General features: G+C 45.1%; 63 protein-coding genes (2 of these 63 running past the window's edge). 40 read left to right on the top strand and 23 right to left on the bottom strand.

The genetic code is table 11. The annotated features are described in order from the left end of the window. Positions 1-268, top strand: the 3' portion of a protein-coding gene (locus QMF28_RS01245) for a barstar family protein (RefSeq protein ID WP_215321414.1). Its footprint begins 353 nt before the window's first position; only the last 268 of its 621 coding nucleotides appear in the window; the start codon falls outside the window, past its left edge; its stop codon occupies positions 266-268. Positions 269-301: 33 nt separating this feature from the next. Here the strand turns inward: QMF28_RS01245 and QMF28_RS01250 are convergent, their stop codons facing one another. After that, entirely contained in the window at positions 302-1063 is a 762-nt protein-coding gene (locus tag QMF28_RS01250; protein WP_281742765.1) for a 16S rRNA (uracil(1498)-N(3))-methyltransferase, read from the bottom strand. Positions 1064-1107: 44 nt separating this feature from the next. Between QMF28_RS01250 and tkt the strand changes: the two genes are divergently transcribed. Then, a complete protein-coding gene (tkt, locus tag QMF28_RS01255; RefSeq protein ID WP_281742766.1) occupies positions 1108-3099 on the top strand; it encodes a transketolase in 1992 nt (663 codons plus the stop codon). A 41-nt stretch (positions 3100-3140) separates the two neighbouring features. Continuing rightward, positions 3141-4169, top strand: coding sequence for a type I glyceraldehyde-3-phosphate dehydrogenase (gene gap / locus QMF28_RS01260; protein WP_068320409.1), 1029 nt, complete (start codon positions 3141-3143; stop codon positions 4167-4169). Positions 4170-4301: 132 nt separating this feature from the next. On the opposite strand, the gene fur is transcribed toward gap, so the two are convergent. Beyond that, positions 4302-4745: a ferric iron uptake transcriptional regulator gene (gene fur, locus QMF28_RS01265; protein ID WP_167345985.1), complete on the bottom strand. Its 444-nt coding sequence runs from the start codon at positions 4743-4745 to the stop codon at positions 4302-4304. 139 nt (positions 4746-4884) lie between these two features. Here fur and QMF28_RS01270 point away from each other — a divergent pair, with 139 nt between their 5' ends. The 10 genes from QMF28_RS01270 (at position 4885) to hemL (ending at position 15594) form a co-directional block, all read left to right on the top strand. Continuing rightward, positions 4885-5523 (top strand): outer membrane protein assembly factor BamE, encoded by a 639-nt coding sequence (locus tag QMF28_RS01270; RefSeq protein ID WP_281742768.1) that lies wholly within the window; start codon positions 4885-4887, stop codon positions 5521-5523. Between the two features lie 72 nt (positions 5524-5595). Then, positions 5596-6396 (top strand): 4-hydroxy-tetrahydrodipicolinate reductase, encoded by an 801-nt coding sequence (gene dapB / locus QMF28_RS01275; protein WP_281743585.1) that lies wholly within the window; start codon positions 5596-5598, stop codon positions 6394-6396. 42 nt (positions 6397-6438) lie between these two features. Beyond that, a complete protein-coding gene (gene leuS / locus QMF28_RS01280) occupies positions 6439-9111 on the top strand; it encodes a leucine--tRNA ligase (RefSeq protein WP_281742769.1) in 2673 nt (890 codons plus the stop codon). Between the two features lie 15 nt (positions 9112-9126). Further along, a complete protein-coding gene (locus tag QMF28_RS01285) occupies positions 9127-9654 on the top strand; it encodes an LPS-assembly lipoprotein LptE (protein ID WP_281742770.1) in 528 nt (175 codons plus the stop codon). A 16-nt stretch (positions 9655-9670) separates the two neighbouring features. Further along, positions 9671-10732, top strand: coding sequence for a DNA polymerase III subunit delta (holA, locus tag QMF28_RS01290; protein WP_281742771.1), 1062 nt, complete (start codon positions 9671-9673; stop codon positions 10730-10732). A 67-nt stretch (positions 10733-10799) separates the two neighbouring features. Next, positions 10800-12077, top strand: a complete 1278-nt coding sequence (locus tag QMF28_RS01295; RefSeq protein ID WP_281742773.1) for a glutamate-5-semialdehyde dehydrogenase — start codon at positions 10800-10802, stop codon at positions 12075-12077. A 27-nt stretch (positions 12078-12104) separates the two neighbouring features. After that, on the top strand, positions 12105-12530 hold the full coding sequence (locus QMF28_RS01300) for a CopD family protein (RefSeq protein ID WP_281742774.1): 426 nt from the start codon (positions 12105-12107) through the stop codon (positions 12528-12530). 59 nt (positions 12531-12589) lie between these two features. Further along, positions 12590-14032: a THUMP domain-containing class I SAM-dependent RNA methyltransferase gene (locus QMF28_RS01305; RefSeq protein WP_281742776.1), complete on the top strand. Its 1443-nt coding sequence runs from the start codon at positions 12590-12592 to the stop codon at positions 14030-14032. 77 nt (positions 14033-14109) lie between these two features. Continuing rightward, positions 14110-14280, top strand: coding sequence for a rubredoxin (locus QMF28_RS01310; protein WP_071464595.1), 171 nt, complete (start codon positions 14110-14112; stop codon positions 14278-14280). 12 nt (positions 14281-14292) lie between these two features. Beyond that, positions 14293-15594, top strand: coding sequence for a glutamate-1-semialdehyde 2,1-aminomutase (gene hemL / locus QMF28_RS01315; protein WP_281742780.1), 1302 nt, complete (start codon positions 14293-14295; stop codon positions 15592-15594). A 27-nt stretch (positions 15595-15621) separates the two neighbouring features. Here hemL and QMF28_RS01320 read toward each other — a convergent pair whose 3' ends face one another. Beyond that, positions 15622-16461, bottom strand: a complete 840-nt coding sequence (locus tag QMF28_RS01320) for a symmetrical bis(5'-nucleosyl)-tetraphosphatase (protein WP_281742782.1) — start codon at positions 16459-16461, stop codon at positions 15622-15624. A 39-nt stretch (positions 16462-16500) separates the two neighbouring features. Then, on the bottom strand, positions 16501-17973 hold the full coding sequence (locus QMF28_RS01325; RefSeq protein WP_281742784.1) for a cryptochrome/photolyase family protein: 1473 nt from the start codon (positions 17971-17973) through the stop codon (positions 16501-16503). Between the two features lie 76 nt (positions 17974-18049). Between QMF28_RS01325 and QMF28_RS01330 the strand changes: the two genes are divergently transcribed. The 10 genes from QMF28_RS01330 to QMF28_RS01375 all read left to right on the top strand — a co-directional run bounded on the left by QMF28_RS01330 (position 18050) and on the right by QMF28_RS01375 (position 26847). After that, a complete protein-coding gene (locus QMF28_RS01330) occupies positions 18050-18859 on the top strand; it encodes a YdcF family protein (protein WP_281742786.1) in 810 nt (269 codons plus the stop codon). A gap of 66 nt (positions 18860-18925) precedes the next feature. After that, the gene (locus tag QMF28_RS01335; RefSeq protein ID WP_281743587.1) at positions 18926-19525 is read left to right on the top strand and encodes a YqgE/AlgH family protein; all 600 of its coding nucleotides are present in this window, start codon (positions 18926-18928) and stop codon (positions 19523-19525) included. Next, positions 19518-19943 carry a Holliday junction resolvase RuvX gene (gene ruvX, locus QMF28_RS01340; RefSeq protein ID WP_281742788.1) on the top strand — a complete coding sequence of 142 codons (426 nt, stop codon included), beginning with the start codon at positions 19518-19520 and terminating at the stop codon, positions 19941-19943. The genes QMF28_RS01335 and ruvX overlap by 8 nt, the downstream gene beginning before the upstream one ends. A gap of 32 nt (positions 19944-19975) precedes the next feature. After that, a complete protein-coding gene (pyrR, locus tag QMF28_RS01345) occupies positions 19976-20476 on the top strand; it encodes a bifunctional pyr operon transcriptional regulator/uracil phosphoribosyltransferase PyrR (RefSeq protein WP_281742790.1) in 501 nt (166 codons plus the stop codon). Further along, positions 20476-21444, top strand: coding sequence for an aspartate carbamoyltransferase catalytic subunit (locus QMF28_RS01350; RefSeq protein WP_281742792.1), 969 nt, complete (start codon positions 20476-20478; stop codon positions 21442-21444). The genes pyrR and QMF28_RS01350 overlap by 1 nt, the downstream gene beginning before the upstream one ends. 38 nt (positions 21445-21482) lie before the next feature. Continuing rightward, the gene (locus QMF28_RS01355; protein ID WP_281742793.1) at positions 21483-22823 is read left to right on the top strand and encodes a glycosyltransferase family protein; all 1341 of its coding nucleotides are present in this window, start codon (positions 21483-21485) and stop codon (positions 22821-22823) included. A 6-nt stretch (positions 22824-22829) separates the two neighbouring features. Beyond that, positions 22830-23753 carry a DUF6492 family protein gene (locus QMF28_RS01360; protein ID WP_281742795.1) on the top strand — a complete coding sequence of 308 codons (924 nt, stop codon included), beginning with the start codon at positions 22830-22832 and terminating at the stop codon, positions 23751-23753. A gap of 31 nt (positions 23754-23784) precedes the next feature. Further along, positions 23785-24579, top strand: coding sequence for a DUF5672 family protein (locus tag QMF28_RS01365; protein ID WP_281742796.1), 795 nt, complete (start codon positions 23785-23787; stop codon positions 24577-24579). 128 nt (positions 24580-24707) lie between these two features. Then, positions 24708-25925 (top strand): O-antigen ligase family protein, encoded by a 1218-nt coding sequence (locus tag QMF28_RS01370; protein ID WP_281742798.1) that lies wholly within the window; start codon positions 24708-24710, stop codon positions 25923-25925. A 13-nt stretch (positions 25926-25938) separates the two neighbouring features. Next, the gene (locus tag QMF28_RS01375) at positions 25939-26847 is read left to right on the top strand and encodes a hypothetical protein (RefSeq protein ID WP_281742799.1); all 909 of its coding nucleotides are present in this window, start codon (positions 25939-25941) and stop codon (positions 26845-26847) included. Here the strand turns inward: QMF28_RS01375 and QMF28_RS01380 are convergent. Continuing rightward, complete coding sequence (locus tag QMF28_RS01380) at positions 26834-27679, bottom strand: glycosyltransferase family 17 protein (protein ID WP_281742800.1); 846 nt, start codon at positions 27677-27679, stop codon at positions 26834-26836. The two genes, QMF28_RS01375 and QMF28_RS01380, sit on opposite strands and share 14 nt — an antisense overlap. A 3-nt stretch (positions 27680-27682) precedes the next feature. Beyond that, positions 27683-28489 (bottom strand): hypothetical protein, encoded by an 807-nt coding sequence (locus QMF28_RS01385; RefSeq protein WP_281742801.1) that lies wholly within the window; start codon positions 28487-28489, stop codon positions 27683-27685. A gap of 197 nt (positions 28490-28686) precedes the next feature. Between QMF28_RS01385 and rfbB the strand changes: the two genes are divergently transcribed. Genes rfbB through waaC form a run of 5 tightly spaced genes read left to right on the top strand, consistent with a single transcriptional unit; the run spans position 28687 to position 33369 of the window. Further along, complete coding sequence (gene rfbB, locus QMF28_RS01390; protein WP_281742803.1) at positions 28687-29745, top strand: dTDP-glucose 4,6-dehydratase; 1059 nt, start codon at positions 28687-28689, stop codon at positions 29743-29745. 27 nt (positions 29746-29772) lie between these two features. Then, complete coding sequence (gene rfbD / locus QMF28_RS01395) at positions 29773-30747, top strand: dTDP-4-dehydrorhamnose reductase (RefSeq protein WP_281742805.1); 975 nt, start codon at positions 29773-29775, stop codon at positions 30745-30747. 41 nt (positions 30748-30788) lie between these two features. Beyond that, entirely contained in the window at positions 30789-31718 is a 930-nt protein-coding gene (gene rfbA, locus QMF28_RS01400; protein ID WP_281742806.1) for a glucose-1-phosphate thymidylyltransferase RfbA, read from the top strand. Then, positions 31715-32281, top strand: coding sequence for a dTDP-4-dehydrorhamnose 3,5-epimerase (gene rfbC, locus QMF28_RS01405; RefSeq protein WP_281742807.1), 567 nt, complete (start codon positions 31715-31717; stop codon positions 32279-32281). The genes rfbA and rfbC overlap by 4 nt, the downstream gene beginning before the upstream one ends. A 38-nt stretch (positions 32282-32319) precedes the next feature. Further along, the gene (gene waaC / locus QMF28_RS01410; protein WP_281742808.1) at positions 32320-33369 is read left to right on the top strand and encodes a lipopolysaccharide heptosyltransferase I; all 1050 of its coding nucleotides are present in this window, start codon (positions 32320-32322) and stop codon (positions 33367-33369) included. Between the two features lie 12 nt (positions 33370-33381). Here the strand turns inward: waaC and QMF28_RS01415 are convergent, their stop codons facing one another. After that, positions 33382-35007 (bottom strand): TolC family protein, encoded by a 1626-nt coding sequence (locus QMF28_RS01415; protein ID WP_281742809.1) that lies wholly within the window; start codon positions 35005-35007, stop codon positions 33382-33384. A 120-nt stretch (positions 35008-35127) separates the two neighbouring features. Between QMF28_RS01415 and QMF28_RS01420 the strand changes: the two genes are divergently transcribed. The 4 genes from QMF28_RS01420 to trmB are packed head-to-tail and all read left to right on the top strand — an operon-like array spanning position 35128 to position 38249. Further along, positions 35128-35973 carry an undecaprenyl-diphosphate phosphatase gene (locus QMF28_RS01420; RefSeq protein ID WP_281742810.1) on the top strand — a complete coding sequence of 282 codons (846 nt, stop codon included), beginning with the start codon at positions 35128-35130 and terminating at the stop codon, positions 35971-35973. Positions 35974-36006: 33 nt separating this feature from the next. Further along, positions 36007-36468, top strand: a complete 462-nt coding sequence (locus tag QMF28_RS01425; protein ID WP_281742812.1) for a DUF2721 domain-containing protein — start codon at positions 36007-36009, stop codon at positions 36466-36468. A 39-nt stretch (positions 36469-36507) separates the two neighbouring features. Next, positions 36508-37443: a UDP-glucuronic acid decarboxylase family protein gene (locus QMF28_RS01430; protein ID WP_281742814.1), complete on the top strand. Its 936-nt coding sequence runs from the start codon at positions 36508-36510 to the stop codon at positions 37441-37443. Between the two features lie 2 nt (positions 37444-37445). Then, entirely contained in the window at positions 37446-38249 is an 804-nt protein-coding gene (gene trmB / locus QMF28_RS01435) for a tRNA (guanosine(46)-N7)-methyltransferase TrmB (protein ID WP_281742815.1), read from the top strand. Positions 38250-38288: 39 nt separating this feature from the next. Here trmB and QMF28_RS01440 read toward each other — a convergent pair whose 3' ends face one another. From QMF28_RS01440 to ribBA, 4 genes are all read right to left on the bottom strand, one after another. Further along, the gene (locus QMF28_RS01440) at positions 38289-39761 is read right to left on the bottom strand and encodes an NAD-dependent succinate-semialdehyde dehydrogenase (protein ID WP_281742816.1); all 1473 of its coding nucleotides are present in this window, start codon (positions 39759-39761) and stop codon (positions 38289-38291) included. A gap of 109 nt (positions 39762-39870) precedes the next feature. Then, positions 39871-40380, bottom strand: a complete 510-nt coding sequence (nusB, locus tag QMF28_RS01445; RefSeq protein ID WP_281742817.1) for a transcription antitermination factor NusB — start codon at positions 40378-40380, stop codon at positions 39871-39873. A 3-nt stretch (positions 40381-40383) separates the two neighbouring features. Next, positions 40384-40896, bottom strand: a complete 513-nt coding sequence (ribH, locus tag QMF28_RS01450) for a 6,7-dimethyl-8-ribityllumazine synthase (RefSeq protein ID WP_281742818.1) — start codon at positions 40894-40896, stop codon at positions 40384-40386. A gap of 6 nt (positions 40897-40902) precedes the next feature. Then, on the bottom strand, positions 40903-42039 hold the full coding sequence (ribBA, locus tag QMF28_RS01455; protein WP_281742819.1) for a bifunctional 3,4-dihydroxy-2-butanone-4-phosphate synthase/GTP cyclohydrolase II: 1137 nt from the start codon (positions 42037-42039) through the stop codon (positions 40903-40905). A gap of 375 nt (positions 42040-42414) precedes the next feature. Between ribBA and QMF28_RS01460 the strand changes: the two genes are divergently transcribed. From QMF28_RS01460 to QMF28_RS01480, 5 genes are all read left to right on the top strand, one after another. After that, the gene (locus QMF28_RS01460; protein ID WP_281742820.1) at positions 42415-43065 is read left to right on the top strand and encodes a hypothetical protein; all 651 of its coding nucleotides are present in this window, start codon (positions 42415-42417) and stop codon (positions 43063-43065) included. Positions 43066-43160: 95 nt separating this feature from the next. After that, positions 43161-43391, top strand: a complete 231-nt coding sequence (locus QMF28_RS01465) for a hypothetical protein (RefSeq protein ID WP_281742821.1) — start codon at positions 43161-43163, stop codon at positions 43389-43391. Beyond that, positions 43384-43941: a GspH/FimT family pseudopilin gene (locus QMF28_RS01470; RefSeq protein ID WP_281742822.1), complete on the top strand. Its 558-nt coding sequence runs from the start codon at positions 43384-43386 to the stop codon at positions 43939-43941. The genes QMF28_RS01465 and QMF28_RS01470 overlap by 8 nt, the downstream gene beginning before the upstream one ends. 17 nt (positions 43942-43958) lie before the next feature. Beyond that, positions 43959-45074, top strand: a complete 1116-nt coding sequence (gene ribD / locus QMF28_RS01475) for a bifunctional diaminohydroxyphosphoribosylaminopyrimidine deaminase/5-amino-6-(5-phosphoribosylamino)uracil reductase RibD (RefSeq protein ID WP_281742824.1) — start codon at positions 43959-43961, stop codon at positions 45072-45074. Positions 45075-45083: 9 nt separating this feature from the next. Then, positions 45084-45695 carry a riboflavin synthase gene (locus tag QMF28_RS01480; protein ID WP_281742826.1) on the top strand — a complete coding sequence of 204 codons (612 nt, stop codon included), beginning with the start codon at positions 45084-45086 and terminating at the stop codon, positions 45693-45695. On the opposite strand, the gene QMF28_RS01485 is transcribed toward QMF28_RS01480, so the two are convergent. After that, positions 45692-45895: a type II toxin-antitoxin system Phd/YefM family antitoxin gene (locus QMF28_RS01485; protein ID WP_281742828.1), complete on the bottom strand. Its 204-nt coding sequence runs from the start codon at positions 45893-45895 to the stop codon at positions 45692-45694. The two genes, QMF28_RS01480 and QMF28_RS01485, sit on opposite strands and share 4 nt — an antisense overlap. A gap of 179 nt (positions 45896-46074) precedes the next feature. On the opposite strand from QMF28_RS01485, the gene QMF28_RS01490 reads away from it, so the two are divergent. Then, positions 46075-46242, top strand: a complete 168-nt coding sequence (locus tag QMF28_RS01490) for a hypothetical protein (protein ID WP_281742830.1) — start codon at positions 46075-46077, stop codon at positions 46240-46242. 38 nt (positions 46243-46280) lie between these two features. Here the strand turns inward: QMF28_RS01490 and queC are convergent, their stop codons facing one another. The 7 genes from queC to tolQ form a co-directional block, all read right to left on the bottom strand. Beyond that, positions 46281-47024: a 7-cyano-7-deazaguanine synthase QueC gene (gene queC, locus QMF28_RS01495; RefSeq protein WP_281742832.1), complete on the bottom strand. Its 744-nt coding sequence runs from the start codon at positions 47022-47024 to the stop codon at positions 46281-46283. A gap of 20 nt (positions 47025-47044) precedes the next feature. Further along, a complete protein-coding gene (gene ybgF, locus QMF28_RS01500; RefSeq protein ID WP_281742834.1) occupies positions 47045-47776 on the bottom strand; it encodes a tol-pal system protein YbgF in 732 nt (243 codons plus the stop codon). Next, positions 47776-48276, bottom strand: coding sequence for a peptidoglycan-associated lipoprotein Pal (pal, locus tag QMF28_RS01505; protein WP_216213717.1), 501 nt, complete (start codon positions 48274-48276; stop codon positions 47776-47778). Before pal ends, ybgF begins: the two co-directional genes overlap by 1 nt. A gap of 124 nt (positions 48277-48400) precedes the next feature. Further along, the gene (gene tolB, locus QMF28_RS01510; protein ID WP_281742837.1) at positions 48401-49723 is read right to left on the bottom strand and encodes a Tol-Pal system beta propeller repeat protein TolB; all 1323 of its coding nucleotides are present in this window, start codon (positions 49721-49723) and stop codon (positions 48401-48403) included. 3 nt (positions 49724-49726) lie between these two features. Next, complete coding sequence (tolA, locus tag QMF28_RS01515; protein WP_281742838.1) at positions 49727-50545, bottom strand: cell envelope integrity protein TolA; 819 nt, start codon at positions 50543-50545, stop codon at positions 49727-49729. Between the two features lie 26 nt (positions 50546-50571). Next, entirely contained in the window at positions 50572-50991 is a 420-nt protein-coding gene (tolR, locus tag QMF28_RS01520; protein ID WP_215348372.1) for a protein TolR, read from the bottom strand. 35 nt (positions 50992-51026) lie between these two features. Further along, positions 51027-51683, bottom strand: coding sequence for a protein TolQ (gene tolQ / locus QMF28_RS01525; protein ID WP_216213729.1), 657 nt, complete (start codon positions 51681-51683; stop codon positions 51027-51029). Between the two features lie 76 nt (positions 51684-51759). On the opposite strand from tolQ, the gene glyA reads away from it, so the two are divergent. Then, positions 51760-53004 (top strand): serine hydroxymethyltransferase, encoded by a 1245-nt coding sequence (glyA, locus tag QMF28_RS01530; protein WP_281742843.1) that lies wholly within the window; start codon positions 51760-51762, stop codon positions 53002-53004. 16 nt (positions 53005-53020) lie between these two features. Then, positions 53021-53467 (top strand): transcriptional regulator NrdR, encoded by a 447-nt coding sequence (gene nrdR, locus QMF28_RS01535; protein WP_068947890.1) that lies wholly within the window; start codon positions 53021-53023, stop codon positions 53465-53467. An 8-nt stretch (positions 53468-53475) separates the two neighbouring features. On the opposite strand, the gene QMF28_RS01540 is transcribed toward nrdR, so the two are convergent. The 4 genes from QMF28_RS01540 to kdsB form a co-directional block, all read right to left on the bottom strand. Beyond that, positions 53476-53793: a helix-turn-helix domain-containing protein gene (locus QMF28_RS01540; RefSeq protein ID WP_281742848.1), complete on the bottom strand. Its 318-nt coding sequence runs from the start codon at positions 53791-53793 to the stop codon at positions 53476-53478. Next, complete coding sequence (locus QMF28_RS01545) at positions 53783-54169, bottom strand: type II toxin-antitoxin system RelE/ParE family toxin (RefSeq protein WP_281742849.1); 387 nt, start codon at positions 54167-54169, stop codon at positions 53783-53785. Before QMF28_RS01545 ends, QMF28_RS01540 begins: the two co-directional genes overlap by 11 nt. 102 nt (positions 54170-54271) lie before the next feature. Continuing rightward, positions 54272-54937 carry an adenylate kinase gene (gene adk, locus QMF28_RS01550; RefSeq protein ID WP_281742850.1) on the bottom strand — a complete coding sequence of 222 codons (666 nt, stop codon included), beginning with the start codon at positions 54935-54937 and terminating at the stop codon, positions 54272-54274. Between the two features lie 113 nt (positions 54938-55050). Then, positions 55051-55364: the final stretch of a 3-deoxy-manno-octulosonate cytidylyltransferase gene (gene kdsB, locus QMF28_RS01555; protein ID WP_281742851.1), read on the bottom strand. It continues 451 nt past the right edge of the window; only the last 314 of its 765 coding nucleotides appear in the window; the start codon falls outside the window, past its right edge; the stop codon is at positions 55051-55053.

The following is a 55364-nucleotide window of genomic DNA, read 5'->3' on the forward strand; positions in this document are numbered from 1 at the left end:
AAAAGGTGAGGTTTTGGAATCCATTGCGATTGCTTATTCGTTTACTAAGCAGCAGGCAAAAAACTACGATCCTTTATTGGATGCTTTGACCACTACGGTTGATAAGTCTGGCCCACAGCCAGGTTTTGTTGTAGTCCTTGAAGGCTTGCCTTGCACTCAGAAGTTCGACAAAGAAGCGCGCGAAACACTTTTAGACGTTTTCCGTGATGCGGTTGATTTCTGGGCTGAGCGCCGCACCCCGTATCGCGTCTTCTATTCTTTCGCTTAATAGCAAAAGTCTTAGAAGTTAAATAAATCGCCTCTATTTGAGGCGATTTTGCATTTCTGGGTTCCACACACTATGAACCGCTGTAATAGCCACCACACCAGCCGTTTCTGTTCTCAGCACGCGCTCACCCAAGGAAACCAATTGATAGCCCGCAGCCTCTGCCTGAGCCTCTTCTTCTGGAGAGTGACCACCTTCGGGACCAATCATTAGTACAACATCCTGAGGTTCATTCTCTATGAGCACTGAATACAAGCTTTTGGTGGCGTCTGGACTTAAGAGTAGCTTGAGGGCTGGTTTTGGAGTTGTCTTTAAATAGCCCTCAAAAGTTTGAATAGGCTCCAGGCTGGCCAAGACAGTGCGATCACATTGTTCGCAGGCTGCTTGAATAATGCCTTCCCAGTGAGCAAGCCGTTTTTGGGCACGCTCAGCATCACTTGAACGAGTGAGTTTGAGAATAGAGCGCTCACATTGCATCGGGGCAATATTTTGGGCGCCAGTCTCCACTGCTTTTTCGACAATCCAGTCCATTTTGTCGCCACCAGCTAGTCCTTGGGCCAAAGTAATGGCGTAAGGGGTCTCGCGGTGGGTATCTTTGCGGATGTCAGTTAGCTGAACTTGACCTGTTTTTCCGCTCAAAGAGAGAAGTTCACCCTTGGCAACCTGGCCTTTTCCATCAAATACTGGGAAGAATTCCCCGGTCTGAATGCGTCGAACACGCAAATGGTGGGCAACCTCGGGTGTGAGGGTGGTTGGCTTTTGGGATTCCCATGGTCCGGGAAGATAAAATTGAGGCATTACTGAAATATAGCCAATTTATTTTCCTCGAGACCACTTTTACGATGTCAAACCTTCAAATTCGCATGGCCAATGCCATTCGCGCTTTATCCATGGATGCAGTACAGCAGGCAAATTCAGGTCACCCTGGTATGCCGATGGGTATGGCAGATATTGCTGTAGGTCTTTGGAACGAACATTTAAAACACAATCCAACGGATCCGCATTGGATTGATCGCGATCGTTTTGTTTTATCCAATGGTCACGGTTCCATGTTGTTGTATTCACTCTTGCATCTTTCTGGTTACGACTTGCCAATTGAAGAATTGAAAAATTTCCGCCAATTGCATAGCAAGACTCCGGGTCATCCTGAATATGGAATCACTCCTGGAGTAGAAACAACTACCGGACCATTGGGTCAGGGAATTTCGAATGCAGTTGGTATGGCATTGGCTGAGAAATTGCTTGCTGAAGAATTTAATCGTCCTGGTCACAACATTGTTGATCACTACACCTATGTATTTTTAGGTGACGGTTGTTTGATGGAAGGCATTAGCCACGAAGTTTGTTCTCTAGCTGGCACTCTCAAGCTGAATAAGTTAATTGCATTGTGGGACGACAACGGCATTTCGATTGATGGCAAAGTAGTTTCTTGGTTTAACGAAGATACGCCAAAGCGCTTTGAGGCTTATGGTTGGAATGTCATTCGATCTGTTGATGGACATGATGCAGAAGCGGTTTCTGCTGCTATTGCTAAGGCTAAAAAGAGCGATAAGCCAACACTCATTTGTTGCAAAACCGCGATTGGTCAAGGCTCACCAAATATGGCCGGCAGCGATAAAGTGCACGGCTCACCATTAGGCGCTGCTGAAATTGCAGCTACTCGCGTAGCTTTGAACTGGCCTTATGCTCCGTTTGAAATTCCAAAAGATATTTATGCGGCATGGGATTTTAAAAAGCGCGGTCAAGCGGCTGAGCATGAGTGGAATAAAGAATTTCAGAAATATAAAAATAAATTTCCAGAACTTGCTTCGGAATTACAGCGCCGCATGGAAGGTGAATTGTCAAAAGACTTTTCATCTACCTTAAATGCGTATTTAAAAACTTGCCAATCTAAAGCTGAGACCATTGCTACTCGTAAAGCAAGTCAAAATGCGATTGAAGCTTTAGCTCCAGCATTGCCAGAATTTATGGGTGGCTCTGCTGACTTAACAGGTTCCAACTTAACCAATTGGTCTACATGCAAACCTGTGCGTAGCGATCAGTGGGGCAACCACATTAATTACGGTGTGCGCGAATTTGGTATGAGCGCCATCATGAACGGTATCGCTCTGCATGGTGGCTATATTCCATTTGGCGGCACCTTCTTAACCTTCTCTGATTACAGCCGCAATGCCTTGCGTATGGCTGCGTTGATGAAGCTGCGCAGTATTTTTGTCTTTACGCATGATTCGATCGGTTTGGGCGAAGACGGCCCAACCCACCAGTCTGTCGAGCATGTTGCCAGCTTGCGCCTCATTCCAAATCTGATGGTTTGGCGTCCTTGTGACACCACTGAGAGCGCCGTAGCCTGGGGCTCAGCTATTGAGCGCAAGCATGGCCCTAGCGCCTTGATCTTTAGTCGTCAGAATTGCCCATTTGTGTCTCGTACTCCTGCACAAATCAAAGAGATTGCTCGTGGTGGTTATGTGTTGCGTGATCCATCTGGCAAGATTGATGCAGTGATTATGGCTACTGGCTCTGAAATTGCTCTAGCGTTGCAAACAGCGCAGCAATTGGAAAAAGAAGGCTTAGGCATTCGCGTTGTTTCGATACCTTCAACCACTGTCTTTGATCAACAAGACGCTGCATATAAAGCAAAAGTATTGCCAGCCAATATTCCACGCATTGCAGTTGAAGCAGGTGTAAGTGATTTCTGGTGGAAGTATGGTTGTGCAGCAGTGCATGGTGTTGATACTTTTGGCGAATCGGCGCCTGCTTCACAGCTCTATGAGTACTTTGGTCTAACAGCAGATCAGATTGCAAAGACAGTTAAACAATGCATAGCAAAGAAGTAATTTAAATACGAAATAAATTCAATATTAGTAAGGGGAAATAAATGACAATTCGTGTCGCAATTAATGGTTATGGGCGTATCGGCCGCATGGTATTGCGCGCCTTATATGAAGATCAAGTCAACGGCAAACCACGCCGTGATATCAAGATTGTTGCGATTAATGCGATGGGCGATATTGCCATTAATGCTCACTTGACTCAATACGATTCAGCGCACGGCCGCTTCCCAGCTGAGGTCTCGGTAGATGGTGATTGCATGGTGGTAAATGGCGATCGCATCAAGATGTTCTGTACGCGTAATCCTGCAGAAACTCCTTGGGGTGAATTGGGTGTCGATTTGGTTTTAGAGTGCACAGGTAAGTTCACTTCTAAAGAAAAAGCGATGATTCATATTGAGCAGGGCGCGAAGAAAGTATTGATTTCTGCTCCTGGTGAAAAAGATGTGGATGCAACGATTGTGTATGGGGTGAACCAAAACGTACTTAAGCCAAGCGATGTAGTTGTATCCAATGCTAGCTGCACAACAAATTGTTTGGCTCCACTGGTGAAGCCACTTTTAGAAAAGATTGGCATTGAATCTGGCTTGATGACAACGATTCATGCGTTTACAAACGATCAAGTATTGACTGATGTGTATCACAAGGATATGCGTCGTGCGCGCTCTGCTGTAACAAGCATGATCCCAACAAAGACTGGTGCTGCTAAGGCAGTGGGTTTGGTTCTGCCAGCATTGGCGGGTCGCTTTGATGGTTTCGCAATGCGTGTGCCGGTGATTAACGTTTCAGTAGTTGACCTCACATTTGCTGCAAGTCGCGCTACTAGCGTGGATGAAGTAAATTCCATTCTCAAGGCTGCAAGCGAAGGCGAGCTCAAAGGTATTTTGGGCTTCAATACCCTGCCATTGGTTTCAATCGACTTTAACCATGACCCACGTCCAAGTATTTATGATGCTTCCCAAACTCGCGTCTCTGCAGATGGTAAGTTGGTTAAGGTATTGGCTTGGTATGACAACGAGTGGGGTTATTCAGTTCAAATGCTCAATGCCGCTGAAGCATTAATGGCTGTAAAGTAAGGAAAAATAAATAAGATTAGCTAACAGTAGCTAAAAGTTGTTAAAAAACGCTTAAATCTTCTTTTTAGGCTTAATTATGTAAAAAAGACCTCGATTTGAGGTCTTTTTTGCTTCTAAGGGGCTTAAAACAGCTTATTTTGCTTGTTTATTGCGGCAATTTTTCTTCTGGCACTGGCCATACATGGCTAAAGAGTGCTCTTGGAGCTTAAATCCGAGGTTTTTAGCGATATCACGTTGCCTTTTTTCAATGGCTTCGTCTACGAATTCCTCAACATGGCCGCAATCAATGCAGACCAAATGGTCATGGTGCTGCCCCTCATTGAGCTCATAGATAGCCCTGCTATCACCCTTGCTGGACTCAAAATGGCTGCGTAGGAGCAGGCCGGCTTGTTCAAATTGGGTAAGAACCCGATAAACGGTGGCTAAACCGATCTCTTTATCCTCTTTGGCAAGGGCCATAAAAACGTCTTCAGCGCTAAAGTGAGTGCCGCCGTTTTGATGGAAAAAATCCAGAATTTTCATCCTTGGCCCAGTCGCTTTCAGGCCAATATCACGTAAATTTTCAGGGGTAGGGATTTGGGTCATATATATGGCATTGGGAGCTAAAATCAATGTCTTAATGATACGGCCAGCCATGCAAAATTGCCTTGAACTTTTTACCCGCTTTTTGAACCCAGTTTTAAAGGGTATTTATTCCCCTGTTCGACTGGGGGCTGTGGCTCTCACCCTGTTTGGGCTCATGGGGGTAGTTGGCTGCACTTCTGCGGTTGATGAAACTCAGCGCGCTTGGATGAATAAGATTTTTAGACCTTATGTTCCCGATGTTGTGCAAGGCAACTTTATTTCTAGCGAGCAGTATGCAAAGCTACAGCTTGGCATGAGCCGTGAGCAGGTACGTCAAATTTTAGGTACACCTTTGTTGGCAAGTTACTTCCACGCAAATCGCTGGGATTACATTTTTGAATTTAAACGTTCTGGTCAACCAATTGGCAAAGAGCGTCATGTCACCGTATTTTTTGATGGTGACAAAGTGGTGAAGTTTGAAGGTGACGCATTGCCCACTGAGGTCGAGTTAGTCGCGGAGATTGATAACTACGCCAAAACAAAGCGTTCATTCTGGGATGTTATTACTGGATCTAATAAACCCCCTGTTACTCCTCCATTGCAGAGTCCAGAATTATTGGTCCCAAGTAAGACGGATAACTTAGCTGCTGGTGCAGCTATACCTCCTGCACCAAATAGCAGTTCATTCTGGGACTTCTTTGGTTCTTCAAAGGGTGATCCAGCTACACAGGCTCCGCAGTTGGGGCCAGGCACCTTAAATGATGCGCCAAAGGCAGCGGATTCTAAATAATAGAAATCACTTTTGTACTGATGCCAAGATTACCGTTTTGGCTCTCTTGAATATGAAGCGAAGATACACATGATGAAGATTGCAATTGCAGGCGCGACAGGCCGTATGGGCAAGATGTTGATTGAGGCTGTCCTCAACACAACAGATGCGCAATTGGTTGGTGCACTTGAACATACCTCATGCCCACAACTGGGCGAAGATGCTGGCGCATTCTTGGGCAAAAAAACGGGTGTGCTGATTTCTGCTGATGTGGCTCAGGTATTGGCTGATGCACAGTTCTTGATCGACTTCACAAGACCTGAGGGCACCATGGCTCATTTAGCCGTTGCCGAAAAGACCGGCACCAAAATGATTATTGGTACTACTGGCCTAACCGCCGATCAAATCGCGAGCTTGAAAAAAGCTTCGTCAAAATTAGCAATTGTGTTTGCGCCAAATATGAGTGTGGGTGTGAATGCCACATTTAAGCTCCTCGAGATCGCAGCCAAGATGCTTAATCAGGGTTATGACATTGAGATTATTGAAGCTCATCACAAACATAAAGTAGATGCACCTTCTGGTACAGCGCTCAAGATGGGTGAAGTGATCGCGGATGCATTGGGCGAGAAATTAGATGACGTTGCAGTCTATGCGCGTGAAGGCCATACCGGCGAACGTAAGGAAGGTTCGATTGGTTTTGCAACTATTCGTGGTGGCGATATCGTAGGTGACCATACCGTGTTATTTGCTGGTGATGGTGAGCGTATTGAAATTAGTCACAAGTCTTCAAGCCGTCAGTCTTACGCGCAAGGATCATTACGCGCTGCCCGTTTCTTGCAAAGCCAATGCAATGGATTGTTTGATATGCAAGACGTTCTTGGCTTGCGCAAATAATTAGTCAATCAATTAAAGATAGAAGAAAAGAGTTGTCGCAGAATGAGTAAGGATTACGACTACCGCAGTATTGAAGCCGCAGCGCAGGCTGATTGGGAAAGTGCGCAAGTCTATCAAGTAGCAGAAAACGCAGTTGATACACAAGGCAAACAAAAGCCAAAGTACTACGCTTGTTCTATGTTGCCTTATCCATCTGGCAAGCTCCACATGGGGCATGTACGCAACTACACCATTAATGATGTAATGGCACGTCAACTCCGCATGCAGGGCTATAACGTCTTGATGCCAATGGGTTGGGATGCCTTTGGTATGCCCGCTGAAAATGCGGCGATTCAAAATAAAGTACCTCCAGCAAAATGGACCTACGACAACATTGCTTATATGAAAAAGCAAATGGCTGCTATGGGTCTGGCAATTGATTGGTCGCGTGAAGTCGCAACTTGTAGTCCTGACTACTATCGTTGGAACCAGTGGCTCTTTTTAAAGATGCTGGAAAAAGGTATTGCCTATCGCAAAACTCAGGTTGTTAATTGGGATCCGATTGATCAAACTGTTTTAGCAAACGAACAAGTGATTGATGGTCGCGGTTGGCGCTCCGGTGCTTTAGTTGAAAAGCGTGAGATTCCAGGTTATTACTTCAACATCACTGCCTATGCTGAACCTTTGCTCTCAGGATTAGAAGGTTTGGGTTGGCCAGAGCGCGTGAAGACCATGCAGCAAAACTGGATTGGCAAAAGTCGTGGTGTGCGTTTTGCGTTTAAGCATGAAATTGCTGATGACCATGGCAACTTTATTCAAGACGGTCTTTTGTATGTATTCACTACCCGTGCAGATACCATCATGGGTGTTACTTTCTGCGCAGTTGCAGCAGAGCACCCTCTGGCTGCAAAGGCGGCCGCTAATAATCCAAAGCTTGCTGCATTTATTGAAAAATGCAAAACCGGTAGTGTGATCGAGGCTGACTTAGCTACCCAAGAAAAAGAAGGGATGTTTACTGGCTTATATGTCACACATCCTTTGACGCATGAGCCAGTTCCTGTCTGGGTTGGCAACTACGTTTTGATGTCTTATGGCGATGGCGCAGTAATGGGTGTGCCTGCACATGATGAGCGAGACTTTGCATTTGCGTTGAAGTATGAATTACCGATTAAGCAGGTAATTGCGCTCAAAGAAGAGTCACCGATGTTCAATGCCACACGCTGGGAAGATTGGTATGCCCAAAAGGAAGGCGTTGTTTGCTTTAACAGTTCACAGTTTGATGGCCTATCTCATGATGAGGCTGTGAGTGCTGTTGCTAAAGAATTAGAAAAGCTCGGTATTGGCGAAATCAAGACGACTTATCGTTTGCGCGATTGGGGTATTTCTCGCCAGCGTTATTGGGGTACACCGATTCCGATTATTCATTGTGGCGATGAGAGCAATCCAGGTTGTGGCGCGGTGCCAGTGCCTGAAGCTGACTTGCCAGTGGTATTGCCTGAAGATTGTGTCCCGGATGGTAGCGGCAATCCACTCAATAAACGTGCTGACTTTTTGAATGTGAAGTGTCCAAAGTGTGGCAAGCCTGCACGTCGTGAAACTGACACTATGGATACCTTTGTAGATTCTTCTTGGTATTTCATGCGCTACACCGGTCCGAATGCGAAGACCATGGTAGATGGGCGCAATGAATATTGGATGCCAATGGATCAATACATTGGTGGCATCGAGCATGCGATCTTGCATCTCCTTTATGCGCGCTTCTGGACTAAGGTCATGCGCGATCTCAATCTCATTACCTTTGATGAGCCATTCCAGAATCTGTTGACGCAAGGCATGGTACTTAATGAGACCTATTACTCCGAGGATGCCTCAGGTAAGAAGACCTGGCTCAATCCCTTGGATGTGGAATTAGATCTCGACGAAAAGGGTCGCCCTAGAGGTGCCAAGTTAATTGGTGACACTTCAAATACCCCAGTAGTAGTTGGTGGTGTTGAGAAGATGTCCAAGAGCAAGAACAATGGCGTTGATCCGCAAGCTTTGATTGATGAATACGGTGCTGACACAGCTCGCTTGTTTGTCATGTTTGCCGCCCCTCCTGAGCAGCAGTTGGAGTGGTCAGGCGCTGGGGTGGATGGCGCTTCTCGTTTCTTGCGCCGAGTATGGATGTATTCCAGCAGTCAGGCGAGTGCTTTGCGTGATGCATCTGATTTATTGCCAGGCAACTTAAATGATGCTGAAAAAGAATTGCGTCGCGAAGTGCACACAATCTTGAAGCAAGCTAACTTTGATTATCAGCGCCGTCAGTACAACACAGTTGTCTCTGCCGCAATGAAAATGCTCAATGTTCTTGAGCCCATTAAGCTTGATCAAAATACCGCAATCAGCGCACCAGTCTTGCGTGAATGTTTAAGTATCTTGTTACGCGTCCTGTATCCAGTGGTTCCGCATTTGACTCACGTCTTGTGGAAAGAAGTTGGCTATGCCAAAACGATGGGTCCTCTACTCGATGCCCCATGGCCTGCTGTAGATGAAGCTGCATTGGTGCAGACTGAAATCACTTTAATGATGCAGATTAATGGCAAGTTGCGTGGTGATATTAAGGTGCCAGCAGATGCAAGTAAAGAGCAAATCGAAGCACTGGCATTGCAAAGCGAGCCCGCACAAAAAGCTTTAAATGGCGGTACACCGAAAAAAGTGATTGTGGTGCCTGGTCGCTTAGTCAACATTGTTGCTTAAACAGAAAATATAAACATGAGCGTAAATTCCCTGCGTCGTGCAATGCTAGGTTTGATTGCTACCGCTCCTGTAAGCGGTTTTATTGCTTGCGGTTATCGTTTGCGCGGTATGGTGGATTTGCCCTTCAAAGTTATTGCGATTACCGGAAATCCTTCACCCCCTTTGAGGGCTGATTTGCAGACGGCAATTTTGACGGGCACTGATGCAAAGGTCGCTATCAATCCTAAGGATGCTGATCTGATCTTAGAAATTACCAATGATATTAACGGTCGTGAGATCTTGGCCTATAACTCCAGTGGTCAGATTTCAGCTTATCGCCTTAATATTCGTGTTGGCTTTAGAGCTTATGATGTAGCGGGCGCTGAGATAGTTCCTGAAGCGGAGATTTATATGACTCGTGATATGGATTTTAGCGTTACAACGGTCTTGGCGACGGATGTTCAAATCCAGCAGTTTCTGGGGCTGATGCGTCGTGATTTGGCTATTCAGATCCTGAGACGCGTATCCGCCGCTGCCAAATCACCACAATCCAGAGCGTTTTAAAGCGGACCAGACTCGCATGGTTAAAGTTGATGCCCTGCAAGCACACCTCAAATCTCTGAGTTCGGGTGGACCCATGTTGCCGCTCTATATTTTTAGTGGCGATGAGCCTCTATTAATGATGGAGGCAATGGATCAATTAAGGGCTGCTGCGAAAAAACAAAACTATACAGAGCGCGAAGTCTTGCTACAGGAGCGTGGATTTGATTGGGGTGCATTATTGAGCGCTGGTCAGACCATGTCTTTGTTTGGTGATAAACGTTGGGTGGAATTGCGCATTCCGACTGGGAAGCCTGGGCGTGACGGAGCAGATGCTTTAAAGCAATTTGCCGCTCAAATCGCTGCGCAGTCAAATGGTTCAGATGGTCCAGATACGGTGGTTTGTATTGTTTTGCCTCGTTTGGATGGTAAGACCAAAACTTCCGCTTGGTTTAGTGCGCTCGATGATGCGGGTATGGCGATTCAAATTGATTCACTGGATCGCAGTCATTTACCGCATTGGATTGCGGGACGACTCAAGCGTCAAGATCAAGAAGTAGAAGCGGGACCCGAAGGTCAGCGTGCACTCGAATTTATAGCTGATCAAGTTGAGGGCAACTTAATTGCTGCCCACCAAGAGATCCTGAAGTTAGGACTTCTCTATCCCGTTGGAAAACTAAGCGAGGAGCAGATTCGCTCCTCCATTCTGAAGGTGGCGCGTTATAACGTCTTCGAGCTAACCGAAGCCATGCTTGCGGGTGACCTAGCGAGACTCAACCGCATGTTGGATGGCCTCAAAGGCGAGGGTGAGCCGCTAGTGTTGATTCTGTGGAGCGTAACCGAAGAGCTTCGGATACTATCTAAACTGAAGGCGGCGAGTGATGCTGGGGAGTCTGTACAAAACCTTATGCGTGCCAATCGAATTTGGGGAAATAAAGAGCGTTTATATCCAGCGGCGTTAAGAAGGGTTCAACCACTCAAACTCCGCAGAGCAATGCAAGTGGCCGCAGGATTGGATCGTCAAGTAAAAGGTCTGCACGCAGCAGAGTTACCGGCAGATCCCTGGGATGGTCTGCGTTTAGTCGGTAATTTATTGCGTTAATAAGTAAATACGTCAAATAAACAAAAGTAAATTAAAAAAGTAATAAGAGAGCAATAAGAGAGTAAAAATGAGTTCAGCGATTAAAGAAATGATGCAAGATATTGGGATGCGAGCACGCGCTGCATCTCGTGCGATGGCGCGTGCATCGAGCGAGCAAAAAAATCAAGCTTTATTACATATTGCAAAAGTGGTGCGTCAAAAGGCAGCTGAGATTCAGAAGGTTAATCAGGTCGACGTTGAGCGCGCTAAGGCTAACGGCCAAGATGCTGCTTTTGTTGATCGCTTAACTATGACGCCAAAAACAATCGAAACAATGGCCTTGGGTTTGGAGCAAATTGTTTCCTTGGATGATCCGATTGGCAAAATTACTCCGCTACAAAAGCAAGCATCTGGCATTGAACTAGGTCAGATGCGTGTACCGCTTGGAGTGATTGGCATTATTTATGAGTCTCGTCCTAACGTGACTATTGATGCTGCTGCTCTGTGTTTAAAGTCGGGTAACGCTGTGATCTTGCGCGGCGGCTCAGAGGCAATTGATTCCAACACCTTACTCGCTCAGATTATTCAAGAGGGCTTGGCTGCTGCAGGCTTGCCCAAAGATGCTGTTCAAGTAGTTATGACAACAGATCGTAGTGCTGTTGGTGAAATGATTACGATGACTCAATACATTGATGTCATCGTGCCACGTGGTGGCAAGAGTTTGATTGCACGTTTGATGGCTGAGGCACGTGTACCAATGATTAAGCATCTGGACGGAATTTGCCATACCTATATTGATGCGGATGCTGATGTAGCAATGGCCGTAAAGGTATGTGATAACGCTAAGACTCAACGCTATGCACCATGCAATGCGATGGAGACTTTGCTTGTGAATCAAGAGATTGCACAGAAAGTATTACCAACACTCTGTAAGATTTATCAAGATAAGGGTGTGGAGCTGCGGGTTGATGGCTTGACTCGCAAAACACTTGAAGCAAATGGCTTTCAGAATCTAGTCGATGCTACAGAAGAAGATTGGCAGACAGAATACCTAGCCCCAATTTTGTCTATTAAGACGGTTGCCAATATCGATGAGGCCATGAATCATATTGAGCAATACGGTAGTAAACATACGGATGCCATTATTACGAACAACAAAGCTCAAGCCGATCGTTTCTTGCGCGAAGTGGATAGCGCTAGTGTGATGGTCAATGCTAGCACTCGCTTTGCTGATGGCTTTGAATATGGCTTGGGCGCAGAAATCGGTATTTCAAATGACAAGCTGCACGCCCGTGGCCCAGTTGGTTTGGATGGCCTGACTTCCTTAAAGTACGTGGTCATGGGTCATGGCGAGATTCGTACTTAATTTAATAAAAAAGTAAGCACACAATATATGAGTAATTCTTATCTCTGGGTTAAAACTTTCCACATTGTATTTATTACTTCATGGTTTGCTGGCTTGTTTTATCTGCCCAGAATCTTTGTGAACTTGGCCGAAGAGAAAAACACTGAGGCTTATGCTCGCCTGCTAGGTATGGCTGATCGCCTGTTTCGCTTTATGACTATCTTGGCGGTTCCGGCGGTCTTATTGGGTATAACGATGTGGCTTCATTTTGGAATTGGTCGTGGCGATGTATGGATGCATGCCAAATTATTTTTTGTGATTCTGGTAATTGGTTATCACCATGCTTGTTTGAGCTTGCTTAAGAAGTTTCGTACTGGGGTTAATAAGCGATCCGGTGTTTGGTTTCGTTGGTTTAACGAAGTTCCAGTGATTTTGTTAGTCATCATTGTTGCTTTGGTCTTGTTTAAGCCTTAAGGCCAGCCGATAAGTTCTGTTTAATTTTTTAATATTCCCATTTATAGATTGTTAGCCCCATGAGATTTTTTGTTGTATGCCCAGGCGGTTTAGAAGTGCCGCTTGCCCAGGAGCTAGCTGAGATCGCTGGACGCCCAGAATGTAAGGCTTTAGGAGCTTGGGTGATTGACCCAACACCTACAAGTCCGACTGGTGGGGTTGGTCTGGCTGCGCCAATATCTGCCGCAATGGCATTAAATTTGCATTCGCGTATTGCAAGCCGTGTATTGCTGCAAATGGCACAAGCACCTTATCGACAAGAGGATGACCTCTATAAGTTGGCTAGCGGTTTAGCGTGGGAAGAGTGGTTTACCTCAAAGCAAACTTTGCGAGTGGATGTCACGGCCCATCGCTCTCCACTCAAGAGTCTAAATTTTGCAACGCTCAAAATTAAAGATGCGATTGTGGATCGTTTGCGTGATGTAACGGGTGATCGACCAAGTATTGATACTGCTTTCCCGGATGTGCGAGTACAAGCCCATTTAACGCCAACCCAAGTCACTATTTATTTGGATACCTCTGGTGAGGCTTTATTTAAGCGTGGTTGGCGTGATGAAAAAGGCGATGCACCCCTCAAAGAAAATTTAGCTGCTGGCATTTTGTCTTTTACTGCTTGGAGGCCTGGTCAAACATTATTTGATCCAATGTGCGGTAGTGGAACCTTTTTAATTGAAGCAGCCCAAATGGCTTTATCTATTCCGCCTGGGGCCATTCGTGCAGGCATATACGGCGACGACGCTAAACCAAGTCGACTGGCTTATCGTCCTTTAGTGACTTCGGCACATGGTTTTGGCTTTCAGCGACTCAAGCCCTTTAATGAAGCTGCTGAGCAGAAGTGTTGGGTTGATTTAAAAGAAGCCGCTCTTGCGCTGATGTTGGAAAAACGTAAGCAGTACCCTAGTGTTGATGCCTTAAAAATTACTGGCGGCGATATTAATGAGAAATTGGTGTCTATGTTCAAGGGCAATTGGCAAAGAGCGCAATTACCTGATCAGCCGGTAGTTCGTCAGATTGATGCCTTGGCTGCTAAGCCACCCGGAAGCGTGAATGAAGGCGTGATGTTGTTGAACCCCCCTTACGGTGAGCGATTGGTTATTAAGGGTGGTCGTGGACAAGATCGCGCTTCTAATCCAGATGCTAAATACGACGATGCAGATGAGCCAGATAACCGTTTCGAGTTGAATTTAGAGACAGGTCGTCAAAGTGCAAAACGCTCTAGCCGTGAATCATTGAAAAAGCTGCAGGCTCAAGAAGAGCAGGATCCTAAGTTTGTAGAGTTTTTACGTCAGTTTGGCCAGCATCTAAAAGATGATTTTGGCGGGTGGAATATTTTTGTACTTACCGCAGATATGGCGCTTCCAGGCCAATTACGCATCAAAGAATCTAAGCGTACCCCTTTGTTTAATGGCCCTCTTGAATGTCGTTTATTCAAGTTTGAGATGCATGCTAAGCGACCAGCTTAAACGGCTATAAAACCTTAAAATGAGATAGAAGCGTTAAAAAACGATAGATATATCAAAGAAAATCAGAGAGCAAAGTAATGGAATTTAAAACATACATGTGTTTAATTTGCGGTTGGGTTTATGACGAAGCAGCTGGTTTACCTGATGAAGGTATTGCGCCAGGAACGCTTTGGAAAGACGTTCCAATGAATTGGACCTGTCCAGAGTGCGGTGCTCGCAAAGAAGATTTTGAAATGATGGCAATTTAAGTAGAAATAACCATGGCAAAAGTAGATCAAAACGAAGCGCTGTTTGAGCGTGCACAAAAAACTATTCCTGGAGGGGTGAACTCCCCAGTGAGAGCTTTCCGTCAAGTGGGTGGAACACCGCGTTTTGTTGCTAAAGCCAAAGGCCCTTACTTTTGGGACGCCAACGATAAGCGTTATATCGACTTAATTATGTCTTGGGGCCCGATGATTGTGGGTCACGCAAATCCAGAGGTAGTAGCTGCCGTTCAGAAAGCTGCAGAAACCAGTTTTAGTTATGGCGCACCTACCGAGGGTGAGATTGAGTTAGCAGAGCGTATTTGCGCTTTGATGCCAAGCGTTGAGCAAGTGCGTATGGTTTCAAGCGGTACAGAGGCGACGATGAGTGCCTTGCGTTTGGCTCGCGGATATACCGGTCGCGATTTAATTATTAAGTTTGAGGGTTGCTATCACGGTCATGCCGACAGTCTTTTGGTAAAGGCTGGTTCAGGCTTATTGACATTTGCTGACTCTACGCAAAATGCACCATCTTCTGGTGGCGTTCCGCAAGATTTGGTGAAGCACACATTAGTATTGCCATACAACGATGTCGCAGCGATTGAGGAAGTATTTAAAAAGCAGGGCGATCAAATTGCTGCAGTCATCATTGAGCCAATCGCTGGAAATATGAATCTCATTCAACCGTCTAAAGCATTTTTGGCTGCGATCAGATCTCTGACTGCTAAGTATGGTGCTGTAATGATCTATGACGAGGTTATGACAGGTTTTAGGGTAGCCCTGGGCGGTGCTCAGTCTTTACAAGGAGTAGTCCCGGACCTGACTTGCTTAGGCAAAGTGATGGGCGGTGGCATGCCGATGGCCGCTTTTGGCGGCAAGAAAGAAATCATGTCCAAGCTTGCTCCCCTGGGTAATGTGTATCAGGCTGGCACGCTCTCTGGTAATCCAGTGGCTGTAGCTGCAGGCTTAAAAACTCTCGAGATTATTTCGCGAGAAGGTTTTTATGAGTGCTTAACAGGCCAAACTCAAAAGCTCATGGCCGGTTTAAAAGCTGCGGCCGATAAAAGTAATATCCCTTTTGCGGTAGATAGCGTGGGCGGTATGTTCGGTTTTTACTTTACCGATCACGTTCCCACTTCCTTTGAGGCAGTGACTAAATCTAATATTGATGCCTTTAAGAAATTCTTCCACCTGATGTTAGATGAGGGTGTGTATTTAGCGCCATCCGCATATGAAGCTGGCTTTACATCGATTGCGCATGACAATGCTGTACTCGATGAAATTATTACCGCAGCTGAGAATTCTTTTAAAAAGCTCTAAGGTTTTAAAATATAACTTTGTCATTGCTTACATTCTGAGCGGGTGGTCATAACCATCCACTTGAATGATGTCTGAATTCTTGTTGTCTTTATTGGATTCTGAAATCTCAAGAGCAGTCAGCTTTCCACCCCAGACGCAGCCAGTATCAAGGCCAATCACATTGTGTTTGCGTAGCAAGCCCAGTGTTGACCAGTGCCCAAAGTAAATTAAGGTATCAGTGGTCTTTCTGTGGGGCGCCATGAACCAAGGGGTATAGCCCTTAGGACCATTCTCTAAACCTTCTTTACTTTCAAACTCCATTTGACCAGTCGGGCTGCAAAAGCGCATACGGGTTAATGCATTAGTGATCACGCGCAGGCGCTCATAACCTTTGAGAGATTTATTCCATTTGGTTGGGGTATTGCCATACATATTGGCCAGAAAAGTTTTGTAAGACTTACTGCGTAGCGCCTTCTCTACTTCTTGAGCACATTCAATGGTTTGTTGTAGATCCCATTGCGGTAGCACCCCTGCATGAACTGTGAGTACTTTGCCGTTACTTAATGCCATAGGGCGCTTTCTTAACCAGTCAATGAGCTCTGCGCGATCAGGTGCGCTAAATATAGGCTCAACCGTATCTAGTCCTTTGGTTTTGCGAAGACCGGCATCAATCGCCAGAAGGTGTAAGTCATGATTGCCTAAGATGCACTCTGCACGACCAGATTCTTGCAAGGTTTTTAAATGTCGCAATGCGCCTAATGAATCTGGCCCACGATTGACTAAGTCTCCCAGAAAAATCATTTTGGATTTCGCTGGAAGCTTTTTAACTAAGGCTTTTAACGAAGGTGCGCAGCCCTGGACATCACCTACGGCATAGATCTTGCTCATATCTAATCTTAAAGCGGAAATATGCGCTTATATGCTTTGCTAAGCGATTTTTTTCACAATGCTATAGCGCACCAAAGTCTTTTTACGCGCTTCATCATGATCCACTACTGGCAATGGATAATCCCTTCCTAGGCTGATGCCTGCCGCCTCTAACTCGATATGGCCAGCCTTCCAAGGGGCATGAACCGACTTCTTGGAGAGCTTTTCTAGTTGTGGAAGGTAGCGTTTAATAAACTTGCCTTCAGGATCAAACTTTTCTGACTGGGTAATGGGGTTAAAGATGCGGAAGTAGGGTTGGGCATCGCACCCAGATGAGGAGGCCCATTGCCAGCCGCCGTTATTCGAAGAAAGTTCAAAGTCGTTTAGGTGTTCGGCGAAATAAGCCTCACCCCAGCGCCAATCAATGCCTAAATCTTTTGTTAAAAAACTGGCTACAACCATACGTAGACGATTATGCATATAACCACTTTGATTGAGTTGATGCATAGCTGCATCGACAAGTGGGTACCCAGTCTTGCCTTCGCACCACGCGGTAAATAATTTCTTGGCAGTAGCACCACTCTCCCACGCAATATTGTCGTAGTCGGGCTTGAACGATGCACCCATAGCAAGACGGGGATGATTAGCCAGAATCATGAAGTAAAAATCACGCCAGATAAGTTCGCTTAACCAAATGGTGGCACCCATACTGCCAGCCAACATGCGACGATGGGCTTCACGTACCAAACCTCTAATCGAGAGCATGCCAAAACGTAAGTGGGTGGATAGATAGCTCACACCTTTAATTGCAGGAAAGTCTCTACCAATTTGGTACTGATCAATACGAGATAGGAAGTCTTCTAAGAAAGCTTGACCGCCCTCTGAGCCAGGTGGTAAGTAGCTCTCAATGCCGGTAGGGCAAAAGCCCATGGACTCTAAAGACGGTAGTGGCTCTGATAATTTCTTGGGGATTGCCGCAAGCTGCCCTGGTTTTGGATTGCATTCGTAAGCAGCAAGATCTTTTTCTTGAAGCGTTTTAAGCCAATTATTTTTGTAAGGCGTAAAGATAGAAAAGACCGTATTGGAATTGGTCAGAATTTCTTTTTTCTCAAAGATAACTTGATCTTTAAATGTCAGAAATTCAATATCTTGCTTTTCTAATTTTTCTTTGACAGTGTCATCACGTTCAATAGCGGATGGCTCATAGTCATGGTTAGCAAAAACTATATTGACGCCCAGTTCCGCAGCTAGTTGAGGGATGCATTCAGTAGGATTGCCAAAGCGAACAATCAGTCCACCGCCTTGTTTACGTAATTGCTCATCAATTTGTTTGATGCCCTGCCAAATAAAGTCTACTCGGCGATCATGCTTAAGGCCGTTGGCATCAAGCTCACCCTTTATAAGCGGTTTGAGAATCTCGGTATCAAAAATAAAAGTAAGCCAAACCTGTTCACTTTCCTTGAGGGCGTGATGAAGGGCGGCATTGTCATACAGGCGAAGGTCACGGCGGAGCCAAACTAGTGCTTTTTGCATAGCCCATATATTAGGGCTTATTCAGCTTCAATGCAGGAGGCTGCGTGGGGTAGTCGGGTTAAGATCTTAAGGAATTATGGATACGATCTTTTTTATTCTGTCGAAAGTAGTGCAATTTTGTATTGAGCCGCTCAATTGGGTGATTGTTTTTGTTTTGTTGAGCATGCTTTTTTTATCCCTACGTAAGCCTGACCTTTGCAAGCGCTTTTTGTTACTTGCCTTGTTGGATCTTTTTCTGGTGGGCTGGTTACCAGCCTCAGAGGTCGTATTGAGAGGTATTGAGAATCTCACCCCTAAAGTGGCGTTATCCAAAGACTTGGAAAATGAAGTGGGCGGTATCATTATTTTGGGTGGCGCTATTTCTGGTGGTGAACTTGCCGTAGATCGAGGTGAGGTGTCGATACATTCGTCGGCTGAGCGCGTTACTAAAGCATTTGAGCTTATTCGCAAAAATCCTAGCTTGCCATACATATTCAGCGGCTACTCTGGGCGAATTACTCCAAGAGGAATTTCAGAGGCAGATGCATTTAAGCAGCTCGTTCAAGAGCAGGGCTTAAACGAAGAAAAAGCCCATTATGAAAAGCGGTCTCGCAATACCTATGAGAACGTGCTGTTCATGAAACCGATGATTGAGGAGCTGGGTTCTAGGGACCAGGCTGGGCAATTAAAGCCTTGGTTATTAATTACCTCGGCCAGCCATATGTATCGCTCTGTAAAAATCTTCCAAAAGCAGGGCTTGCCAGTATTGCCTGTTCCTGTGGATTACCAGACGGCTAATCGCCTTCAGTGGACTCAATTTAATCTGATAGATGGTGCGCAAAATTGGAAAGATGTGGTGCATGAGCTTGTAGGTCTCATTGCCTACTGGATTACCGGAAAAATCTAGATATTCGGTAAAATAGACCCCATGACTTCCGCTAAAAAAGCACCCCCTGCTTCAGACTTAGCGTCTATGCCGGAGTCATCCATTTCTTTCTCTGCTGATCACCTTGCTAATCAGTTCTTGGTTGCGATGCCAGGTATGGTGGACCCTAATTTTGCTGGCTCAGTCATTTATCTCTTTGAGCATACTGAGAGAGGTGCAATGGGCTTGGTTGTGAATAGGCCAACTGAAGTTAATTTAAGCACTCTTTTTGACAAAATTGATCTCAAATTAGAAATTGCCCCTTTGCTAGATCAACCGGTTTACTTTGGTGGTCCCGTTCAAGTTGAGCGTGGGTTTGTTTTGCATGAATCTAACCCCAACCTGTCTTACAGTTCATCATTAATTATTCCTGGTGGCCTAACCATGACTACCTCTAAAGATGTGCTGGAGGCGGTGGCTGGAGGTAATGGCCCACAACAGTTCCTGATGACCTTGGGCTATGCCGGCTGGGGTGCTGGTCAGCTCGAAGAGGAAATTACGCTTAATGGCTGGATCAACGTTCCACTCAATCGCGATCAAATGATGGACATCATCTTTAATACCCCCTCAAGCCAGCGCTACCAAAAGGCCATGAATCATCTTGGCTTTGATCCATCGGACCTCTCAGGAGAGGCGGGGCATGCATAAGTCCATTACAGCAATAGCATTTGATTTTGGAACGCGCCGTGTAGGCGTAGCAGTTGGTAACTCAGTAATTAAGGCGGGCGAGCCCTTAAAAACTATTGCGGCCCCAAATGCCGATGCCTTATTTAGGGATATAGAGTTGCTGTTGGCAGAGTGGCAGCCTAATCAGCTGGTGGTGGGTAGACCTACCCATCCAGATGGTTCACCTCATGAGATGACTGCTAAGGCAATTCGCTTTGGCAACCAATTACATGGCCGCTTTCAGTTGCCGGTGGCTTGGGTAGATGAGCGCTATACCTCAGCAGTTTTAGAGGGTGATGCCCAGATGCGGGACAATCTAGATGCGCATTCGGCAGCCCTTATTCTGGAGCAATACTTTTCAGAGTTAGGTGCGAATTTTGATGCTAAAGCCGCTGATTAAAAATGCAGTTTCGATACAGTGTGGATTAAAGAATGAATGCAGAAAAGTTATATGAAAAATTACTAGAGAAGCTTCGCGAGCTTAAACAAGTGAGCTCGTTTGAGCTGGTTGGACTTGCAATGGGCGGAGCTTGGATTGCTGAGCGTTTAGCTAAGGATTTAGGCTTACCGCACTATGGTGTCATTAATGCGGCTTTTCATCGGGATGATTATGCTGAGAAAGGTATGACGGCACTCCGTACCGCTAGCACCATGACAACACATCTACCATTTGATGTTAATGGCTCCAATGTGATTTTGATTGATGATGTTCTTTTGACCGGCAGAACGGTTAGAGCTGCTCTAAATGAATTGTTTGATTTTGGTAGGCCGGCGCAAGTGGAGTTAATGGTATTGGCTGATCGCGGTAGCCGAGAGCTTCCAGTAAGCGCTAACTTTGCTGGTGAAATAGTAAGCGTGCCAGATCATCAAATTTTGGCTTTAGAAAAAGATACGACTGGGAAATTCAGTTTCGTACTAGAGGAGCGCGAGTAATGAGTTCGATATATCAACCAGCCAACCAATTTAATGCTGCCGGTGAACTCACGCATCTATTGACCTTGGAGGGCCTCCCTAAAGAGCGGATCGTCCATATTCTGGATACTGCACAGCAGTTTGTAAGCGTTACCGATCCATCGCGTGAGGTAAAGAAGGTTCCATTATTAAGAGGTAAGAGTGTGTTTAACCTCTTCTTCGAAAACTCTACGCGCACAAGAACAACCTTTGAAATTGCTGCAAAGCGTTTATCAGCAGATGTGATTAATTTAGATATTTCTACGTCATCTACAGCTAAAGGTGAAAGCCTTTTAGATACTATCGATAACTTGGTGGCAATGCAGGCGGATATTTTTGTTGTGCGTCATGGGGTATCTAGAGCCCCCATCGAAATAGCCAATCATGTGCCGGCACATGTGCACGTTGTAAATGCAGGTGATGGTAGTCATCAACATCCGACGCAGGGTTTGTTGGATATGTATACGATGCGTCACTTCAAACAAAACTTTAAAGGTTTGAAGGTCGCGATTGTGGGCGACATTGTGCATAGTCGTGTAGCAAAGTCGAATATTCATGCGTTGACCACCTTAGGTTGTGAAGATATCCGCGCTATTGGTCCTGAGAGTTTGCTGCCAAGTGATTTAGATATGTTGGGAGTTAAGGTTTTCCATAGCATGGAAGAAGGCCTAAAGGATGTGGATGTCATCATGACACTGCGCATTCAAAAGGAGCGCATGGAGGCTGGCCAGGTTCCTGAGGGCGATGCATTCTTTAAACAGTACGGCTTAACGCCAGCTCGATTGGCCTTAGCTAAGCCTGATGCCATCGTGATGCACCCTGGTCCGATGAATCGTGGTGTGGAGATCGATTCAGTAGTGGCTGATGGGCCGCAATCGGTAATCTTGAATCAAGTTACCTTTGGTATTGCAGTGCGCATGGCTGTGATGTCGATTGTTGCTGGTAACTAATTAGTCCTGTTGAATTGCGCGAGACTGACTCAAATACGATGACGACAGAAAAACGTTGGCTCATTCTGTCGCATGGTTTCAACATGGATGGTCGTGCAGCGAGTCAAACCATCACCGATAAAATTCCGTATCTACTTGATGCTGGAATTAAGCCTATCGTGTTTAGCGCTATTACTGGTATTAAAGATCAGCGTTTTCCTCATCGTCAATTTTTAGCCTGGGGCCCAGCGGCATTTCGGTTTGACTTTAGACACTGGATTGCAAATCAATATGGTCGCGGACTTTTATACAAAGTATTGACCAGAACTGTATCGATTTTGTTGGCACCATTAATTGCCTTGGAGAAGTTGTTTCTTGGTTACTCTAGTCAATGGTCATGGGCGATACCTGCATTTATTCATGGACGCAAATTAATTCGATCAGGGCAGGTCGATCTGGTTTACAGTACCGGCGGCGCCTGGTCTGCCCATCTTGCTGGCCTGTGGCTTAAGAAATCTACCGGTATCAAGTGGATTGCCGAGATACATGATCCGATGGTGATTCGCAAGAGTCCGGCGGATGATGGTGCCGATAAGCCACGCAATCGTGATGCGCAGTTTCGGCAATATCTTGAAAAACAGATTATTCGGTTTTCAGACTTTGCATGGTGGTTTACTGAAGGCGCTGTTCACTACGCTAAAGTGCGCAATACCAATTTAAATATCCCAGGTAATGCACATGGCTTTATGGTTTTGCCTGGCGCAAATCCACCAGGCGGACTATCTAAAGAAGTGACGCATCAATATTCTGACAAGTTAAATCTTTGTCATTTTGGCTCTCTGGCAAAAGATCGTTCGCTTTCGACAATTTTGAACGCAGTTCAAGCGCTACTAAAAAAATATCCTCAGGCGCGTCAGCAGATTCGAGTACATGCTTATGGTGCTCCTTTGGATGTGCTTACCGTTGAATCAATCAACGATTTTGGTTTTGATGATTTGCTGCTTGCTCATGGTCGGCTAGAAAAAGATCCAGTAACGGGTAAATCAGGACGTGAGCGCGTAGTTGAAAAGATGCAAGAAGCCGATGTATTGATTCTGCTGCATGGCAATGATGAGTGGTGCGCCGAATACATCCCATCCAAGTTTTATGAATACCTTTGGGCTGATCGACCTATTTGGGGTATTACCCACCGCAATACACAGTTAGATGGGATGTTATTAGAGCGTGGAGCCTATTTAAGTCATGAGGGTGATTTAGAGGGCATTAATATGGCTTTAGAGCGTATATGGCTAGATTGGGAGCAAAAGTGCTTATCAGCACCAACCGGAAAACCCATAGGCGTAAAGCAAGCGGTAGATACAATCCTAAGTGTTGTGAACCAAACCCACTTTAATCTTTAGATAACCATGCCGAATATCGTTCTATATTGCTGCACCTTTCGTAAGGACTTGAAGAGAACAGTCAAGCTTGCGCAAAGCATCCAAAAGCACAACAAAGGCAATATTCCGTTTTACATCTCCGTTCCTGCGGATGATGTGGAGTTATTTAAGGAATATCTTAAAGATTACGAAGTCATTATTTTTGATGAGAAAGATATCTTTAAGGCTAATCCAAAATTAGATATTCAGAAGTTATATGAAATTCGGGGCGGCTTAAGACAACAGGTCATTAAGTCTGAGTTCTGGAGATTGGGTATTTCTGAGAATTACTTGGTACTAGACTCAGACTGCATCTTCATTCGCGATTTTGATGAAAATGATTTCATCGCCAAAGATAATATTCCGTACTCAGTGATCCACGAAGGGCGCGATGTGCTTCAGGCGACTGAGCGTTTTGGCCCTAAAAAAATCCGCCAGCATTTTTTAGCGGATCGTGAGCCAATTAAGGCTGCTTTGGGTCGTAAGGGTGTTACTTATGACTTTGGCTATGCCCCATTTCTCTGGAGTGGAAAAGTTTGGGAATCTCTGGATACGAACTATCTGACTCCAAACGGCATGAATTTCCTGGACGCAGTATTGCTCTGCGGCTCAGAATTTACGTGGTACGGCGAGTCATTGATTAACTTCCGCGCTATCCCGATCTATCCGCGCGAGCAGTTGTTTATGCACTACCACTATGAGCATCAGTTATGGGCCCATCAAGTCTTAGGCCTTAAAGAAGAATTACTAGCTCACGATTATTTGGGCGTAGTGTATCAGTCTAATTGGGAAAGCTGGGGGGATTACGGCCCCTCAAATAAGAGTATTCCATCCAGAGTATGGAGATCCATAAAGCGAGTTCTGAAGAAAACCCAATTCAAGCTCTCTGTATTGCGTGGATTTGTGAATTAAGCGCTAGCTGCATAAACACACTACAAAAGCAATGCTCAACTTAAACAATGTCACTCTGCTCTGCGTTGAAACACGCGAGCCTGAGTTGGCGCATTGGGCAATCGACAAATGCTTAAGTGGTACCCAATTTGCCAAGGTAGTTCTGATCACCAATTTGGATCGCGTTAGCAATAAAAGAGCTGATATTGAGTATGTTCAAGCGCCTCCGATTAAGACAACTAAAGACTATTCAGAGCTTTTATTAACGGGGTTGGATCAGCACGTTCAAGGCTCTCACGTGCTGGTGATTCAGTGGGATAGCTTTGTTATACATCCTGAATTGTGGACAAACTCTTTTTTGACGTATGACTATATTGGAGCTGTTTGGCCGCACCATCCAACGACTGCAGTGGGTAACGGCGGATTTTCTTTGCGCTCAGTGAAGCTACTACAAGCCATGAAGAAACCGGGCTTTGTGAAGAGACATCCTGAGGACTACTGTATTTGCGTGGATAACAAAGAGTTTCTAACGCAAGAGTGCGGAATTCGAATTGCGCCAACAGGAGTTGCAGAGCAATTTGCGGTGGAGCGTTCCCCATGGCACCCCGCATTTGGATTTCATGGATTCTTTAATTTCGGTCACGTCTTAAGCGATGCTGAATTAACGGCTTTCATCAAAATGCTACCTGAGAATTACTTAAGCGGCCTAGATGTCTATGACTTAATCTCCTATCTCAGGCAAGAGGGTAGGTTGGAGATGGCAAAAAAAATTGCCACTAAAGTTCGCTTCAAATGGAAAATGCGTAAGCGTTATTTGGCATTAAAACTTTGGCTATTCAAAAGCTAATGAAGCTTAGCAACAAACTTCTATCCAATATTTCTGTAGCAAGTGTTTGCACATTACTGTGGATCTGGGTTTTGCCTGGAACTATTGCCTTACGTCATGGCTTGCTAGGAATTGGCTGCATTGCCGGTGTGCTATTGATTAAAGAAAATTGGTCTAAGTTATCGAGTGCAAAACTTAATCTCATCCCTCTTTATCTGATTTCATCTCTTTTTGTGTGGGTTGGAATTCACTACCTCTTCTTCTCATTAAATCCAGCGCTTGAGCTGAGTGAGATTAAGGGCTTATGGGCGAGATCTTTTGCGGGCTGCATTATGGCTATCGGCTTTGGGCTTGCTCTATGTCAACATAATCAACTGCGTAAATATTTCTATATCAGCATCTTTGCTGTGCCGCTCTTAAATTTAATTGTTTATGTAATTGCGTGTATCCAAGCTGGAGGCTTGGTTAAGCCGATGGATTTTTTTCAGTTTTATTTCGCCAAAATTGAAACTGCCTATTTTGGCGCGATAGCCACAGTAGTTGCCATAGCCAATCTTATCTATTTATTGTTTGGTCAGAAGCGCAGTAATGCTTATTTTCAAGCGGCACTTTATTTCTTGGGAATAGCGCTTGTCCTTCTTTCAGATTTTGTTGCAAACACCAAGAATGGGATTGCTATTACCTTAAGCCTTTGTATATTGTTTTTACTTGTTATTTTGGGCAAGGTACTTTTTGGGTCAAAGGGCTCGAAAATAAGTGCAGGTATTTTGTGGGTCTTAATGTTGTTGATGCTCGCATTTGCATGGCAAGGCCACAAATCGTTTGCTTATAAAGGTTGGGATACGATTTTTGAGGATGTTAAGGTAGCTATAGAGATTGATAAAAATACCCAGTGGCAGCGTAAAGAGGGGACAGTAGAGCCCCCGCTGAATTCATTAAATTTACCAGCGTCTCTTAATACATATTCCCGCTTTGCGTATGGCATCGTTGGCATTCGTTTAATTGGTAACCACCCTTTTGGCTATGGATCGATTAATCAATCTTTCAATGGCCTGCAAACTTATGAAAATATCTATCATGAACATGAAGGACAAGTGCATAGCGGCTGGATTGATTTTGGATTAGCCTTTGGCCTTCCTGGCTTATCCATAATATTTTTATCTTTAGTGGCAATCTTCTTTATTGGGCTAAAACAAAAAAGTATTCTCTCTCTAATTGCGGTGCTTTTTTCAATCATGCTGATCCCATTCGGACTCATTGCAGAAATATCGTATAAGCAGTATTTTGAGGCAACCCTATTCTTTATTACCTTCTCTTCTACTATCGTGGCTTTTGTTGGGGTTCAGAAGTCTGACCAGAAGCTTTAGTTATTACACACTCATGTCATCAGATCACAATATCCCAGCAAAACTAGTAATTGCAGTTTGCTGCCACTTTAATGAAGTGAGACTCTCATATTTAGATCAGATTAGTAATCAATTTGCCAGTCTTGGATCCGAGGTATTGGTGGTTATTGTTACCAACACTTCCAATGCAGAAGAAATAAAAAAACTCGAATCCGTTATTGCCGGCAAAGGGTTTAATTACCAATTCTTTGTTCCCGATACATTGGGTCATCCCTTGTTGTTAACTTGGGCTCACTTCCCTGTATTTAAAGGTCTCCTAAAGGATGAGTCTTTTACTCACTTTATGTACTTGGAGGATGACACTCTCATTACTCGTGAAAATATGAGCTATTGGATTGAGAGTAGAGAATTACTCAGACCCTATGGCTTAATTCCATCGTTTATGCGTGTTGAGAAGAAGGCAAACGATGATCGTTGGTATAGCTCAGATTGTCCACACCCGTTTTATATCTATGCTTTACCTAGAATTGAGGTGAGTAAAAATTTTGGCTTCGTTAATTTCCCGGAGTTGTACCAAGGGATGTATTTATTAGATCGGGAGCTAATGATTGAGCACTTGAGTGGCTCAACCTATAGTCCGAATTCTGGAGTGTGGGGTATTCAGGAGAAAGCGGCGCAGGGGCTTACTTTTGCGAACGTACCCAAAGGCTATACCACTCGAAATCTCATTCCTTACAAGATCGATAGCCTACAAATTGATGGGCGATGCTTGATTCACCATGTACCAAACAACTATGCTCAGCCAGGACCCAATGGAAAGATTGTGATTACATCTCCAGTCGATCAATTATTGACAAGACGGCCCACTAAACAATTTCTGGCGCCCAAAAATCTCAGAAAATTTTTGCGCAAGTACCTAAGACAAAGGTTTAAACGCAATTAGGTAGGTATTTTGCTAAGGGCGTGACCACAGCTGCTGGAATCTTATGGCGCTCTTTATCACTTAACTTGGTTTGTCGATCGTAGAGATCTAGTCCAGACAATATTTTCTGGCTAATTTCATCTTTTGATAGTGTTTTGAACTGACTTAAGTTTTCTACATCGCTAATGGCCAAAATTTTATTGAGTATCTTTTCTTCATCCATGAAGTAGGAAAAATGCCAGCCGCCTGAAGAGATATGCTCAAAATCGTTTTTCCCACTTCTAAATCGATGTGGGAGATATTTTCTAAATGTACCCAATGAAGTCATAACCGAGCCATAGAATTTTTCATCCGGGGCCGCATTATTGAGGTTGTAGTAATAGAAGGTTTGATCTAGGCTATAAGCATGTGGCTCGAGATTGTTTCGATTACTAGATTGCAATGCCTTAATGCCCTCATGAATTGCCGCTTCACTAGGGAACTCATCCAGGTCGCTAAATATGACAATGTCATTTGAGTTAAATGGCTTTAAAGGGGTCAGCGTCGAGTTTCTTTGGGCATCCTGAATTTTCCAAAAATAGCGAGTCATGCGATTACGGTATTTGAATCTTTTAAATAACCAGGGAATCGAATTGAGATTGAGATGTTCGCGGTGATAAATAATCTTATCGGCAAAGGGCAGTGTATTGACAAGCTCTTGGCTTAATAGGAACTCCTTTGACCGTCCCGAAAAGTCTACGTTGGCTTCAGAGATGATGAAGTGATCAACAAAAGGTCCCATGTACTCAAGACGGGCTTTGAGTAAGTCGAGCTCGTTATAAAACAAAAAAACGTCTAGTAGCTTAGGCTGCATTATTTAAGAAAGTGATTTAGCTTTACTTGGGTAAGTCTGCGGTGGTAAAGAAAAGCGAACTTCATCACCCTTCTTTAGATAGGCCTGTTCTAGATGAAGCGCTAAACCCGGAATGCTAATGCCTAGGTAGCGCTTAGGCTTGGACCAGAACTGTAGGCGGCGCGGTATTTGCTTGATATATCTTGATTTAGCCATCATCGGTTGCTTGGTGATGACACAGAAGTTATCAAAATCAAAATCTTTCTTTGCTGTTTTGGTGATAGACCAAATATCAGCATCTGCTTTTAATGTTTTGCCTGTTACTGCAAAGGTCATGGTGGTGGAATTGGAAGTGCGCCACCATTGCGTGGGACCGCAAACTACTTCTGTTGATTCAGAGTATTGGTTACGTTTGGCGTATGGGTTGATGGGGCCATGATGGAATTTGTATTTATCCGGATGATCGTAGAGCGTGACATAGTCAAAATAATTTAAACCCTCCTCCAGAGCGCTTGGCGCCTCTGGAAGATGTAGATAGTCATCTTCGATAAAGTAAAAGATGTCATCGTCTTTAGCTGACTCTAGGGCTATTTCATAAAGCTTCCAGAAAGAGCCCGGGTTACCTAATTTTGTCTCAATCAGTTGGTCAAACTGATAATGAGTTTTTAGATGCTCAATTAATGCCTCGTCACAATTATCGGCAACGCAAATGAATTTCCAGCCACTAAAGGTTTCGGTAAGATTCTTTAGGGAGTCGTATTTATTGACACCATCAACCTTGACCTTGGGGTAGCCTTTGCTGCTGATTCGAAAAAGGACAATTTTTTGCATGAAGTGTAATAACTCTTTTACCGATTTAAAAGGGCGATCTTAGGCGGCATTAGATTGCTATTTACCCGAATCTCATCCATAAGCATGATTTTTAGAAAGACTTTCTGAAAACTTTATAATCTAACTACTGATATACATGTAGATTATTGATCATAATCTACAAGAGAAGGTGGCAAGTAAAGATAAATGGAAATTTTATGATTCTCGTAACTGGTGGTGCTGGCTTCATTGGTGGTAATTTTGTCCTGGATTGGCTTAAGGTTCCGGGCAATGAAGGCGTAATTAATCTTGATAAATTAACCTATGCAGGTAACTTGGCCACCCTTGAGTCCCTCAAGAAGGATTCCCGCCATATATTTGTTCATGGCGATATTGGCGACAAAGAATTAGTAACTAAGTTATTAAAAGAGCATAAGCCGCGTGCAATAGTCAATTTTGCTGCCGAAAGCCATGTGGATCGATCCATTCATGGGCCTGCAGATTTCGTGGAAACAAACATTGTTGGCACATTCAATTTATTAGAGTGTGCTCGCGAGTATTGGAATGCTCTCGAAGGCAAAGCTAAGCAAGAGTTTCGCTTTCACCATGTATCAACTGATGAAGTGTACGGCTCCTTATCTTCGACTGATCCTGCTTTCACCGAAACCAATCCTTACGAGCCTAATAGTCCTTACTCGGCTTCAAAGGCTGCTTCAGATCATTTAGTGCGCGCTTGGTTTCATACCTATGGATTTCCGGTAGTGACAACCAACTGCTCGAATAACTATGGTCCATATCACTTCCCGGAAAAATTAATTCCGCTGGTGATCTTGAATGCCTTAAATAGTAAGCCTTTGCCAATTTATGGCGATGGTCAGCAGATTCGTGATTGGCTCTATGTGGGCGATCATTGCTCCGCCATTCGTGAAGTATTGGCTAAGGGTAAATTAGGTGAGACATACAACATCGGTGGCTGGAATGAAAAAGCCAATATCGATGTTGTGAAAACCATCTGCAGCATTCTGGATGAGCTCAAGCCTCGTGCAGACGGAAAGCCCTACGTGGATCAAATTACCTTCGTAAAAGACCGCCCAGGACATGACCGTCGCTATGCAATTGATGCTAGCAAGGTTGAGCGCGAGTTAGGCTGGCGGCCAGCCGAGACCTTTGATACCGGTATTCGTAAAACGGTGCAATGGTATCTAGACAACCCAGTTTGGATTGATGGAGTGGTTAGCGGTTCTTATCGTGACTGGTTACAAAAGCAATATAACTAACAATAAATAATTAAATTCAATAGCCGCGTGAATATTTTAGTTTTCGGAAAAGATGGCCAACTGGGTAAAGCATTTTCTGCTTTACTTGGGCAGCCTTCTGTTTTTGCTAACGCGCAGATAACTTACCTTGGTAGAGTTGAGTGCGATCTTAGTAATGAGGCTAATGTGCATGCGCATCTCAATGCGGCAAAACCGAATCTGATTATTAATGCCTCTGCTTATACAGCAGTGGATAAAGCAGAAACTGAAGTTGATTTGGCTTTCGCAGTAAATGCAAAGGCCCCAGAAATCATGGCGCGCTATGCCGCAGAAAACGATGCCACTTTTCTGCACTACTCAACAGATTATGTATTTGATGGCAGTAAAGACGGTTTCTATCTAGAGGGTGATGCTCGTAACCCATTAGGTATTTACGGAAAAAGTAAGGCTGCCGGTGAGGAAGCAATAGAAGGGGTATTCGCAAATTCATCTAAGGGTCAATTTGCTATTTTTAGAACCAGCTGGGTTTATGGTGATGGCAGTAATTTCATTCGCACGATGTTGCGCTTGGCAAAAGATCGTGAAGAATTAAAAGTCATTCATGATCAGCATGGTGTGCCCACTAGTGCGGAATGGCTTGCTCAGATCAGCCTAGACTTGGTGTTAGATCATCAAGGGAGACTAAAGCAGTTTCCATCGGGTATTTATCACGCCGTACCAGCAGGTGAGACCACCTGGCATGGTCTGGCCTCTTTTGCCGTTCAGGTGGCTCTAAATGCAGGTGTTGAGCTCAAAGCAAGGCCTGCGGCTATCAAACCTATTCTGGCTGTCGAATACCCATTGCCAGCACCAAGGCCAATGAATTCCCGTATGGATAGCGCTAAATTGCGTTTTGCCCTCCAAAATGGGTCTTCAAAAGCTTCAAACTCTTATAATGAACCCCAAAATATGCCAAATTTCCCAGCCTGGGATGGCATGGTTCAAGAATATGTATCCAAGTTGGCCTCGAAAGGTTTGATTTAAAACCTCTTAGGCGGCTTGAAATGCTGAAATAGGGGTTTTAAATGGCTGTAAATCGCAAAGGCATTATCTTAGCTGGCGGGTCTGGTACTCGTCTCTATCCAGTAACTCAGGCAGTTTCAAAGCAGTTAATGCCGGTCTACGATAAGCCAATGGTGTATTACCCATTAAGCACTTTAATGTTGGCTGGTATTCGTGACATTCTCTTGATTTCCACCCCGCAAGATACGCCCCGCTTCTCAGAGTTATTGGGCGATGGTTCGCAGTGGGGTCTCAATATTGAGTATTGCGTGCAGCCCTCACCAGATGGTTTAGCGCAAGCCTTTACGCTAGGCAAAAACTTTGTTGGAAATAATCCAAGTGCATTGGTACTTGGCGACAATATTTTTTATGGCCATGAATTAGTAGATCAACTCAACAGTGCAAATGATCGTACTGTTGGTGCATCGGTATTTGCATATCACGTCAACGATCCAGAGCGTTACGGTGTTGTGGAATTTGATAAAGATTACAAAGCATCGTCAATTGAAGAGAAGCCCTTAATGCCGCGTAGTAGCTATGCAGTGACGGGTTTATATTTCTATGACAATCAGGTTTGTGATATCGCTGCCTCGATTAAGCCTAGTGCCCGTGGCGAACTCGAGATCACGGATGTGAATCGTGTGTATCTTGAAAAGAATGAACTCAATGTTGAGATCATGGGCCGAGGATTTGCTTGGCTCGACACAGGCACTCATGATTCATTGCTTGATGCCGCAGGTTTTATTGCTACCCTACAAAAGCGCCAAGGCCTTATGGTGGCATGCCCCGAAGAGATTGCCTACCGTCAAGGTTGGATCAGTGCGGATGCGGTTCAAAAGGTAGCCAATCAGCTTAGTAAAAATAGTTATGGCCAGTATTTAGGCAAGATTTTGAAAGAGCTCAATAGCTCGGCCCAACCCATTTCACTTTCTGCGAAGAAGGCTGCTAAATGAGTGCCCCTTCTAAGTTGCAGTTATCGCCTACTGCAATCCATGATGTTTTTATTGTGGAGCCAAAGGTATTCGGCGATGAACGTGGTTGGTTTACCGAGTCATTCAATGCGGAAGACTTTGCAAAAGCGACTGGACTTGATGTTCAGTTTGTACAAGACAATCATTCATTTTCTCGTCAATGGACTTTGCGTGGCTTGCATTATCAGATGGAGAAGACTCAGGGTAAATTAGTGCGAGTCGTTGCTGGTAGCGTATTTGATGTGGCAGTAGATATTCGTAAAGATTCACCTACCTATGGCAAGTGGGTTGGGGTTGAATTGAGCGCAGAAAACCATAAGCAACTCTGGATTCCGGCGCAATTAGCCCATGGCTTTTTAGTCTTATCTCCAACGGCCGAGTTCCTTTATAAAACTACGGATTACTACCATCCGCAAAGCGAGGCTTGTCTTGCTTGGAACGATCCAACAGTCGGAATTGAATGGCCGTTACCTAGCGGTGTTCAGCCGAATATGAATGCTAAGGATGCGGCTGGCCAGTTATGGGATGCGGCCCCCAAGCTCTAAACATCTGGTTTAGTTGTAAAAGATAAGATAATGCTCGTATGAGCAATGCATCGGCCCAACTCAAAAAACCCAAGATCTTATTGGTCAAGCTCTCCTCTTTAGGGGATGTTTTGCATAATCTGCCGATTGTTTGGGATCTACGGGCGCGTTTACCAGAGGCGCAAATTGATTGGGTGGTTGAAGAGGGGTATGTTCATCTGCTGACCCCGTTGTTATCAAAGGATGGATTTAAAGGAATTGACCGCATCATTCCCTTTGGCTTGCGTCGCTGGAAAAAGAACTTATTTAAGCTATCTACTTGGCAGCAATTTTTTGCGTTCAAGAAAGAGCTTCAAGCCGTTTCTTATGATGTCATTATTGAGACTCAGGGCTTACTCAAATCAGCCATTGTTTGCTCATTGGCCAAAAAGTCTTCTAATGCAGTGATTGCAGGTCTTGCCAATGCAACCGAATTTTCTGGTTACGAGCCCATCGCAAGATCTTTTTACAACCAGTCAGTGCAAGTTCCTTTTCAGTGTCATGCGGTTGATCGCTCACGCTGGGTTACGTGCTCAGCTTTGAATTGGAGTTTGATCGATCGCAAAAATGCTCCCCAGTTTTTCCCAGAAACTTACGTTAATTCCTTGGGGAAAGCTTCAGTAGGCCTTAATGAATTAAAGTCACCCTATATCTTGTGTTTTCATTCAACTGCTAGAGAGGCTAAGCGTTGGCCTAATGCAGACTGGATTGCTCTAGGTAAGGAGTTATCTAGTCGCGGCTATCAAATGGTTCTTCCTTGGGGTAATGTAGCCGAGCAATCAGTTAGTAGAGAAATCGCTGCACAAATTCCGAATGCGTTAGTTCCACCAGCATTTTCAATTGAGGATGCTTTCGGTGTGATTGCCGGCGCGGTATTAATAGTAGGTGTTGATACGGGTCTAACGCACTTAGCGGCAGTGCTAAACAAGCCTACAGTTGAAATTTATTGTGATTCCCCGCTGTGGAAAACCGAAGGGTATTGGTCTAAGAATATTCGTAATGTTGGAGATATTCAAAAGCCTCCGACAGTAGAGCAAGTTCTTCAGGCCGCTTCTGAATTACTGCCTTAATTGATTCTTGAGTTAACGCAGTAAGGCGTTAATAGCGACTAAGTCTTCATCTGTTAATGCAGCTGCATGAGCCTTCAGCTTGATTGCATTGAGAATAGTATTGTAGCGTGCTTGCTGCAATAACGAACGCGTATTAATTAATGAATCCAATGCAATCAATACATCGATATTAATTAAGGTTCCAACCTGAAAGCCAAGCTTGCTTGACTCAAGGGCTGATGAGGTGGAACGCTCTGCTGCTTCATAAGCTTTCACACTAGCTAATCCACCGTAGAAACCAGTGAACGCAGCGCGCGTGTTTTGAGCTGCCGTACGTCTGGAGTTGTCGTAGTTTGCCTTGGCGGCATCAACTAGGGCAGCATTTTGACGAATGACTGAACTGTTATATCCGCCTGATACCAATGGAATCGTCATTTGTAGTGCCACTGTGTTGTTATACACATTGGTGTTAGCAGGCGTGTAGTTGTTGGGCGTTCCGTTTGAAGTGTTGTAACCGCTTGTGCCCACTAAATTGATGGTTGGATAATTTAAAGCTTGTGCGCCACGATAGGTGCTCTCCGCAAGATTTACAGAGAGTTGACCGGCCAGCACATTGAAGTTCGCAGCCTCAGCTTGATTTATCCAATCATCTAAAGTTTGACCCGGTGGCAAATGCGGATTAACGCTATCAGCAATCGGATTACCTTTTGCATCTTTAGATTTGCTGCGTGGATCTCTTAATACACCTTCAATCTTGGCGTCTTTCACTAGAGGCTTTAATGCGCCTACGGGGCGACCTACGATTTGTTCCAGAACACCGCGCTTCACAATAAGGTCTGCTTGTGCGGTGATTTCTTGTGAGGTTGCTAAATCCATTGCTGCTTGTGCAGTATTCACATCCACGATCGTTGCTAAGCCGGCATCAAATTTTGCTTGTGCAACTTCTAGCTGTTGTTTGATTAAATCTTTTTTATTTTTATATAGCGCAACATTATCCTGACTAGTCAGCGCATCAAAGTAGGCCTGAGATACACGCAAGATCAGATCTTGCTGCGCCAAGAAAAAACGCATATCTGCTAATTTGGTATTGAGATCACCTTGCTTGAATAACTCTAGTGCGCCAACGTTAAATACGGGCTGCGTTAAGGTAACCGTATAACTCTTTTGATCAAAGACACGTGAGTTACCAGCATTATTCGAGACTACAGTGCTGCCGGTGCCGTGTTGGTAGTAGCGTGTGCCTCCAGGTGTGGCATTAGCCTGCGGCATGAGCAAGGAGAAACCTTGCCAATAGAGCTCTTTACTGGCTTGGTAGTTAAAACGCGCCGCTGTTAAAACGGGGTCACTAAATGCAGCTTCTTGATAAAGCTGAATCAAATCATTTAATTGACCCTTGTTATCGCTAGCTTTGCTTCCATTTAAATTGGACGGAGCTGAAATAGCCGGAAATGCTGGCTTAGTCGGTGGTGGGGCTACCTGGGGTGGCTGCTCTAGGCCAATCAGGGTTGAGGCGCTCATTGGGGTCGGTAGAGCAGGCCTTGGAGCTGCGTTAGGGCTTTGAGCCATGACATTGCCAGACCATGCATTCCAGCCGAGCGCTTGACTAAGGATCAAACCAAAGGTGGTAAGTCGAGAAAGTCTAAAGCGGCTTGGGGTCATGGAATTCAGATACTTTTCAATGTGCCATGCAGTTTAAGGCCAATTTATTCAAATTGCTCATTTAGGCACTATTTTGCCAAAACCTCTAGATCGCTTCTCTATACCTATAAAATTTAGCCTATGGATCTAATTTTGTTACTAAAAGCAGTCATTCTGGGAGTGGTGGAGGGATTAACGGAGTTTTTGCCGATCTCTAGTACTGGGCATCTGATTTTGGTTGGCGATTTGCTCGACTTTAATGATGAGCGCGGTAAGGCATTTGAAGTCATTATTCAGTTTGGCGCAATTCTGGCAGTGTGCTGGGAGTTCCGAGAAAAGCTTCTAAAGGTTGCCACTTCTTTTTCAGGTAGCTCTGCGTCTCGTCGTTTTGTTTTGAATCTGCTGATCGCCTCTATTCCTGCAATGGGCTTAGCTTTTCTATTTGGCAAATACATCAAGGCAGTACTTTTCGCCCCCATCCCAGTAGCGAGTGCTTTTATTATTGGCGCACTCATTATTTTTTGGGCTGAGCGTCGTCAGCAAAATCTCACAGATGTTTCTGTACGTATTCAGTCGGTGGATGATTTGAGTCCATTAGATGCACTCAAGGTTGGATTGGCACAATGTGCCGCTCTGATACCCGGAACATCACGATCTGGGGCAACGATTATTGGTGGCATGTTATTTGGCCTACCTCGCGCTGTTGCTACTGAGTTTTCTTTCTTTTTGGCTATCCCAGTAATTGGTGGTGCTACCGCTTATGAGTTATTGAAGTTGTGGAAGAATCCTGTAGCCTTTTCTGGTGAATTTACTCTTGCTATTGTGGTGGGTTTTATTGCAGCCTTTATCTCTGCTTTTGTTTGCGTGCGCTGGTTGATTCATTACGTAGCACACCATAACTTCATTCCATTTGCTTGGTATCGAATCGCGTTTGGATTATTAGTTTTATTTACTTCTTATACCGGCTTAATTGCTTGGTCTCATTAACATCTTAAGCGACTGAAAGATCAGGAAATTCTCATGGATGCATCAATAGACGCAATTACTAACAATATTCAACTGGCATTAGCCCCTGTTTTTTTATTGACCGCAGTTGCTACCTTGATTAATGCCATTTCAGGACGACTTGCTCGGTCAGTTGATCGTATGCGTGAGATTCGTCAGGCTATTGATAAGGGTTTAGTAAAGGATGCTGTCTTGTTGCGCCACATGAATAAAGAGGCTGATGAGGCTAAGATTCGTGGTCGTCTTTGTACTGCTGCTATCTTTTTTGACGTTCTGAGTGGCGTATTTATTTCTCTCACTGTTCTTGAGTTGTTCTTTTTTCAAGCTGGCGCAGTTCGTTCATTACAAACGATGTATGTAATTTGGACTTTTGTATTGGGATTAATCTTTTTTATGACTTCGCTCTCAATTGTTCTAGCTGAGATTGTTTACGCTTATCGTTCCGCAGGATGGAATAACCCTAAATTAGATGAATAGCTAATTTAGTTAAACATTACTTTTTATAAAAGATTGGCTATGAATAAAATTCTCATCACCGGCGGCGCAGGTTTTCTAGGTTCTCATCTGACTGAGAAACTCCTCAAAGAGGGTAATGATGTATTGGTGGTAGATAACTATTTCACAGGTACTAAAGAGAATTTAGCGCACTTATTACCAAATTCTCGTTTAGAGCTCATGCGTCATGACGTGACTTTTCCACTTTATGTAGAAACCAATCAGATCTATAACTTGGCTTGCCCCGCATCACCGGTGCATTACCAATATGACCCCGTGCAAACAACCAAGACCAGCGTGCATGGCGCCATTAATATGCTGGGCTTGGCTAAACGCACTAGAGCTCGCATCTTGCAAGCATCCACCAGTGAGGTTTACGGTGACCCTGAAGTGCATCCTCAGCCTGAAGCTTATTGGGGCAAGGTTAATCCTATTGGTATTCGGTCATGCTATGACGAAGGTAAGCGCTGTGCTGAAACCCTCTTTTTTGACTACAACCGTCAGCACAACTTAGATATTAAGGTTGTACGTATCTTCAATACCTATGGCCCGCGCATGCATCCAAATGATGGGCGAGTAGTCAGCAACTTTATCGTGCAAGCCTTGCAAGGTAAAGACATCACTATCTATGGCGATGGTCAGCAAACTCGAAGCTTTTGCTATGTCGACGACTTGATCGACGCTATGGTCAAAATGATGAACTCCGAAGAGGGCTTTACTGGCCCAGTCAATATTGGCAACCCTGGCGAGTTCACTATGCTCCAATTGGCTGAAACGATTCTCAAGCTCTCAGGCAGTAAATCAAAGATCATTCATCAACCATTGCCATCAGATGATCCAAAGCAGCGTCAGCCTAATATCGAATTAGCTAAAGCTAAGCTGGGCTGGCAACCTAAGGTCAATTTAGAGGATGGTCTCAAAGAGACGATTGCGTACTTTAAGAAGGTAGTGGGGTAAGGGTGACAGTTGATGCCACTTCTTCAGAGAAGCGTTTTGATCGCATTCGCTCTTTTGTCTTGAGGGCTGGACGAACTACTGCTGGTCAGCAGCGTGCGATTGATGAACTGGGACCACAGTTCTTGCTTTCATTTAAAGGCACCCCTATAAATTTAGTGGATGCATTTGGGGGTTCGAGCAAGCCAAAGATTCTAGAGATCGGTTTTGGCATGGGTGAGACAACTGCAAAGATTGCCGCCTTGAGATCCGAGGATGATTTTTTAGCAATTGAAGTTCATCCGCCGGGTGTAGGCGCATTGCTCAAGCTGATTGGTGAAAATCAATTAACCAATTTACGCTTAATTCGTCACGATGCTGTTGAGGTGCTAGAGCAGATGATTGACACAGATTCATTAGATGGCATTCATATTTATTTTGCAGACCCATGGCATAAGAAGCGTCATCACAAGCGCCGTTTGATTCAGGCAGAGTTTGTTCGTTTATTAGTTTCTAGAATAAAACCTGGTGGCTATTTGCATTTGGCTACTGATTGGCATAACTATGCTGAGCAAATGCTCTTGGTACTAAATGCAGAGCCTGCTTTGCAAAACACTTCGAGTGATTTGGTAAAGATTGAAACCTTTGATGTTTCAGATGTGGCTAAACCAGAGGAAACGCCAAATGAATTTAAGCCAACGCTTGAGCAATTAAATGCACGGCATGCTGGCTATGTTGAAAGACCAGCTTATCGCCCGGTCACGAAGTTTGAAAACCGTGGCATCAAACTTGGCCACGGTGTTTGGGATCTGGTTTACAAGAAGAAATAAAAAATTTAGAAATGTAAGTATCAGTAGGGCTTAGCTTGCTTATAAGCCCACACAGACATATTTCATTTCGAGATATTCATCCATACCGTAAACGCTACCTTCGCGGCCTAACCCTGATTGCTTGATGCCGCCAAAGGGGGCAACCTCATTGGAGATGAGACCAGTGTTTACTCCGACCATCCCGTACTCCAAAGCCTCTGCTACTTTCCAGACGCGACCGATATCACGGCTATAGAAATAAGAAGCAAGACCAAATTGACTGCTGTTTGCCAGCTGGATGACTTCTTCATCACTTTCAAAAGGAATGATTGGTGCTATAGGGCCAAATGTTTCTTCGTAAGTAATGAGCATTTGGCTATTTACGTTGGATAGGATGGTTGGCTCGTAAAAGTTTTTACCTTCAACCGATGGTTTGCCGCCGGTCACCAGTTTGGCGCCTTTGCTAATGGCATCAGCAACATGCTTTTTTACTTTCTCAAGTGCAGCAGTCTCGATTAGCGGGCCCTGAGTAATCCCAGCTTGCATACCATTACCCACCTTGATGGTTTCAAGGGCTTTAGCAAACTTTTCCACAAAAGCATCCTGTACTTTTTTATGAACGTAAAAACGATTTGCGCAAACGCAGGTTTGACCTGAGTTTCTAAATTTAGAGGCCATAGCGCCGATAACGGCTGCATCAATATCAGCATCATCAAAAACGATAAATGGAGCATGCCCACCTAACTCAAGAGCCAGTTTCTTTACTGTAGGAGCGCATTGCTCCATGAGGATGCGACCAACTTCTGTCGAGCCTGTAAAAGAAAGGTGGCGCACTATAGGGGATGCGCAGAGTGTTTTGCCTATGGCAATTGATTGATTGGCATCAGCTGTGATGATGTTGATAACGCCATCGGGTACTCCAGCACGCTTTGCTAGTTCTGCCAATGCCAATGCAGAGAGTGGTGTAAGTTCTGCAGGTTTAATCACAATCGTGCAGCCAGCAGCCATGGCCGGTGCAATTTTGCGGGTAATCATGGCAATCGGAAAATTCCAAGGCGTGATTGCTACACAAACTCCAATCGGTTGCTTGAGAACCATTAGGCGCTTATCGCCCCAGGTGGTGCTCAAAATAGAGCCTTCAACTCGTTTCGCTTCTTCAGCAAACCATTCCACAAAAGAAGCGCCGTAGGCTACTTCACCTGCTGCTTCAGCAAGAGGCTTGCCTTGCTCCAGTGTCATTAAGGTGGCGAGATCTTGTGTATTGGCAATAATCAGATCAAACCATTTACGCATGATTAGCGCACGCTCTTTTGCTAGCTTGCTGCGCCATGCTGGCAGTGCTTTTTCTGCGGCGGTGATGGCGAGATCGGCATCAGTTGTTGCAAGATTGGCAACATTGGCTATGACTTCATCAGTAGCAGGATTGTTAACTGCAAAGGTATTTTTAGAGTCAAACCATTGTCCATTTATGAAGGCAGCTTCTTTAAACAAGCTGGAATCTTTTAGTTGGGCACGTATATCTACTTTTTGCATGATGTCTGATCTTGATATGGATGCAGATCATTTTATCCCCTAACAAGTAAAAAAGCCTCCAGGCGCGTACGCTTGGAGGCTTAGCTTCTTAACAGCTGGCAACTTAGTATTAGCCTGCTTGAGTCTCGGCGGTGCGTAGTTTTTGCGCGAGCAGGTCTAAAACGCCATTAACGTATTTATGGCCGTCAGTTCCGCCAAAGGTTTTGGCAAGTTCAACGGCTTCATTGATTGCCACTTTGTAAGGCACTGAGAGATCAATTGCTAGTTCATATGCGCCAATCAAGAGGGCTGCATGCTCCACAGGAGACAATTCATTGATGGGGCGATCTAGTGCTGGGGTGATGATTGCTTCAAGTTCGTCTGTACGGGCTAAAACACCATCGAAGATGCCCTGAAACAAATCAAGCTGGCAACGACGAAATGCAGGATCTTCGGATAACTGCTTAGCAATAGCAGCACCATTTGGAATGCTGCCAGCGCGACGCATGACGAGACTTTGATACACGCCTTGAAGAGCGTATTCACGAGCGCGACGGCGTGGGGTTAAAGAGCGCTTAGCGGGAGCCTTGGCATCCTTGGCGGCTACTAAGTTTTCTAGGTTTGGGATAGATTTAGACATGTTTTACTCTTGGCTCGAATTGATTTCGATATCAATATCTGGTGTTAGGGCAAGTGCCAAGTTGGCCATTTCTACAACGGCTTGAGCGCATTCAGCGCCCTTCACTTGGACACGTGCAAGAGCTTGTTCATCCGTATCGCAGGTGAGCACGCCGTTTGCGATTGGTAAACCAGAGTCAATGGAGATGCGAGTAATGCCTGCAGCAGATTCGTTGGAGACTAATTCAAAGTGATAGGTCTCACCACGAATGACGGCTCCTAGAGCAACTAAGCCATCGAACTCTCCAGTCTCAGCCATTTTTTGCAAGGCAAATGGAATCTCTAATGCGCCAGGTACAGTGACGAGCTTGATATCGGATTGATTAACGCCTAGGGAAATCAATTCTTTAATACAAGCATTTGTGAGTGCTACGCAATGATCTTCATTGAAGCGCGCTTGCACAACGCCAACACGTAGATCTTGCCCGTTTAAATCAGCCTCTAATACGCCTACAAATTCATTGGTGGAGTCAGTCATAGTTTTTTAGATTAAAGGTTTAAAAGGGGTGTAGCCTGTTACTTCCAGCTTGTAGCCGGAGAGACTTGGTACTGGGCTTGGGTTGGCTAGTAAGCGCATTTTCCCTACGCCAATATCTTTCAGAATTTGTGCGCCAATACCGTAGCTTCTGAAATCGGTTTTACGTGCCAAAGGTTTTTGTTCGGCATCATGGGGGCGATTGAGTTTCTGAAACTGGGCAAGCCAGTCTGCATCGCTAGGTGCTGCAATTCCGGAAGCATTTAACAATACAGCGACACCGGCAGGCGCTGCTGCAATTGCTTGTAGTGCTTGGGCTAGTGGCCAGGAGTGGGTACTGACATTAGAGTCTAAAAAGTCCAGAACGGTAACGGGCTCATGTACGCGCACTAATGTTTCTTGCGCTTCAGAAGGCTTGCCGTGGACTAATGCAACGTGCACGCATGAACTTGGAGTATCGCGATAAATAATTCCCTGGAATTTCCCCCAAGGAGTAATAAATTCACGTGTACCTTCGCGCACCACAATGCTTTCATGTTGGCTGCGATATTGAATCAAGTCAGCAATGCTGCCAATCTTTAATTGATGTTCTTTTGCAAATTCAAGTAGGTCAGGAAGACGGGCCATGCTGCCATCGTCTTTCATGATTTCGCAGATGACTGAGGTTGGTGAGCAACCGGCCATAGCTGCAAGATCGCAACCGGCTTCAGTATGTCCAGAGCGAATCAATACGCCGCCAGGTTGAGCCATCAATGGAAATATATGACCAGGTTGAACTAAATCACTAGGCTTAGCATTTGGTGCCACCGCAGTTTTAATGGTGAGTGCACGGTCTGCCGCAGAGATACCAGTAGTCACGCCTGTCGCAGCTTCAATAGAAACTGTGAAATTGGTTCCCATGGAGGTACCGTTATCTCTCACCATTAATGGCAGGTTGAGTTGTTGGCAGCGCTCGCGGGTCAGGGTAAGGCAAATAAGGCCTCGACCATGTTTAGCCATGAAATTCACCGCTTCTGCAGTCACATGATCTGCGGCCAGCACCAAGTCCCCCTCGTTTTCACGATCTTCTTCGTCGACAAGGATCACCATTTTGCCGGCACGCATGTCGGCAATGATTTCTTCGGTGGAGGCTAGGGTATTTGGCATAGCCCTCTATTTTAAGCTCAGGATAGGGTTGTCGTGAGGTCTCACAGCAATATCCAGCCGTTCAGACGGCAAGAGCCTGGCAAGACTGTTTTATCCAGCCCTTACCCCTTAGAAAATGGGTAATGACCACAAAAAACTGCAGCCACTCAATTCATTGGCTTGCAAGCCCGGATGGGTTCATTTTGCTTGAGGTCTTGGTGGCTATGAGTCTGATTATGGGTGCCTGGATGGTCTCAGCCAATGCTTATCAGCGATTGGCTTTAGTCCTGGGCCAACAAGAAAGCAAAAGATCAGAAATAAGGAGGCAAATTGACGCGCATGAACTTGAGGTCTATTCCAGGGCGGTTGCTCTTTATGAAGCGGGGAGTGTAAAGAATGAGCTTGCTCGAGTGTCTGGTCGGAATCACACTTTGCGCGCTTCTTCTAAATCCCCTCCTAAAGGCAAGCGCTGAATTAGCAACTAAGCAAATAGAGTATGAAAAAACCCAATCCTTAATTTCTGAAGCGGAGCGTGCATTTGAACTCGTGGGGCGCGCGATTCGAATGGCGGGCTATCAAAACATCAAAAATAAAAATGACTTTAATAAATCCGATGCTGCAAAGTGGTTTATTCAGGTAAATAAAAAAGTAGGCTATCGAGGATCAGATTCACTGAGTGTTCAATATGAATTATCTGATGGGGTAGATTTTGATTGCATTGGCAATATTCTTAGCAAAGAGCGCACCAATAAAGATTTAGTGTTTCAGGGTTTTATCGTGGAACGACAAACAGGCATTGCTAAAGGCGCGAAAGTAAATGGAGGCTCACTCATTTGCCAATCGCTAGATCGACAGGGAAGGGTGCAAAACACCACGCTTATGAATGGCATTAATCATTTGTTTATTGAGGACATGAGCTCCCCCCAAAGGGTGAGCGGCATTGGTGATAGGGCTCCCAGGCTATATAAGATCAGCCTGCAAATGACCGACGGTGCTCTGATCAATATAGATTTTGAGAGAACGTATGCGACTAGGAATATGCCTTGATTCTGGCTTGGGTAATTTCTTTGTTATTGCTTTGCTCTTCCCTAATCTCATACATAGAGCGTCTTGGGGCTTTACGCATCATTGAGGTTAATACTATGAGCGAGTCCCAGAAAAAATTTATTGCCGCAGAAAAAGCAGTGCAAGAGTGCGAAGAAAATATTACTGCGTTAAGTCAAGCACAAAGCAGCCTTTGTTTTATACAGCCAGCCGGCAATCATCGCTGGCTTATATCCAGCAAGGAAAAACCAGGCATACAGATTGGTGTTGCAGTTGATGAAAAAACAGGTGTTGTTACACGTTTAAATTGGCGCCAAGTCTTTGAATAAAAACCGCGTGTGTCAAAAAGGTTCAACCTTGCTGGAGTTAATGGCAGTTGTGCTGATTATTGCTATTGCTGCAACGATAAGTATGCCGCTCTTGCAAGAGCAAATTGCCGTTCGTGAAATCGAGACTGCTGCTCGCAGATTCATTACACATGCTCACTTCGCGCGTCAGCAAGCTTTGTTTAAAGGGGAGTCCGTCAAACTCGCCCCCGTGAATGGTGAGCTCTGGGAAGATGGCTGGGTAATTCAAAGTGGCTGTATTGGTAAGCGGGCTATCTCAAACTGCCAGCCCAAAAATTGGCTTTCTCAGGGGAATATTGAGCCTGTGTACTTTAAGGGTGGAGGCAGGCAATTTTCTGACCCGCATTCTGGCAAGAGGGGGATTTTGTTTAACGCTGCCGGCGCTGCCAAGACTGGAAAAGGTGGGTTTGTAGCCAATCGTCTGATACTGGGGCACCAAAGGGCTGCGCATCTAGAAAGGCAAATGATTCTGGGTAGTGGCGGGCGATGGCGTATTTGCGATCCCGCTAAGGATGCAAAGCGCTGTCATTGAATGGTTTAATAGACCCTATGTACAGCGCAGTTGACCACCAAATGATGGGCGAGGCTTTGGCCCAAGCTCAAAAAGCACTTTATCTATCCAATCCGAATCCGCGGGTCGGTTGCATCATTGCAAAAGATGGGAAGGTGATTGGGCGAGGCTTTACTCAAGCAGTCGGAAAGGCGCATGCAGAAGTGCAAGCGCTGGCAGATGCCAAAGCCCAGGGTAACGATGTTGTAGGCTCAACAATCTATGTGACCTTAGAGCCATGTAGTCATACAGGTAGAACACCTCCTTGTGTGGATGCTTTACTAGCGGCTAAGCCAGCAAAAGTGATTGTGGCGATGTCTGATCCCAATCCGCTTGTAGCCGGTAAAGGTTTGGAAAAGCTAAGAGCTGCCGGCATTGAAGTGCAATGCGGTTTGCTAGAGCCAGAAGCGCAATCACTCAATCGTGGATTCATTTCTAGAATGACACGTGGCTTGCCATGGGTGCGCATGAAAATTGCGGCTAGTCTAGATGGCAAAACTGCTTTGCCCGATGGTCGTAGTCAATGGATTACAGGCCCACTTGCTCGTGCTGATGGTCATCACTGGCGCGCACAAGCATGCGCCATCGTTACAGGTGTTGGTACAGTAAAAGAAGATGATCCTAGTTTGAACGTGAGAGAGGTTGAGACTCAAAGACAACCGATGCGAATCATTATTGATTCCAAATTAGAAACTCCACAAACAGCTAAGATTTTGCAAAACCCAGAGCTATCTGGTGTCTTGATCGTATGTGCAAATCTAGATACCCCTGAGATACAAGCAAAGGTCCAGAATTTTGAGGCGCGTGGCATTCAAGTGATCGCAATGGCTAATGCATTTGGTAAGGTGGATTTGCCGAGCCTATTCTCCTATCTCGCCAAAGAGCATGAGATGAATGAAATCCATGTTGAATCTGGCTTTAAGCTCAATGGCTCAATGCTCAGAGAAGATTGTGTGGATGAGCTGTTGCTCTATTACGCGCCATTCCTAATGGGCGAGGGCATTGGCATGGCTAATGTTGGCCCATTCAATGAATTAAGTCAGCGCCAGAACTGGCAGGTCATAGATCAAAGCCTTTTTGGCCCTGATCTGCGCTTACGTTTGATTAAGAACTAAAATCTCCCTATGTTTACAGGAATCATTACGGCCGTCGGCCAAATCAAAAGCGCCCAACCCAAGGGCGATGGTCTACATCTCCTTGTAGAGGTGCCAGACGGCTATCTTGATGATGTTGCCTTGGGTGACAGCATTGCGATTCAGGGTGCATGTATGACAGCCACCCAATTAACAAAAAACTCATTTGCCTTAGATATCTCTCGCGAGTCCCTCAATAAGACAGTGGGCTTAGATAAAGTGGGCGCAGTGAATTTAGAGAAGGCCTTGCGTTTAAACGATCGTCTCGGTGGTCATTTAGTCAGCGGTCACGTAGACGGCGTTGGAAAAGTAGCTCACTTTTCTCAAGTGGCTAACGATGCCTATGGATCTTGGCTGCTTCAGATTGAGGCGCCTAAAGAACTAGCCCCGTTTTTGGCATACAAAGGTTCTATCGTTGTGAATGGCGTATCGCTTACAGTGAACAAGACCGAAGACAGTGCTACTGCTTGTATTGTCGATATCAATATCATCCCTCACACCCTAGAAAACACTACTCTAGGAAAGCTTGTGCAAGGCGATGCAGTAAATCTTGAGATAGATTTGATTGCGCGTTACGTAGCGCGTATGCTTGATAAGATTTAAATCTTAACTTTTATCGTATTGCCGCCCTTACGAGCCATAACGGTATGAATAAGCGAGGCATCATCAATTAACTCAAGTAATGTCTCGTAAGCCCTGGTCGAAAAAAGATAGGCTATTGGCTTATTGCGACTCGATATGGCTGTGGGCTGACTATCCGAAAGCTGTTTAAGTATGTTCGGATTGCGCCTTAATTCAGTCATGCTGATTGTGTTTTATGTGCATATCTGGCATATAAGAAGTTTGATGTAAAGCATCAGTATGTTGTCTGATAACAATGCTACATTCCCCAACTTATCCTTGCTAGATAAGTGGTTTTAATTTCTTCTGTAGCATCGCTGTTTAAAAGATAAATATTTAAAATTAATCCATAAAAATACAAATGAATAATTTAGGGTCAGATCAAAATGAGTTGGAGTATCAAGCCGCATTAGCTGAGGCATCTTATTTTTTTGATAATGAACCTATTCCAGGCACTGAAAAGGCTGATAGATTTAAATCTTTACTTAAATTAATAGATTCTTACGAATCTATTAATTTTCCGATCTGAGTTATGTGGTACTAAGATCTAAAGGTAACGACAGAGCTTTATTTGTTTTTTTGGTAGCGCGTAGGATCGCTCACATTGGCCTGCTTAAAGCCAGCCTGCCTTAGACGGCAAGATTCGCATTCACCACAGGCTTCACCCAAATCATTAGCTTGATAGCAAGATACCGTTTGGGAGTATTCCACGCCCATAGTGTTGCCTAGCTGAATAATTTGCGCTTTAGTAAGGTTAATGATTGGTGCATGCACCCGAAAGCGATTCTCATCATTAATAGCTTCTACACCTGCTTTGGTTGCTAGGTTAGCCATGTGCTCAAAAGAAGCCACGTATTCTGGTCTGCAATCTGGATAACCTGAGTAATCAACAGCATTAGCGCCATAGAAAACATCTAGACCGCCCAATGACTCTGCCCAACCCAGGGCGAGAGATAGCAAGATCGTATTGCGTGCAGGCACATAGGTAACTGGGATCTCTTGATCTTTGCCTGGAGTAATGGGAACTGCGATAGAAGAATCCGTTAGAGCAGAGCCGCCAAAGCGGGTGAGATCTAAATTCACCACCTCATGACGTGCAACACCAATTTGTTTGGCGATATGCTTTGCAGCAGCAAGCTCAGAAGAGTGCCTTTGTCCATAACCCACGGAAAGGGCATAAGGCGTGTATCCAAGGTCTTTCGCAAGAGCTAAAACAGTTGTGGAATCTAAGCCGCCAGAAAACAAGATCACCGCAGGGGCGCCAGGCTTGCGTGGCGCCAGTGATTCAAATGCAGCAGATAAATTAGACATGCTTAGACAGGGATGATGAATTACTTCGTAGCAGCGATCATTTGCTGCGCATCTTTAGCGGCATCAGTATCTGGGTACTTGGCAATAATGTCACTAAATGTTTTTTTGGCCGCCGCTTTGTTACCACTTTCTAATTGAGCATTACCTAAAGTCACCATTGCTGCTGGAATGCGCGGATGATTCGGATATTTCTTAATCAGACTTTGGAGTTGGCTAATGGCGCCAGCATATTCTTTATTCGCGTATTTGCTATTACCGCTCCAGTAGAGAGCAAGTGGCAAGTAAGGGCTTTTTGGATATTTCGCAGTGAATGCAGTAAAGCTATCGTCTGCCTTTTTGAGGTTACCTGCTTGAAATGCTTTTAATGCATCGTCGTAAGCTTTTTTCTCACCTGGTTGAACTGTGCCGCTGACGCCTTCAATTGTGGCTGTACGTGGCTCAAAATTGCCTAAGCGAGTATCCAGATCTTGGTAGTAAGTCTTTTGGCTGGTGTTGATGTCTTCGCCTTGCTTCTCAAGCTCTTCTACCTTGCCGCGCAGCTCTGCGTTCTCTGTTTTGAGTTTGTCTATTTGACCTTGCAACTCAAGCTGGGTGGTGGCAAGAGACTTACGCAGATCCAAAATCGCCTTACGGGCTTCATCATCGGAGAAGAGGGCCCAAGCACTATTGGATGCGCTCAAGCAAATGAGTGCAGTACTTAAACAAAACGCTCGTGAGAGCGTTTGTTTTACTGAGTGAGAAAGCGTCATCATTAGTTCGTGATGTAAACAATATCAGCGCGGCGATTTTGTGCCCATGCTGCTTCGTTGTCACCTTCAGCTTTTGGCTTTTCTTTACCAAAGCTCACGGCTTCCATTTGATCATCGGAAACGCCCATCAAGTTCAATGACTTGCGCACTGCATCAGAACGACGTTGGCCAAGTGCCAAGTTGTATTCTGCTGTACCGCGTTCGTCGGTATTGCCTTGAATGATTACTTTTTGTTTTGGATTTGCTTTTAGGTAGCTTGCGTGAGCAGACAACATTTTTTGATATTTAGTCTGAACGGTGTACTCATCAAAGCCGAAGTAAACGCTCTTTTCAAAAAGCGGGCTGCTTGGATCATTCCATGGCTGTGAACCAAATTTGCCACTACCGCTGCCGTTGGCACCATCGGTGTCGTCCAACTTCACGCTAGAACATGCTGCCATGAGCAATGCAGTTGCGCCAATAAGAGCAAATGTCGCTGCGCGACGTGCGATAGAAATCTTCATGAATTTTCCTTTTTCCTACAAGCTGAATGACAAATTAACTAATAAAGCGGCTCAACAGGAGCTAATAGTTAATATTATGCCCCCAAGAGCATCAAAAGTGACTATTTAAGCCCTTAAAAAGGGCTTAGTCCATGAACGGACCCCAGGAAGGCTGACGAACGTCAGATCCTGGGATGCTGAGCACCTGCTTAGAGTTTCCGTCTACTGAGACAGCAGCTAGGACACGCTTGCCACCCACTTTGGTGGAATAGAGAACGTAGCGACCATTAGCCGCAAAGGAAGGGGATTCATCGCTAGTGCCATCAGTGAGAGCTTGTGCGTCACCAGTTGCTAAATTGAGAATATAGAGACGATAGGCGCCACCAATGTTCGCAATGTAGGCTAAATACTTTCCATCGGGCGAGATGCGTGGTGAGGTAACGAAACCTTGTTTGAAAGTTACACGTTTCACACCTTCAGCTTGTTCACCATCTGCGCTCATGCGATAGATTTGCGGATTGCCACCACGATCACTGGTGAAGTAGATATAACGACCATCAGCTGAATATTGTGGTTCGGTATCAATTGTGTTGCCACGAGTTAGGCGATGTAAACCAGTGCCATCTGCATTGATGCCGTAGATCTGCGTGTTGCCATCTTTAGATAAGGAGATCGCCAATTTTTTTCCATCAGGCGACCAGGCTGGTGCACTGTTGTTGCCTTTTTGGTTGGAAAGAGAAATACGACGACCAGTAGCAAGTTCGTGAACATAGATTACCGGTTTGCGATCTTCAAAAGAAACGTAAGCAACTTTTTTGCCATCAGGCGACCATGATGGAGAAATGATTGGCTCGCCGCTGTTCATAGCATTACGAATGTTTTGACCATCTGCGTCAGAGATCACAAGGCGATAGCGCTTGCCATCCTTGATGACGTAAGAGAGGCGAGTAGAGAACACGCCACGCTCACCAAGTAATTTATAAATAATGTCATCAGCAATTTTGTGAGCCGCTGCACGCAAGTTGTCAGCGCTAGAGTTGAGGTTTAAGCCACCGAGACTGACTGATTTACGAATATCAAATAGCTTGTAGTGAATCTCAAATTGACCATTGCCTGTTTGCACAACCGATCCAACTACTAATGCATCAGCACCACGTACTGCCCAGGATTTGTAATTCGGCGTGCCTTCATCACTCTCAACGGCATTGCCGTTCTCGGTATTTTTAAAGTAACCGCTGCGAGCCAAATCTTGACGAATGATTTCAGTAACGCTGGTTGGTAATTTAGTTTCATCCTTAAAGCGCATGACTGCGATTGGATAGAGTGACTGACCTACACCAGTGATTTCAATATTCATCTGCGCCAGCGCAGGTGTTGCGAAGCTAGCGCACAAAGTAATTACGATTAAGCTAAAAGAATTCAGTTTTGATAGCAGTCTCTGCTTCAATCTTTTTGCTAGTTGCAACATGCATTAATCCTTAGGTTTAAAAGTCAGTTTCACTTCGCGTTGTGGAATTTTGCCATTGTCGTCTTTTGGTAGGCTCTCTGCACGTGAAAGTGCCAGTAAGACCGCACGATCCCAGCCAGCATTGCCGCTCGAAGACTGAATGCTAGTACTCAAAATAGCCCCATCAGGCGCCAGGCTAACCAAAATCACTGCAGCTGGGTTGCCGCTGACGGATTCTGGATTAAAGACGATCAGTGGCTTGACCTTCTTAATGACTTTATCGGTCCATCCTGGAGGAGCATTGCCACCACCGCCAACTCCACTTCCGACTGTGCCACCACTACCACCTTCAGCGCCGGCAGCTGCACGCAAGCGTGCCAGTTGATCTGCGCGTGCTTTTTCTGCTGCAGCATTCGCTTTAGTCTCAGCAGGAGATTGTGCTTTTGGTGCTTCAGCTTTTTTTGGCTTCTCAGATTCTTTCTCTTTCACCTTTTCTTTTGGCGGAGGAGGCTTTACTGTTTTTGGTGTTTCTTTTACTTCCTTTTTGGGCGGCTCTTTCTCTACCTTCTTTTTCTTAATGGCAATATCAGCAGCTTCTTCTTTTATTTCCGTTTTGAGTTCTGGCTCGGGTGGTGCTTGAACTTGTGGAGTGGAATCCCAGAGCTCTACTTCTACACCTGATGATGTGCTGTTGTTCCAACTAATACCAATCATTAAAAATGCAAGCAAGCCAAGATGAACTACTAGAGAAAAAGTAAACGCACGTTTCGTGCTTTCTGACTTAGTGTATCGACCTCGCTTGAATGGCGAGAAAGAGGGTTGAAAAGTAGGGGCGCTATTCATGGGCGATTAAAACAAGCCTCTAAGCCTTATTGAGTCTTGACCGCAAGTCCAACGCGCTTCACACCATTCTCTTTGAGCTTGGACATGACTTCCATTACTGTTTCATATTTAATGGATTTATCAGCTGCAATCACAATCGGTTGTTCCGCAGATTTTTCTGCTTGTGACCGAGCAAAGGCGCCGAGTTCAAACTTATTAAGTGTTTGTGTTGGGTCACCATCTTTTTTCACGATGACATTTTCATTGGCATCAATAGTTAAAAAGACTGGTGGCAAAGATTGCACTTTCGCACCACCAACGGTTGGCAAATTGACAACACCAGGGTTGACCATTGGTGCGGTGACCATAAAGATCACGAGCAATACCAACATCACATCGATATACGGGACGACGTTGATGTCAGACATTGCCCGACGTTTGTTTTTACGCAATGAAGATCCGGCCATAATTTTTTCGTTTATAGGTTCACTTGTTCGTTCAATCAACGTCCAGCAGTTTGACGCTGCAAGATGTTGGTGAACTCTTCAATGAATGTTTCAAAGCGAATTGAAAGGCGGTCTACATCAGTGGCTGCGCGGTTATAGGCAACCACTGCCGGAATCGCTGCAAACAAGCCAATCGCAGTTGCAACGAGTGCTTCGGCAATACCGGGGGCAACTGCTGCCAAGGTGGCGTTTTGGACGTTAGCTAAACCGCGGAAGGCGTGCATGATGCCCCAAACAGTGCCAAAGAGGCCGATATAGGGGGAGACTGAGCCTACGGAGGCCAGGAACGGCAGATTGGCCTCCAGGAGGTCCATTTCACGTTGGTAGGTGGCTTTCATGGCACGGCGGGCAGCGTCAATCTCACGGCCCTTGGTGAACTCTTGCATGCCAGCTTCAAAGATGTGCTCTAGGACTGCATCACTGCGGGTATTGCGCTGGGCAGCTTCCAGGAGGGTATTGAGGTCGCCGCCGGACCAGAAATCACGCTCAAAACGCTCTGTATCTAGCCTAACCCCTCGTAAAACAGCTGTTTTCTTGAAAATAATGGTCCAAGAGGCTATCGACATGCTGAGTAATAACAACATTACCAACTGTACTAATAGGCTGGCATTGAGGACTAGGGAGAGGAAGGAGAGGTCTTGTGTAGAGGTCATGGTGGATTTTGTATGATGTAGGTTGATTTTACTAAGTTAATCAACTCAGCAATCGAACTTCACCAGGATTATCACCATGTTTGACCGTCAAAACACTTTAGCTAAAACCGACCCACAGTTATGGGAAGCCATTCAGAATGAAAATAAGCGTCAAGAAGACCATATTGAGCTGATTGCTTCTGAAAACTACACCTCTCCAGCGGTCATGGCAGCCCAAGGCTCCCAATTGACCAACAAGTACGCTGAAGGCTATCCAGGTAAGCGCTATTACGGCGGTTGTGAATTCGTTGACGTTGCTGAGCAACTAGCTATCGATCGTGTAAAGACTTTATTTGGTGCTGAAGCAGCAAACGTTCAGCCTCATTGCGGAGCATCTGCTAACCAAGCAGTATTTTTGGCTTTCTTAAAACCGGGCGATACCTTTATGGGTATGAGTCTTGCTGAAGGTGGTCACTTGACTCACGGCATGGCTTTAAACATGAGCGGCAAATGGTTTAATCCAATTGCTTACGGTCTTGATAAAAACGAAGAGATTGATTACGAGCAAATGGAGCGCCTCGCTCGCGAGCACAAACCAAAACTGATTATTGCTGGTGCATCTGCATACTCCAAGAAAATTGATTTTGAACGCATTGGTAAATTAGCAAAAGAAGTAGGCGCGATCTTCATGGTTGACATGGCTCACTACGCTGGCTTAGTAGCTGCAGGCGTCTATCCAAACCCAGTGCCGCATGCAGATATCGTTACCTCTACAACTCATAAGAGTTTGCGCGGTCCGCGTGGCGGCATTATCTTGATGAAAGCTGAGCACGAGAAAGCGATTAACTCCGCAGTGTTTCCGGGCTTACAGGGCGGTCCTTTGATGCACGTGATTGCTGCTAAAGCGGTTGCATTTAAAGAGGCAGCTGAGCCAGGCTTCAAAGAGTATCAAAAGCAAGTTGTTGCAAATGCGAAAGCGCTTGCTGAAACTTTGATTGCTCGTGGATTACGCATTGTTTCTGGCGGCACAGATTCACATGTGATGTTGGTGGATTTACGTGCCAAGAAAATGACTGGTAAAGAAGCTGAGCGCGTATTGGGTGAGGCGCATATCACTTGTAACAAAAACGGTATTCCAAACGATCCAGAAAAACCAATGGTGACTAGCGGTATTCGTTTGGGTTCACCAGCGATGACCACTCGTGGATTTAAAGAAGCTGAAGCCAGACAAGTAGGCAACTTCATTGCTGATGTTTTGGATAATCCAAATGACCCAGAGAACATTGCTAAGGTGCGCGCACAAGTAGCTGAGTTGACCAAGCGCTTCCCGGTTTACGGTTAAGTAGGCGAAGACAACTTTGCGCTGCCCTTTCTGTCATAACGACGATACCCAGGTTTTAGATACTCGGGTATCCGACGAAGGCGATACCATTCGCCGTCGTCGCCGTTGTGCCAAATGCGACAAGCGCTTTACAACCTACGAACGGGTTGAATTGGCACTGCCTGCTATTGTTAAGAAAAATGGTAGCCGCGTTGAATACAGTCACGATAAGTTAGCAAGTTCAATTAAGCTTGCCTTACGTAAGCGCCCAGTGTCATCTGACTCTGTAGATGAATCGATTGCTCGCATTGAAGAAAAGTTACTCAGTCTTGGTGAAAAAGAGATTCCTAGCGAGCGTGTTGGTGAGCTCGTGATGCGTGAGCTCAAGCGCTTGGACAAAGTGGCTTACATTCGTTTTGCATCGGTCTATCGAAGCTTTGCCGATATTGAATCTTTTGAAAGTGCTTTAAAAGAGTTGAAGTAATCTAGTTTTTAAAGGACCACACCCAATCCTTTTCTCTCAATGAGAGACAAGAGTTTTAACGATGGCCCGCTTGGACTTTTATCTCCAGCTTCCCACTTTTGAACTGTCGAGAGACTTGCGTTAATCGTAACGGCAAATACTGCCTGACTAAGGCGGGTTTTTGCCCGTAATCGTTTGATACGATTAGGACTCATGGGTTTTACATCAAGGTTGTGAAGGGCTTCAAACTCCTCCAAACTCTTCTTAGTAATAACGCCTGCCTGATGCAAGCCCAGAACGGTTTCTTGCATCTCTTGAATAATTCGACTTTTCTTATTATTTTTCATCGATTTTTAATTCCTCTAATTGGTTGGCACAAATAGCCGCCCCTATTTCTCGGTCTGACAAATGGAGCAATCTTTTTGCTGTTTCTTGCAAAGAGATCAGCTCGTCTTTGCTGATATTCGATTTCTCATTTTTTGTAAATCCAAATATTAAATACCACCGTTTTAACAGTTTAGTGGCCACAATAATTCTGGCGCCACCTCTTTTGCCCATGCCTGGAAGTTTCACCCGTTTTTTATAAACATTGCATCCAAGATCAACATCAACAAGTCCTTTTTCCATCTCTTCAACTGCTTCTATTAACTGGTGTTGATTTAAGCCACTTTTATTTACCCATCGCGAAAAAGTTTTTGTTTTTAAGATGCGTTTTTTGGTCATGTAAAACTATACCACTTAGTGGTATATACATAATAACCCATATCTCGATAATGAAAAAGGGGTTGCCGAAGCAACCCCTTTAATGGAAGACTAAATAAGGCGTTATTTCAAGACATCAAAAATAGAAGCAGTAATGTCTTCAACGCTACCTGTGCCGCTGACCTTGCGGTAGGCAGGCGCTTTCACCTTGTCTGAAGCATTGGCCTGCGCAGCCCATGTGGAGTAGTACTCCACCAGTGGACGGGTTTGATCGTCATATACCTGCAAGCGTTTGCGAACAGTTTCTTCTTTGTCGTCGTCACGCTGAATCAATGGCTCTCCAGTGACATCATCCTTGCCTTCAACCTTTGGTGGGTTGTATTTGATGTGATAGGTACGACCAGAAGCCGGGTGAACGCGACGACCACCCATACGATCGATGATTGCTTCGAATGGCACATCAATTTCTAAAACGTAATCAATTGGCACGCCAGCATCTTTCATGGCTTGAGCTTGTGGAATAGTTCTTGGGAAACCATCAAACAAATAACCTTTGCTGCAATCCGGCTGAGTCAAGCGATCTTTAACAAGACCAATGATGATGTCATCGGAAACGAGACCACCCGCATCCATAATTTTTTTAGCAGCAACGCCAAGTTCGGTTCCAGCTTTCACGGCAGCGCGCAACATATCGCCTGTAGAGATTTGTGGAATAGCGAACTTTTCGCAAATAAACTGAGCTTGTGTGCCTTTTCCAGCACCTGGTGCACCGAGCAGAATCAACCGCATTGTTTTCCCCTTAGAAGAGCTGACATTGTCCCGTATTTTGTTGGGCTCATTGATTAGTAATGCCTAGGATTATCCCCGAGAAGAGCCTCTCGGAGGCTTTGAAACCAGTTTTTTTAAGAATTACCCAGTAATTGCCTGACTCGATCGAGATCTTCAGGTGTATCGACCCCAGCTGGCGGGGCTTCTGGAGCAATGTGGACGGCAATTCGGTAGCCATTCCAGAGGGCGCGTAGCTGCTCTAGGGCTTCTGCTTGTTCTGGCGGAGCAGGTTCCAACCGGCTATAGGCTTGTAAAAAGTCTGCGCGGTATGCGTAGATCCCAAGGTGACGTAGATGCTCAGTTTTTTGATTTGCCTGCGGATCCCTCACAAATGGAATGGCCGCCCTAGAAAAGTAGAGCGCCTCACCCATGCGATTTAGGACGACTT

It is taken from the genome of Polynucleobacter yangtzensis, assembly GCF_027924165.1.
Lineage (GTDB): Bacteria > Pseudomonadota > Gammaproteobacteria > Burkholderiales > Burkholderiaceae > Polynucleobacter > Polynucleobacter yangtzensis.

Excerpts from the sequence above, each read along its gene's own strand:
- holA (WP_281742771.1), top strand. The coding sequence starts at position 9,671 with ATGGTTAAAGTTGATGCCCTGCAAGCACACCTCAAATCTCTGAGTTCG.
- QMF28_RS01485 (WP_281742828.1), bottom strand. The coding sequence starts at position 45,895 with ATGACTGAATTAAGGCGCAATCCGAACATACTTAAACAGCTTTCGGAT.
- tolA (WP_281742838.1), bottom strand. The coding sequence starts at position 50,545 with ATGAATAGCGCCCCTACTTTTCAACCCTCTTTCTCGCCATTCAAGCGA.
- waaC (WP_281742808.1), top strand. The coding sequence starts at position 32,320 with ATGAGCAATGCATCGGCCCAACTCAAAAAACCCAAGATCTTATTGGTC.
- rfbA (WP_281742806.1), top strand. The coding sequence starts at position 30,789 with ATGGCTGTAAATCGCAAAGGCATTATCTTAGCTGGCGGGTCTGGTACT.
- ribBA (WP_281742819.1), bottom strand. The coding sequence starts at position 42,039 with ATGCCAAATACCCTAGCCTCCACCGAAGAAATCATTGCCGACATGCGT.
- pal (WP_216213717.1), bottom strand. The coding sequence starts at position 48,276 with ATGAAGATTTCTATCGCACGTCGCGCAGCGACATTTGCTCTTATTGGC.
- QMF28_RS01540 (WP_281742848.1), bottom strand. The coding sequence starts at position 53,793 with ATGAAAAATAATAAGAAAAGTCGAATTATTCAAGAGATGCAAGAAACC.
- rfbC (WP_281742807.1), top strand. The coding sequence starts at position 31,715 with ATGAGTGCCCCTTCTAAGTTGCAGTTATCGCCTACTGCAATCCATGAT.
- QMF28_RS01425 (WP_281742812.1), top strand. The coding sequence starts at position 36,007 with ATGGATGCATCAATAGACGCAATTACTAACAATATTCAACTGGCATTA.
- pyrR (WP_281742790.1), top strand. The coding sequence starts at position 19,976 with ATGAATGCAGAAAAGTTATATGAAAAATTACTAGAGAAGCTTCGCGAG.
- QMF28_RS01285 (WP_281742770.1), top strand. The coding sequence starts at position 9,127 with ATGAGCGTAAATTCCCTGCGTCGTGCAATGCTAGGTTTGATTGCTACC.
- nusB (WP_281742817.1), bottom strand. The coding sequence starts at position 40,380 with ATGTCTAAATCTATCCCAAACCTAGAAAACTTAGTAGCCGCCAAGGAT.
- tkt (WP_281742766.1), top strand. The coding sequence starts at position 1,108 with ATGTCAAACCTTCAAATTCGCATGGCCAATGCCATTCGCGCTTTATCC.
- QMF28_RS01415 (WP_281742809.1), bottom strand. The coding sequence starts at position 35,007 with ATGACCCCAAGCCGCTTTAGACTTTCTCGACTTACCACCTTTGGTTTG.
- QMF28_RS01480 (WP_281742826.1), top strand. The coding sequence starts at position 45,084 with ATGTTTACAGGAATCATTACGGCCGTCGGCCAAATCAAAAGCGCCCAA.
- QMF28_RS01305 (WP_281742776.1), top strand. The coding sequence starts at position 12,590 with ATGAGATTTTTTGTTGTATGCCCAGGCGGTTTAGAAGTGCCGCTTGCC.
- QMF28_RS01325 (WP_281742784.1), bottom strand. The coding sequence starts at position 17,973 with ATGCAAAAAGCACTAGTTTGGCTCCGCCGTGACCTTCGCCTGTATGAC.
- QMF28_RS01360 (WP_281742795.1), top strand. The coding sequence starts at position 22,830 with ATGCCGAATATCGTTCTATATTGCTGCACCTTTCGTAAGGACTTGAAG.
- QMF28_RS01350 (WP_281742792.1), top strand. The coding sequence starts at position 20,476 with ATGAGTTCGATATATCAACCAGCCAACCAATTTAATGCTGCCGGTGAA.
- QMF28_RS01375 (WP_281742799.1), top strand. The coding sequence starts at position 25,939 with ATGTCATCAGATCACAATATCCCAGCAAAACTAGTAATTGCAGTTTGC.
- tolB (WP_281742837.1), bottom strand. The coding sequence starts at position 49,723 with ATGTTGCAACTAGCAAAAAGATTGAAGCAGAGACTGCTATCAAAACTG.
- QMF28_RS01440 (WP_281742816.1), bottom strand. The coding sequence starts at position 39,761 with ATGCAAAAAGTAGATATACGTGCCCAACTAAAAGATTCCAGCTTGTTT.
- gap (WP_068320409.1), top strand. The coding sequence starts at position 3,141 with ATGACAATTCGTGTCGCAATTAATGGTTATGGGCGTATCGGCCGCATG.
- QMF28_RS01490 (WP_281742830.1), top strand. The coding sequence starts at position 46,075 with ATGAATAATTTAGGGTCAGATCAAAATGAGTTGGAGTATCAAGCCGCA.
- QMF28_RS01365 (WP_281742796.1), top strand. The coding sequence starts at position 23,785 with ATGCTCAACTTAAACAATGTCACTCTGCTCTGCGTTGAAACACGCGAG.
- QMF28_RS01460 (WP_281742820.1), top strand. The coding sequence starts at position 42,415 with ATGAGCTTGCTCGAGTGTCTGGTCGGAATCACACTTTGCGCGCTTCTT.
- QMF28_RS01250 (WP_281742765.1), bottom strand. The coding sequence starts at position 1,063 with ATGCCTCAATTTTATCTTCCCGGACCATGGGAATCCCAAAAGCCAACC.
- QMF28_RS01380 (WP_281742800.1), bottom strand. The coding sequence starts at position 27,679 with ATGCAGCCTAAGCTACTAGACGTTTTTTTGTTTTATAACGAGCTCGAC.
- QMF28_RS01430 (WP_281742814.1), top strand. The coding sequence starts at position 36,508 with ATGAATAAAATTCTCATCACCGGCGGCGCAGGTTTTCTAGGTTCTCAT.
- QMF28_RS01465 (WP_281742821.1), top strand. The coding sequence starts at position 43,161 with ATGAGCGAGTCCCAGAAAAAATTTATTGCCGCAGAAAAAGCAGTGCAA.
- QMF28_RS01355 (WP_281742793.1), top strand. The coding sequence starts at position 21,483 with ATGACGACAGAAAAACGTTGGCTCATTCTGTCGCATGGTTTCAACATG.
- QMF28_RS01295 (WP_281742773.1), top strand. The coding sequence starts at position 10,800 with ATGAGTTCAGCGATTAAAGAAATGATGCAAGATATTGGGATGCGAGCA.
- hemL (WP_281742780.1), top strand. The coding sequence starts at position 14,293 with ATGGCAAAAGTAGATCAAAACGAAGCGCTGTTTGAGCGTGCACAAAAA.
- QMF28_RS01420 (WP_281742810.1), top strand. The coding sequence starts at position 35,128 with ATGGATCTAATTTTGTTACTAAAAGCAGTCATTCTGGGAGTGGTGGAG.
- ybgF (WP_281742834.1), bottom strand. The coding sequence starts at position 47,776 with ATGATGACGCTTTCTCACTCAGTAAAACAAACGCTCTCACGAGCGTTT.
- tolR (WP_215348372.1), bottom strand. The coding sequence starts at position 50,991 with ATGGCCGGATCTTCATTGCGTAAAAACAAACGTCGGGCAATGTCTGAC.
- rfbB (WP_281742803.1), top strand. The coding sequence starts at position 28,687 with ATGATTCTCGTAACTGGTGGTGCTGGCTTCATTGGTGGTAATTTTGTC.
- ribD (WP_281742824.1), top strand. The coding sequence starts at position 43,959 with ATGTACAGCGCAGTTGACCACCAAATGATGGGCGAGGCTTTGGCCCAA.
- QMF28_RS01545 (WP_281742849.1), bottom strand. The coding sequence starts at position 54,169 with ATGACCAAAAAACGCATCTTAAAAACAAAAACTTTTTCGCGATGGGTA.
- QMF28_RS01300 (WP_281742774.1), top strand. The coding sequence starts at position 12,105 with ATGAGTAATTCTTATCTCTGGGTTAAAACTTTCCACATTGTATTTATT.
- adk (WP_281742850.1), bottom strand. The coding sequence starts at position 54,937 with ATGCGGTTGATTCTGCTCGGTGCACCAGGTGCTGGAAAAGGCACACAA.
- ribH (WP_281742818.1), bottom strand. The coding sequence starts at position 40,896 with ATGACTGACTCCACCAATGAATTTGTAGGCGTATTAGAGGCTGATTTA.
- ruvX (WP_281742788.1), top strand. The coding sequence starts at position 19,518 with ATGCATAAGTCCATTACAGCAATAGCATTTGATTTTGGAACGCGCCGT.
- QMF28_RS01320 (WP_281742782.1), bottom strand. The coding sequence starts at position 16,461 with ATGAGCAAGATCTATGCCGTAGGTGATGTCCAGGGCTGCGCACCTTCG.
- dapB (WP_281743585.1), top strand. The coding sequence starts at position 5,596 with ATGAAGATTGCAATTGCAGGCGCGACAGGCCGTATGGGCAAGATGTTG.
- queC (WP_281742832.1), bottom strand. The coding sequence starts at position 47,024 with ATGTCTAATTTATCTGCTGCATTTGAATCACTGGCGCCACGCAAGCCT.
- QMF28_RS01385 (WP_281742801.1), bottom strand. The coding sequence starts at position 28,489 with ATGCAAAAAATTGTCCTTTTTCGAATCAGCAGCAAAGGCTACCCCAAG.
- QMF28_RS01330 (WP_281742786.1), top strand. The coding sequence starts at position 18,050 with ATGGATACGATCTTTTTTATTCTGTCGAAAGTAGTGCAATTTTGTATT.
- QMF28_RS01335 (WP_281743587.1), top strand. The coding sequence starts at position 18,926 with ATGCCGGAGTCATCCATTTCTTTCTCTGCTGATCACCTTGCTAATCAG.
- leuS (WP_281742769.1), top strand. The coding sequence starts at position 6,439 with ATGAGTAAGGATTACGACTACCGCAGTATTGAAGCCGCAGCGCAGGCT.
- QMF28_RS01310 (WP_071464595.1), top strand. The coding sequence starts at position 14,110 with ATGGAATTTAAAACATACATGTGTTTAATTTGCGGTTGGGTTTATGAC.
- glyA (WP_281742843.1), top strand. The coding sequence starts at position 51,760 with ATGTTTGACCGTCAAAACACTTTAGCTAAAACCGACCCACAGTTATGG.
- tolQ (WP_216213729.1), bottom strand. The coding sequence starts at position 51,683 with ATGACCTCTACACAAGACCTCTCCTTCCTCTCCCTAGTCCTCAATGCC.